Source organism: Lactobacillus johnsonii ATCC 33200, assembly GCF_000159355.1.
In the GTDB taxonomy this organism is placed as follows: Bacteria; Bacillota; Bacilli; order Lactobacillales; family Lactobacillaceae; genus Lactobacillus; species Lactobacillus johnsonii.
Genome location: NZ_GG670120.1, coordinates 623,367 through 681,037 on the forward strand (window position 1 = coordinate 623,367; position 57,671 = coordinate 681,037).

A 57,671-nucleotide genomic window follows, 5' to 3' on the forward strand; every position below is an offset into this window, starting at 1 on the left:
ATTAAAATAATATCACTATCATGAACTTGAGCCCTTGCTAAAACAATTTTCTGCCTCTGTCCTCCCGAGATGTTTAATTTATCAAGATTCAGTTTTTTATTAATGCCCTCATCAAATTTTTGCAGATCAGAAGATAAATCTACTTCTTCTACTGACCTTTCAACTTTATTATCTAGCTTATTGTTAAACATAGTAATGTTTTCTTTAATGGAGGCTGGGAATATAACCGGATCTTGCGGTAAGTATCCAATTGTTTTCAAATCTGGATTAATTTCATTTCCATCCTTATCTTCAAAAATAATCTTCCCAGCACTAGGTGCTAATTCACCCAATATCAATTTAAATAGAGTTGATTTGCCAGTACCAGAATCTCCTGTTAAGAGAATCTTTTCACCCTGATTAATCTGAATATCCGGATAACTTAGTTTTTCGCCATTTGGAAAATCGAGTCTTAATGATTCTGTTTTAATTACAGTAGGCATATTTGTTTTTTGCTTATCTGAAACTTGAACTTTTTCCGCTGCTTCATTTACTTCTTCAATTAGACTCTTTACTCCCTTCATTTCTCCTCTAGCCTGAGAGATTTCATTAATTGCTTGATTTAAATAAAATCTGAAATTTCCCACTATTAATAGAGTACTCATTTGTACTAAGCCATTTTTTACTAAAAATCCAGTCAAAACAAATATGATCAACCCAAACAATGCAGAAGCTATCCCGTTAATCGCATTAAGTAATTTAGTATAAGTAGTTTGCTTAACAGTTGCGTCTTCAAGTTTTTTACTAGCATTTTGAGTGACAGAAAATAGCTTTGCACCAGCTGCAAATTGTCTTAATTGATCTAAACCGCGTAGCCAGTCGTTTAAAGTATCTAAATATATTTCATTGCTAGTCGAAATAAGTTTATTAGCTTTTTGGAGTGGTTTTTCAATCAATTTTGGCAAAACTAGAGAAATGGCTACAATTATACAAATTGTAATTAATAGAACCCAATTTAACATAATTAAATATATGATAATTGTAATAAGTTGAACAACTCCAAAAATTAGATACGGGAAAATGACTAACAAAAATAACTATAATATTATAAACCTCTTAATCGGCCGGATCGGAACAAATGTTGCTGACTCTCTTTTCTATATGGCAATATTGTGGTACTTTAAAACCCATTTTAATTCACCAATGCTTCTTTCAATGATATTCATAGCTGAATCTAGCATTGATATGCTTTCGTTTACTTTAGGACCTATAATTGATCGCATAGATATCAAAAAAGCATTAAAATTAGTGACAATTATTCAAGCAATGCTGAGCGTAATCATTATTCCACTATTTAATAATCAAAAATTACACTTTTTAGCAATTATATTTTTGATAGTAGTCTATGTTTTGTCAACTATCGGCTCAACATTAATCTATCCTGCTGAAGACAAGATACTGCCCAATATAGTAGAAAAGGAACAGTTACCTAAAGTTAATGGGATTTTTCAAATGTCTTATCAAACTTTAGATTTATTTCTCAATGCTGGAGCAACAATTTTAATTACCTTTTTATCTATAAAAAATACAATTATTATTTCAGCATTAGTATTTGCATTTGCACTTTTGTTCTACACGCGTTTACACTTTAAACTTCCAGCTGCCTCATCACCTGAAGGTAATACTAGCTATTTCAAAGGTTTAGTGCGTGGTTGGCAAGCATTACGCACTAATAAAAATATTTTAATTTTAATCTTACCTTTTTCTCTAACCAACTTATTTTATGGAATATCATCTGTTGGTTTACCTTACTTTGCCACCAAATACTTAAACAATAGTGCAGTTAGCTATGGAAGTTTAGAACTTGCCTCTTCAATTGGAGGATTACTAGGCAGCCTTATCGTACAGCGACTTTACGTGAAAGACAGTCAACTAAGGCTATTAATTGTACTTGCTTAATGCTTTCTGGATTAGCAATTGTTTTAGAAGTGATAGCTGCTCCAATCTGGCCTATTTTAATTCTAATATTTGCCCTATGTAGTACTTTCTGGATTAGCATTATGAACATTAATTTTAAAGTTCTAGTTCAAGAAAGTTTTCCTTCTAGTTTATTAGGGCGAATTATCACGATTAACAGCAGCATTGTTAATTGCATGATTCCGATTGGATCATTTTTAGGAGGATTTATTGTTAAAAACTACGGTGCTCGTCCAGCCATTATTCTTGAAGGGCTGGCTCAGCTAGTGACAGCTGTCTTCTATCTAATAATGTTTTTAAAAAGAAAAAGAGCATAAATGCTCTAACTAAGGAGTTTTCTAATGAGTAATAAAAAAGTAAAAATTAATAATGCTGAAATAAAAACAAGAGTAGTTTTCTATCGTCCAAGTCAATGATTAATTTTAATTTAGAAAAGAGATTTTTATGGCGCAAGATTTGATTACTACAGTTACAACAAAAAATGATTTCAAACAGGCATTTAACAATGTTCATCTTAATGCTTCCGACACAGTTATTATCCATACATCATTAAGCAAGTTCTACTATGTTCCAGCTGGTCCTGAAACTGTCATCCTGGCACTTAAGGAGACAATAAGTAAAGGAACAATTATGATGCCTTCAGAAGTTTCGACAAATTGTGATCCAGCAACCTGGGAGTATCCTCCAGTTCGCTCTGATCTAATGGAAACGATTAGAGATAATATGCCACCCTATGATCCAATAACCTCAGCTACTGAGGGACTCGGAATAACACCTGAATATTTCAGAACTCTGCCTGATGTAGTTAGAAGTAACCATCCCTATCTACCGATCGCAATTTGGGGTAAAAATAAAATTCAAATAGCCAAAGAACAACCATTAAATCTTCCATACGGCATTAATAGTCCTTTAGATTATTTATACAAAAATAATGGTAAAATAGTTTTTCTAGGAACAGACTATGAAACTTGTACTGCACTTCACTATGCCGAATCGACAATTAATCGACCAACCGAAACATGGTCAGCTGCTACCGGATTCGATGAACAAGGTAAGACTACTTGGACTGATTATCAAAATGTTGATCTAGATTCTTATGATGATTTTAATGAGCTTGGATTAGCTTTCGAGAAACAATATCCCGAGTGCTTTAACCAGGTGAGCTTGAACAATAGTTTTATCAAGGTAATCGAAATGAGACCTTTAATTGATTTTGCTAGAGATTGGTTTAAAAAGAAAGATAATAATATATAACAAAAAAGTAGGAATAAATCCTACTTTTTTTGTTATATTCGTTATACGATCACGGTCATTGTAGCAGCTCCGATAATGATGGCTAAGCCAATTAAAGTAACTACCATTTCTTTCTTAGTCTTCTTTTCATGCAAGAACCAGATTCCAGTTAGAGTTGCTAATACTACAGATGTTTGTGACAAAATAAATCCAGTTGCTAAACCATTCATATTTGGTTGAGCCGAAATTAAATATGTCAATGCAGCAAATGCAAAGAAAAATCCAGAGATAATTTGTTTGTAAGAAACCCCTTGAGCTAAAGCGCTTCTTTGACTTGATTCTTTAACTTTTAAGTAAACTGCATAACAAATAGCAACTAAGCACATTCCAATAGCTTGTGGTAAAAATGCTTTGGATCCATCAATTTTAGCAGCTTGAGGGGCTGCAGAATATGCCCAATATCCAATTTCACCAACTAATAAAATGATTACGGCTTTTCTTAACTTAGCACTGTTTTCATCAGTTTTATGTTCACTCCAGGTTGTCATCCAAGCACCTAAAATGATCAGAGCTAATGCAAGAAAACCTACTAACTTATCACTCGTACTTGGCCAATCTCCTAAAGCAAATACTCCCCATAAAGAAGTACCTAACAACTGAAAGGCAGTTGTAATTGGCATTGCGCGTGATGATCCAACCAAAGTAAAAGAATGAAAAGTAAGAATCTGCGCACTAGCCCAGCCTATTCCGGAGATAATTGACCAAATCAAAGCAGCCCCGCTAGGCAACGCTATTCCTTGAACTAAGTTATAGACTAAAGCAAAGAGAAAAGTACCAAATGTAGTACCAATAATTTGATTTACTGGTTTACCGCCAATTTTTGAGGCAATTGTCGGAAACAAGCCCCATCCAAGTAATGGCCCTAAACCAATTAATAAAGCTATTCCATTCATACACTAAACTTTCCTTAAAATATAAAAGTAATTGTAGTTTACATACGCAATTACTTTTATAGCTAAATATTTACTTTAAAAAACTACTCCACTTTCCAAAATTACATTAGAATATGGAGTTTCTTCACCAGTTCTAATAAATGCTTTAGAAGACTTTAAGTCCTTCTTTAGTTCTGAATGAGGAATAAATTCAATCTCAACATTCGGAACTGCCTTCTTAATAGCTTCTAATTGCTTTGGATTTTCAGTTTTAATTTCCTCTGCAATATACATTTTTTGAACTTCTAATTCTTTCAAGACTTCTTCTAGAACATCAATAAATGATGGCAAGCCTGGACGCACAGATAAATCAATCTTTTCAGTCTCAGCTGGAACTGGAGTACCAGCATCTCCAACTCCTAGCCAATCCATGTGGCCCATGTCCGCAATTACTCTTGAAATATTAGAATTCATTACGCCAGTTTTTTTCATAGTCATTAATCCTTTTCTTAAAACACATTTACTAACATTCTAATATATATTTTTAAGATTAGCACTTTTAAAGCAGCTCATACATAAATTTATTCTCTTCACTTTTAATTTAAAAATAAAAAGAAACAGCAATACATTTTTATAATAATCACCATTATAGGAAAAAAACAAAAAAGAGAAGAAGACTGTAGTGACCCACAAAACAACAAAAAGCTGGTAATCCTTTTTTTGGAAATTATTACTTTTTTACTATATTCATATTATCTATCTTCCTTCTAAGTCTATCTAGAAAAATGTTATTATGGTAGTTGTTAATTTTAATTGATGAATTAAAACAATATGCTATTGATTTATTACAAAAGCTTTTTGATATGAATTTCTACTTTTATGGAGAATTTTTAGAAGAAAGGGGCGCTTTTATTAGTGACAAATATTATTAATGGACGTCAAATTGCCAAACAACTTAATCAAGAAACCAAAACTAGAGTTGATAAATTAAAAGAAGAAGGGATAATTCCAGGAATTGCGGTTATTCTTGTAGGAGATAATCCGGCTAGTGTAATTTATACGCGTAATAAACAGAAAACTGCTGAAAAGTTAGGCATGAAATCTATCTTGAGGAAATTTCCAAAAGATGTCAGTCAAGCTGAAGTTTTACAAGCAATTCATCACTACAATGACGATCCAACTATTCATGCAATTTTAATTCAGCTTCCTTTACCTAAGCATCTCAATCAAACCGAACTAATTGAAGCAATTTCTCCTGAAAAAGATGTTGACGGTTTTGATTCAAAAAATGTTGGTAAACTTTATAACAATGAGGATGGACACTATCCTGTTTCTTGTACCGCGCGCGGAATTATGACTTTGCTTCATTCTTATTTAGATAAAATTGAAGGAAAAAACGTAACAATCATTGGACGCAGCATTTTAGTAAGTCGCCCTCTGCAATCGCTTCTCATCAATGAAAATGCGACAGTAACAATGGTAAGCTTACATACAGATGATATCGATTATTACACTAAACATGCTGATATTTTAGTTGTGGCTGCTGGCAAAGCTAATTTGATTAAAAAAGATCAGGTTAAACCAGGTGCAACTGTGATTGATGTAGGAATTAATCGGATGGCAAATCATCACTTAGTCGGGGATGTCGATTTTAATAGTGTCAAAGAAGTAGCTGAAAATATTACCCCAGTTCCTGGTGGAGTAGGTCCAATGACTATCGCAACTTTAATGCAGCAAACCGTAGATTTAGCTGAATGGAATAAATAGAAAAAGGTGTTAAGTAGTATCAAAATATCTGCTTAACACCTTTTTTGTTTATTATTTTCTCTATCTCAATTGATTCAAGCTAGAGCCAAAGATTGATCAATTTTTTTATCTAATGAATTTTTTTACTCTATCTTTTCAAAAACTTTCCATATAAATGCTCTAAGAATATCCTAGCTGATTATTTTTTGAGATAGGGACAATAATTAGAACGATCTATTCGGTAATCTTTATTTTCAATTGTCCACTCATGCAAACATGCATCCCCAGTCCCAAATTTAATCTTTGCATCTATTGGTAACTTTAATAATGCATGATATAGTTGGGTAATTGTTCCACCATGAGTAACAATTACAATCGTATTATCTGATAAATTTTGACTTAATATCTCTGATAAAACACTCTCTACTCGCATTCTAAATTCGAGTTTACTTTCTTGCTTGTACAATGCTTTGTGGATAGGAACTTCAACCGCAGGATATTTTTGATAAGCTTTCTCATATGGTAAGCCAGCCCGGAGACCATTATTGAATTCTTTCAAATTATCCCTACCAATAGCTGAAAGGCCAGTTAATTCTTCAAGATAATGTGCAGTTTCACGAGCTCTTTTTAATGTACTAGTGTAAATTTTATCTACATTATAGTGATCAACAATCCATTTACTAGTTTTTAAAGCTTGCTTATTTCCACGTTCAGTTAAACTGAAATCAGCCCATCCTTCACATACTTTTAAAATATCTGCTTCACTTTCACCATGTCTAACAATTAGTAATTTCATTATTCTACCTTTTCAAAAACTTCACATACCATTGGTGCCTGAGGATAAAACGCTTTACCTGCTTCTCGATATTCCCAATCAAAAAAATCATCATGGGCTCGACGCCAATATTCATAACTTCGATCACCCTCACCTTCATGGTAGGCGTGTTCTTTAGAAATTAAATCATAAGGTATAATTTCCACTACCTTATCTTGAATAACACAAACAGGTTCTTCTTTACTATTCAAAACAATACTCCACTCACCTACTTGAGGTATTTTTTCATTTTTATCATAAAGTTCATAGGCAGATGTAGTAGCAGTTTTTATGCCTCGATTTACCAACTCAGCCAATTCGTCTGCATCTTCAGCAGTTACTCCAAAAGCCCATGCTTCTACCGGAGTATTACATTCTAAGTTATGACTTTGACAAAAATCTTGCCAAAATTGTTTCAGTTGCTTATTCATTTTTACCTAATTTCGTTAAAACTTTAGATCCAATCTCTAACCCCGCACTGTGAGATTCATACCCCCAGTCGCGTTCATCATAGTTTTCTATATCAGCCAATGTATCAGCAGTAAATAAAATTTGAGCGAAATCCACTTTTCTGAATTGCGCACAAGCTGCCAAAGATGCACATTCCATTTCAACAGTTGCAGCTCCTAATTGACGAAAATGTGCAACTTTCTTGGGCGTTTCTCTGAAGAAGCCATCAGTTGTCCAAGTTGTAATTTCATCATATTTAAGATTTAAAGTAGCTAATACATCTTCTATCCGCTTTAAGAAATTCTGATTCAAATCGATAAATTGACCTGGCTCCATATAATGAAAAGAGGTTCCTTCATCACGAATTGCACGTTTGACTAGTAACATCTCATTTTCTGGTAAATCAGTTAACGCCCCCGCATTACCAACAGTTAAAACTTGGTTCACGCCATAACTAATCAACCAATCAAGTAATTGAACAGAAGCAGGTCCTCCAAGCGGGGCTTGACATAAAGTAAAATATTCACCGTTTAATTCAACTTCATAAATCTTGGGACTAAAAGAAACTGAATCAAATTCACCTATCGTGCGGTGAAAATGCTGATCTAAAAATATATCAATTTCATTCTTAGGAACAAAGGCATAAAGCAAGCGTGAATAAAAATGAAATGGTTCCTGATCATGATCTGGTTCAATTACTGCATGCTGGTTTGGGTCAAAATCTAAAATAAATGGTTGTTTCGTTTCTTCTTTCATACCTATTCCTCCTACAATTTTTGTAATATCTCAAAGCAAATTTCTAATCCACGCCGATGTGAATCGGTTCCTCCATCACGTGGATCATAGTCCTCTTCATTAGCTAAAGTATCAGCTGTAAACAAAATTTTAGCAAATTCAACTTTTCTAAATTGTGCACATGCTACTAGTGCTGAACACTCCATCTCTACTACAGATGCCCCTAAGTCACGAAATTGCTTTACTTTTTTCGATGTTTCTCTGAAAAAGGCATCTGTTGTCCATGTCGTCACTTGCTCGTATTTGTAGTCTAGCTCAGTTATTGCTTTTTTTACCTGACTTAAAAATTCGGTGTTCAAGGCGACGGTTAGACTATCTTCTAAATAATGGAAAGAAGTTCCCTCATCTCTAATTGCCTTATTTGGAATAAACATTTCATTTTCTGGTAAATCTATAAGCGCACCAGCATTTCCAAAAGCTAGAACTTTTTTGACACCATACGCAATTAACCAATCAAGTAATTGTGTGGCTGCTGGCGCTCCTAAAGGAGCTTGGCATAAAGTAAAGTATTCTCCGTTACTTTCAATTTCATAAATGTCTGGTTGAAAGGAAATGGTATCATACGATACCTAACACTTTATGGGGAACTTGTTCTAAAAAATTATCAATATCTTCTTTAGGGACAAATGCAAATAATAATTTAGAATGAAATTTAAACGGTTGTTTTTCATAATCGGGTTCAATAACAGCTTTGGGATCTTTATCTATTTGTAAAATACATCGCTCTTCTTTCATACATACTCCTATTCAAAAAATGGATAATCACCTTGATAGTAATGCTCAATAAACTTTAAATGCTGCTTATTAAAAATATCCGGTAAATTATCTTTAGGAAAATATTTTAACTCCAATGTTTCTGAATCTGGTTTCTTATTCGTTTTGCCTACTAGCTCTACCAAGAATTCAATTACGACAGCTTGGGCTACATCCCCATTAGGATAATGCTGGATAAAATCTGTCGAAATTCCTAGCAAAGATTTAATTTTCACTTTCAATCCTGTTTCTTCTAAAAATTCACGCACACATGTCTCTTGAGCAGATTCTCCAAACTCCATTGCTCCACCTGGCAGACCCCATGATTTAAAATCTGCTCTTTTCTGTAATAAGATTTCATCTTGATCGTTAACTAAAACTCCACCAGCAAAATTTAAAATTAGTGGTTCATGCCCTACTTTTTGACGTAAATTTTTAATGTAATCTTGTTCCATCTATTTCTTCTCAATCGTGTCTAACATTGTCTCTCCAATATGTCTGAAAGCCAGATCCTCGATTTTCTCAGTATAATTAAAAATTCCAATTGCAGTAGTAAAAACCAAATATTGTTTTGTTAAGTCAGATAAGTGATAATTAGGATTCTTACTTGAATATCCCGCCAGAAATGATTGAATCAATTCTTCATTCAAATCAAAATCTTGGTAAAACAGTTTTATAAAATCTTGGTAAACTGGGCCTAAACGCGCTTTTTCAAAGTCAATAAGTGCTAGCTTGCTATCAACATATTTATAGTTTCTGATGCCCACATCACCATGCAAGACAAATTTTGAATGTTGAGATAATTCTATCTTAATTTCTTTTTTATAAGGTAGAAATTGACCAGTAAGTTTCTTCAATCTTCTTTTGTATGAACTTTCTTTAAAAAAATCTATTTTAGCCAGATAATCATCAAACTGTCCATTAACAAGCTTAATTCTTATAAATGGTTTCACCTTTAAATGATACTCTCCTAATACTTGTCCCATCTCAAAAGCTAGATTCGAATCAATCTTTTCTCCTATATCTTTTGGTGAGCAATCTTTTAATACTAAAATAAACGTATTATTAAGAGAAAAACCGCCTAAAACGCGATCATTTAACTGATTTGTAACCATCTTTTCAGTGTAATAACCTTGCTCTTTTGCAAATTGTTTTACAAAAATCGATTGCCGATATAAATTACTATAGCCAACAAAAGTGCTGTTAAGTGATTCATGATTAATTTCGTGCAAGTCAGATTCCAACCGCCTATTTAATTGATTAATGATTGTTGACATAGCTAATATCCTTCATAATCTTTTTAGTTTCTTGCCTTAAAGTTGTTCGACTAGAAAACTTAGTTTCAGAAATAAAATTTATATAGTCTTTTTCTTTCCACCACAAACGCATTTGTTTTTCTCCAAAAGAACTAATATGACGCTGCTTATGGCGCATTAGGAGTTTCTCAAAAGAAATATCAAAATAATATGCAAAAATTTCCTCACCAAATAGCTCCTCTGCTTGTCTAAACAAAGGAAGATACCATTCTGCATTCAAAATACCTTCAAAGATCACATAGTCACAATTTCGATAACCGTAATAAAGTAAATCCTCAAATAATGGCAACCCTAACGTGTTTTCTCCGTCCTTAACTCGTAGCATATCTCGTCTAACTGTATCTTGTGAAATCAGTAAAGTATTACGTGGCAGACGTTGATGAATTTCTTTTGCCAGAGTGGTCTTACCACTGCCAGAATTACCTCTGATGATAATTAATTTAGACAAAATAATTACCTCTTTTTAAAATATGAAATTTTACATCTCTTCCTTCCGCTTTATCAACGGAATTATTAATAAAACAATGCTGAAGTAAGCTGCTGATACAAAAAACATTACTTTTAAATTCCCAGCCCACTTCATAATTGCGTTACTTACAAATAAAGAAAGACTGACTAAAATTTCAGCAATAAATGAAATTGTCGAAAGCATGGTAGACTTGTTGCTTTCTCCATAAATTGCTTCATTACTAGTAGCAGAAAATCTGTCTTGACATCATCCCACATTAATAATTCAATCAATAGAAAAAGACTCAATAATAAATATTTATTTTCTAAAATTCCACTCAAAACAAGCACAGAAATCATGCACAGTGTATTTAATATCGTGATGCTTCTTGAACTAGCAAATGTCGATATTCTATTAAATAGAAGCGATCCTAAAATAAGTGCACACATAAATAAGGTATAGACAAGAGATAAGTTAAAGCCTAATTTTTCAACGTAGATAATCGACCAATATATTAAAATAAATTGCGTCCCACAATCATATCCAACGTTTAGCAACAACAATATCCAGAAATTTATTTTTTTAAAGAAACTAGCGATATTTTTAATACTATTATTTTTCCGCTTATGCGCTGCCTGATTATCCGAAAAAGATAAAAACTTTATCATGACAAAAATAAACGCAGGATATAATCCTAATCCTATCAAAGCAAACCAAACTGGTGCAGTATCTGTAATTGCAAAGAGCTCGGTGTCAATATTTCCACCTATTAAGGTGGTTAAATTTAGGATAATCACTTGCGTCCCCATTAACTTGCTATTCGGAAAAATATGATTTTGCTCCTGCAAGTCAGTTATATAAGCAATGAGTGTTCCAGAATTAAGTGCAAGTCCAATTCCATATAAAAGTTCTGCTAGAGAAAAAAATAAAAAGTTTCTAAATAGAATTAGGATTAAAAAACTACTCGCAATAATTATTGAAGATAAAGCTAGAACCTTTAACCTTCCAATTCTATCTCCTAAATATCCAGCTGGTAGCAACCCTAGCATGATACCAATATTTTGAAATGATTTTATTGAACTGATATTAGCAGTCGGGATGCCATTTTTAGCATAGAATAATGAAAATATTCCTGACATTGATGATCGGAATAGTGTAAACACTGCCGTAAAAGTTAAAAATAAAACTGCAATTTTAAAGCTTACACTTTTTGATTTCATAACCATCAATCCCTTTATTTTTTATACTGCTATATAAACTTATTTCTACTCAAACTCCGCCTGCCAATATGGATCATGATATGCCTTAAAGCACATTTCTACCTGCTCACGTGATCCCTTATCTTCACTCAACTCGGGTAAATCCTCTAACGCAAAATAATCACTTGCAATAGTTTCATTGTTTTCTTTAAAGCTTCCACCAACCGGCTTACATAAGAAAAATACTGGCTAATTCCATAAGGATACATCCCTTTATAGTGCTTATTACTATCATGAATTGCAACTAGCTTTTCAACAGTAATATCAATGCCGGCTTCTTCCTTGAACCAGCAACATTTTATTATCCTTGAATATTGCTGCTCGCGTTGCAATCTTAGAAGTTTGATAACCAACTTCGTTGCAGAAGAGATTTTTAACTTTCTCAATTGGCAAAACTGCCTTCTCAGCTATCATTTTAGCCGAAATATCGCGGATTTCTTGATACATCAAAACTATCTTTTCCATATGTTAATCCAGCTTGCGCTAAGCTTTGAAGGCGCATAGCCCAATCAACAACTTTATCTGTCATTATTTTCACCACTTAAATCGAGCAATAACACAATTTCTTCCCCATCTTTTTCTCCATTCGAAACAAACTCAGCTTCTTTGTATAATTTTTCCGCCCAGTCGTTTCCAGGTACATAGGACAAATATATTTTTTTACTCTCACCTAGAGGCTTCGTTCTTATATACTCAATAAGCTTATTTAGTGCTTTTTTGCCTAACCCTTTTCCCTGGTATCTTTGGTCAATCATAAAGCGCCAGATACAATAATTATTACGAGCTACTCTTGGGGCTCCGTCCCAATTGAATACATTAAAGTTAATCATAATAAAACCAACTAATATATCTTTTTCATACACAGCAAAAGTTTCAACTCGTTCATTTTCATTCTTGGTAGCATAAGCTTCTAATAAACTAACTGTATTAGTCGCAATATATTTCTTTTGATTTTCCTTAACTTGAAGATTGACAACATCCCACAGATTTTTGTTCGTTATCTTCTTAAATTCCATCTCTGTTCCTCCGGACTTTACTCGTTCTTCAATACAAAGACTTTATGATCATTTTCATCATCTTTCACATACTGAAATCTTGCACGCTGGGCTACATGTTGACTAGCTAAGTTATCTTGAGCTGTTCGTAAAATCAAAAATTCTAAATTTAGCTGTTTAAAGGCATACTCTACTAAAAACTCAACTGATTTAGTCATAATTCCTAAATGCTGAGCATCCGCAGAAAGCCAATACCCTACTTCACCTGATCGTTGATTCAACTCGTGTAAATCAATCATTCCACTAGGGACACCATCAACTAAAATAACTAAATTAAATGCCTCCCCAGCAACCATCTTTTCTTGAAACATTTTAATTGATGCAGCTTCATCTTTAACAGACTTAATTTTTTCAACCCACTCTAAATATTTAGAAAATTCAACAAAATTCTTTTGAAGTTGATCAAACAGAGAAGCAGCTTGCCAGACTTCTGGTAAAACTAATTCAATTTTCTTATTTCCAGTTGAAAAATTATGTAAAACAAATGCAATATATTTCATAAATGATGCTCCTCTTTTCTCAATGATTGAATTATATTAAATTTTACTTAAGAATATTTAATATTTCAAGCGCAAATTCATAAAAAATATTCACAAAAAAATAAGCAGCAATTAGTTAAATAATTACTGCTTATTTTGATACTATACTTTTACTTTATTATAAACTCACTAACTAATTTTAATACTTCAGGTCTATTTTTTCCCTTAAACATGTGACACTCATCTGGAATTAAATGGAGCTCACTTTTAGGCAAAAGTGTATGGAATTTTCTTGAAGCATTAGGTGATACGACTTTATATGCTAAACCATGAATCAATAGAACTTCTCTATTATAATGTTCCGCTGTTTGATAAATCGGTAATAATTGTGCCGTTCTAAAGTAAGCTCCTCCCACTTCAAAGCCACTACAAGTTATGCTTGATTCAACCCAAAAGTCTTTAATCGATTTTTTAACTAAAAATGGCTTTCAATTAAAAAGACAGTGTTTTTCATTAACTGTTAAAAAACATAATATGAAATTGCTTCCTGAAGAAAAAATAACTATTCAAAAATTCGATATGCACAATAATAAATATTTAGACTGTTGTGATTTTCTATACCAATATTATAAAAACAGTCATAAAGTTGTGTCACCACTAACTATCTCAAAAGATCAGTTTATTAAAGAAGTTCCTACTAAAACAGGATATTATCATCTTAATAAAAATTTTCAAATTGAAAATATTATTTTTACTGAAAATAATGAAATTGCTTATATCTGTTCTACGAATCCAAAAACATGTCCTAAGTTCACTCAAAGCGTGCTATTAGATATGTTCAGCTCTTTCGAAAGTATATTTTTTGAAGCAGACGATACTGATTGGGCAGCAATGGACTTACTTAACCAGTTTGATGTAGACGTAACTCAAAGTTTCAATACATATATTCTAGATACATCCGTTACTAAAAACAAGTTAGACAATGATCTTTAATTAAAAATACATCCCTTTAGGCAGAAAATACTGGCAATCAATATTTATTTTAACGTTGATTACCAGTATTTCTTTATCGTCAATCTTTAACTAAATGAATTTCACGATCAAATAATGCACGCATTTCTTGATTAAAATTATGCGCTATAAAAATAATCGTCTCTTTACCCTTAACTAAATTCTTCAAAATATTCATAGTTGCCTTTTGATCTATCGCACTAGTTCCTTCATCGATCAAAATTATGTCACTTCCATGAACTTTAGCCCGGGCTAGAACAATCTTTTGTCTTTGACCGCCCGATATATTTAGTTTATCTAGATCTACTTGATGCTCTAATCCTTCTTTGAATTTAGCAATATCATGAGTAAAATTAACTTCTTTGATTATGGGCTCTACTTGAGAATTTAATTTTGAATTAAACATAGTAATGTTTTCTTCAATCGTTCCAGGAAATAGATTTGGATCTTGTGGAATATAACCAATCTTCGACATATCAGGATTAATTTCTTTTCCATCTTTATCTTTAAAAATAATTGATCCTTGTGTCGGGTTTATTGAACCTAAGATCAATTTAAACAAAGTAGATTTTCCAGCTCCGGAATCCCCAGTTAACAAAATTTTTTCTCCAGATTTTATTTGAATATCAGGAAAACTTAGCTTCTCACCGTTTGGAAAAGCTAAAGCTAAATTCTCAGTAGAAATTAATGCTGGCTTTTTCCTCTCAACTTTTGAATTGTTTTTTATTGGTGCAGAATCATTACTAATTTGGCCCATTAGTTCTTCAGAAGATTTCATAAAACTCAATGCTTGGATCATTTGTTGCAAGCCGATTGAAATATTAGCTGCAAAATTCTGTACTGACATGATTGCACCAAAAAGTACTTGTCCTTGAGTGATCATATATCCAGTAAGAGCAAGAAGGATTAATTGTCCTACTGAATTACATAGTCCATTTATTACAATTAGTTCTTGCTGCGTACCAGTTTGATGAACATGGGCTTTTTCAATCTTATTAGCTGCCTGACTCTGAACCTGAAATAGCTTTGCACCAGCAAAATATCTGCGTAATTCTTCAACTCCAGAAAACCATTTTTCTAACGTATCTAAATAATGTTTATTTTGAACAGAAACATTGGTTGTCGCCTTTTCCATCTTTTTCTGAATAAGTTTAGGAATATAGTAAGATGCAATATCAATCAAAATACTTACAATAAAAATTTGCCAGTGAATTGTAAGTAAAGCAACCAATGCAGCAATAAACATTGTTCCATAAAAAGGAACAATAGGATACCAATCAAAATAATTTTCTCTTACCATCTCAAGGTCGTTAGTCATTCGATTTTGAACCGCAGCTATTTTGTGATACTTATTATCCTTAAAGTAATGACTAGCAAGATTATTACGAATTTTTTTATTATATTCCTCTTCTTGAATACGAGTAACAAACTGAATGTAATAAATTAATCCTTGCGCTGCTAAATATAAGAGTCCGATAACAAGACTTGTCCATAATACTCCCATCCAGTTTTTATTCTTGATAAAAGTTAACCAGTACATTTGGACATACCCAGCACCAATTGCGCCCAATCCAGAAATAATGGATAAAAAATTGATATAAATAAATCTAAGGTAGTTTGTCTTGATAAATCCCTTAAAGCTCATTCCTAATCCCCTCCATTTTTCAAGCTGATTTTCCGATCGAACATGTTCTCTAGCTCATCATTAAAATTATGAGCAATCATGACAATAGTAGTTTCCTGATCAAGTAAATTTTTCAAAATTTTCTTTGTTGCTTTACTGTCAATTGCACTTGTTCCCTCATCAATAAAGAGCCATTTTGATCCGGCTAAAATTGCTCTTGCCAAAACGATTTTTTGCTTTTGTCCTCCTGATAAATTTCCTTCATCCAAATTAATTTCATGCTTTAAACCATCTGGGATTTTTTTAAGATCATTTTCAAATTCAACTTGTTTAACTATTCTTTTTACTTTCTCATCAAGCTTTGAATTGAACATTGTCATATTATTTTCAATAGTATCAGGAAAAAGAGTATTATCTTGTGCTACATATCCAACTTCATCCCGATTGAGTTTAATTTCTTTTCCGTTCTTATCTTCAAAAATCACTTTGCCACTAGTTGGTGATAATTTACCTAAGATCAACTTAAATAAAGTCGATTTTCCACTACCACTATCGCCTGTTACTAAAACTTTTTCACCACTTTTTATAGTTAAATCGGGGTAAGAAATAAGTTCACCATTCTTAAATTGATGCTGTAGCCCCTTTATTTGTAATTTAGTTACGTTTTCATCTTGATGCTCATTTTGTAAAGGTGCGCTCGCGCCTTCTAATGAGGTTATCTTTTCATTTAACTTTTTTGATGATTTAATTAAGTTCCATTGCGTAGCTAATAATGCAGTACCATTCATAACTGTCGAACAAAATCGAATTGTTGTAATAACGGCACCAAAGACTATTTGCCCATTAAAGTATAAATATGCAGCCAGAATCATCAAGATTATCTGTCCAACTATATTAACAATAGAGGTAGCTAAGTCGGCCATAGCAATAGTTGCACCTTGGTGAATAGCCGCCTTTTTATAAGCAGCAGCTGCTTGATTCATGGACTCAGAATAAATTCTAAAACTACTATATCTTCTTAATTCATCTAAGCCATTAATCCAGTTTGAAATTGCTTTTAAAAGTTTTTCATTGCTTTTAGTGACTTCAATCGTCGCATTTGAACTCATATTTTCAAATACCTTTGGCAACAAAAGTGAAACTAAAGTTAGGATAAGCGTTAATAAAACTAAGCTCCAATTATAAGAAAATAACACTGCTATTGAAAAAATAACCATCAACCCATCTAAGAAGGCAGCTTTAATTGGCTTTAAATAGTTTCTAGTTAATTGATCCAAGTTAGCAGCTAAATTATTTTGAACTGACGCCGTATCATCAATTTGCTTCTTAAATAAATATAAGCTGATCTTTTTTCTTATTTTATGTAAATAACTTTGACTTTGTTTACTGTATAAGTAGTCTGAACCCGAACTCAATAATAACCGGCAAATATCACAGAACCTTGATAAAGCAATAAAGATTACAAAGCCTAAAAAATTCAAATTTTTTAAATTATTAAATGCCGGTGTCATCAAATACTGAGAAAGGGTATCTATTACAGCAGCAAGTATTATCATTAAAAAAATTAGAATAAAGCGACCTTTATTTATTCTAAATATTCCGCTTAGCTTCATCCTTAACCTCTCCTTTTAATTTTTTATTTATATTTTAATATTACTGTGCAGATTTTAATTTACAAGCCATTTTTATTAAGTGGTCAAAAAGATAAACTAAGATGCAAAATTATATCGGTAAACTAACCTGCACCGCCGTATATGTACATTTTTCTCAAAGAAACTATAGTAGTATTTTCTATGCTTACATAACTTTATTAATTAAAAGTCATAATTAATACAAGAAAAGTCTTTAAATAATCTTTTATCTTTACTTAAAATATTAGATAATATCATCAAACTCAATTAATTGGAGGGTATACCATGATTTATGTTTTTATTGGTGTGATTATTTTACTAATCATTATTTATTTCTTATGTGGCTTACGGATCGTACCGCAAAACTATGTAGGTCTAGTCGAAACCTTAGGTAAATACTCAAGAACTGTAAAAGCTGGTTTAGTCTTTATTTGGCCAATTTTCCAAAGTTTGAGAAAGGTAAGCTTAGCGTTGCAGCCCTTAGAAATTTCTAAATATCGTATTATCACTAAGGATAATGCCGAAATCACTACCAGCTTAACCTTAAACTATCTTGTTACTGACGCCTACAAGTACTTCTATAACAATACGGACTCTGTTGAATCAATGGTGCAATTAATTCGTGGTCACTTACGTGATATTATCGGACGAATGGAATTGAATGAAGCTCTAGGATCAACTAGTGAAATCAATGCCCAACTATCAAAAGCAATTGGTGATTTAACTGATATTTATGGAATTCAAGTAGTTCGTGTTAACGTTGATGAATTGCTCCCTAGCCCAGAAATTCAAAAGGCCATGGATAAGCAGTTAACTGCTGACCGTGAAAAAACTGCCGCTATCGCTCGTGCCGAAGGTGAAGCTAGAAATATTGAATTAACTACTAAAGCCAAGAACGACGCGCTCGTTGCTACTGCAAAAGCAAATGCTGAAGCAGTAAAAACTCAAGCTGACGCCGACGCTTATCGAATTGATAAATTACAAACAGCTCTTGATAAAGCTGGGGATGGCTATTTCAGAAATCAAAGCTTAGATAGTTTTAACCAGCTCGCGCAAGGACCTAATAATTTAGTTGTGTTAGATAAAGATGAAATCACTGATTTAGGCAAAATCCCAGCTGCTAAAAAGATTTGGGATCAAAGTGAAGATTAATAAGAACACTAAAAAAACTTCTACCATTAAAAGTAGAAGTTTTTTGCTCTATTCTAGATTGCTGTCCATTTTTTGTGAAAATGTGTATTTTTCCCAATTACTTAAATTGATTCCAGTAATTATCAGTTGATTCTACAATTGGATCTTCCGGTAACTCATGTCTTTGAATTAGTTGATCACGAGCGATCGCGTACTCTAAAGAATCTTCTTTTGATTGAAGAGCTTTCTCCATCCAATATAATTTTTCTTGTGAAAGAACTGCTACTGAACGGCTATTAGATCTAACAATATAAACTATTTCATCATCATTAACTTGGTCTAAGTATTTCGTTAGATTTGCTCTAAAATCACTTTGAGTTAATACCAACGTCATGAATTTTCCTCCTTAGCATGCATATTATAGCTAATTCATCAGCAATATCGGGTCTACACCCTTTAAAAATTAAGTAAACGAACTATATTTTCTGTAGCTCTAGCCACATTACTTGGTCCATTTTTCAAAGCGGTTGAAAGATCACACGCTCCGGGAATAATTCCAAAAATTGCAGTGAAGCCTTCACTATATAAACTATCAATTCCTTCTCCCAAATACCCTGCTAATGAGATAACTGGCTTATGATACTTTTTACCTAATTTAGCAACTCCATATGGTGTTTTTCCAAACTTGGTTTGAGAGTCGGTACCACCTTCTCCGGTAAATACATAGTCAGCAGTTCTAATTTTATCTTCTAGTTTTGTTACTTCAATTGCAATGTCTACTCCTTGCCGCATTTCACAAGTAGTAAATGCCATTAACCCAGCTCCTAAACCACCAGCTGCTCCACTTCCTGCTGCCATTGCAATATCTTTATTCAAATCACGTTTAATAATTTTAGCGTAATGCTGTAAATTATTTTCAAGTTTTTCAACCATTTCTGGTGTGGCACCTTTTTGTGGTCCAAAAACTCTTGATGCACCATCTTCGCCAATTAATGGATTTGTCACATCACTTGCTAAAATAATTCTTACGTCTTGAAGTCTTGAATCTAAGTTAGAAATATCAATTTTGTCTAATTTATCTAAACTTCCTCCACCAAACGAAATTTGACGGTTATTTTTATCTAGCAGTTTTGCTCCTAAGGCTTGTGCCATCCCGCTACCACCATCATTAGTGCTACTGCCGCCTAATCCAATAATAATTTCTTTAACATTGTGATCTAACGCATCCCCAATCAATTCACCAGTACCAAAAGTGGTGGTTAGTAGCGGATTACGCTTCTGCTTTTCTACTATTTCTAAACCGCTCGCCTTAGCCATTTCAATCACAGCAGTTGTCCCGTTACCTAAAATTCCATAATATGCTCTTATCTTATTGCCAAGTGGTCCTGTAACCTCAACCGTAATTCTTTGACCATGGGTTGCATCGACTAAAGAATCAACTGTCCCTTCTCCACCATCTGCCATAGGTACCTTGATTACTTGGGCATCCTTATCAACAATTTTTATTCCCCTTTCCATCGCATCACAGACTTCTTTTGCTGTCATGCTTTCCTTAAATGAATCAGGAGCTACTACATATTTTGTCATTATTACGTCCTCTATTTTTGTGTTTGCCTAATTAATACTTTTTATATTAATTTTAATATGAAAATTGGTAAAGATACTGACTTTAGAAAAATCAAAGTTGAACGTAATAAATAGTACTTCTGCCCTAATAGTCTCAGATAGAAGTCCTATTTTCATACGGATAAACATGCCTAGAAGCTGATTGAAATCCTTTCACAGAAATCATCTTATTTGCTTCATCAAATTTAATAATTGATACACCATCAAACTCACCAATTCTATTTTTATAATTACATTTAAAATGCCATTCAACAAAAGCTATCTCATTATTAATCCAAATATTCTTAATTGGCCATTCCAATACTTGTCCAATTCTTATTCCAATCTTTATACCAGGCTATAATTTCAGCTTTATTCCTATAAATTGGACTATAACATTCACTATAGCTAGCATTTTTACTGAAAGTATCCTCAAAATCTTTAAAGTTTGGAACAATCCACGAGTTAAAATATCTTTTTATTACTTGCTCTTTACCCTTCACTGTCGTGCCCATCTATTTTCAAAGGATTATAGAAAAAGGCAGAAATAAATTTCTACCTTTAAAATCTAAGTATTATCTTTATTCGAATTTTAAAACTTCATCAACTGGATACCTAACTGACTTAAGTTCTTCTACATTTTTATTTGGTTTTCCAAGAGCAATCCCCATTACTGGAACATACTGCTCTGGATCAAGTCCCATTACACTTGCCGCTTTTTTTGCATCATAACCAGTCATTGCATTTGTTTCATATCCATGTGCTCTAGCAATTAACATTAACTGCATTGCAGCAAGTGAAGAATCAACCATTGCGTCAGCCGTAAGCATTGTTTTATCTGCATGCTCATATAATGGTAAAAACGTATTATAAACTTTATCTAGTTCTTCTTTTGAAATTCTCTTTTCTGCGTACATTTGATCCCATAATGCACGATACTTCTTAAAGGCTAAGGTGTTACCAAAAACCTGAATAACTGCACTTGATGTATCAATTTGCGGATTATTTATTGAAGGGCATGTAAAATTCATGTAATTTCTTCTTACCTTCATCCGTATCCACTACTACAAATTGCCAAGCCTGCAAGTTACATGTAGAAGGTGCAGTAGTTACTTCTTTAACTCTCTCTTAATTCAGACCGTGGAATTTTCACATTTTTATCAAAATGCCGAACCGAATGACGATTGAGTAAGACATCCCCAAAATTATTGTTTTTAAATTGTGCCATATATTTTATCCTCCTATGTTTATCAGCGCTTACATTGAGTATTATAGTATAAAATTTATGGTATAGAAAAACAGAGAGATTATAATTTATAACCTCTCTGTTTTGTATTACCAAATAGTAATTCTATCTTCAGGATCTAGCCACATTCCATCTTCTGGAGTTACATTGTAAGCTTCGTAAAACTCATCTTGATTTTGAACAGGAATATTAACTCTTGTTGGTTGGGGTGCATGTACGTCTGATTGAACTTCTGCTGTAATTGATTCTGGACGTTGTTTTTGCATCCAGCTCTTCGCATAAGTTTCAAAGAGATCTCTCATTTCTCCGCCTTCTGCTTTATTAGCAGCAATTGCACAAGAAAGACCACTTAAATCGGCAATGTTTTCAGAAACAACTTGCTTACCATTTAACTTAGCTGGTCCATACTGTAAGCCATCAAAAATATCGGCAACGGCCTTAGTACGTTTATTGAACTCAGCAAAGTCTTCTTTAGTCCACCAGTTCTTCATATTACCCTTTTCATCAAACTGAGCTCCATTATTATCAAAAGCATGAGAAACTTCATGACCAATGGTTGCGCCGATTCCGCCATAGTTAGCTGCACGAGATTGTTTTGCATCATAGAATGGTGCCTGCAAAATTCCAGCTGGGAAAGTTAAATCATTCTTTTGTGGGTCATAGCAAGCATTGTTTAAGTTACCTGGCATTGCCCAAACGCTTCGATCAGGTTTCTTGTTTAATTTTTGTAAATTATCTTTGATCTTTTCTTGATTAATAAGAGCTCGGTTTTCATATAGACTCTTATTTAAATCAACTACTAGTCGGTCAAAAACAGCTTGATTCTTTTCTGGATAACCAATTTTGAGTTTTAAGGCTTGCAATTTAACAATAGCTTGTTTCTTAGTTGTTTCGGAAAGCCATTCATTGTCTTGAATTCTTTGTTCGTATACTTTTAGCATATTATTGATCATGCTAATTACATCATTTTTAGCATCATCGCCAAAATAAGTTTTGCCGTAGTAAATTCCAACAACTTCATCAAAAGCCGCATTTGCTAAACGGTATGCATGCTTATCTTGTGCCGGCATTTCAGGCACACCATAAACAGCTTGTCTAAATGGAAAAGCAGCTGCTCTAAAGTCTTGAGATAAGTAGTTAGCTACTCCATTAATAAACTTAACAATCATCCAGCTCTTAATTTCGGCAAATTCACTATTATTTAAAAATTCATTGATATGATCAAAATAACGTGGCTCTGCTTCAATTACTTGATCAGGTAGTTCAGGTAAAAGTTGCTTTAAGAAAGCATTGATGTCGAAATTCTCAAACTTAGCTTCAAAATCTGCTAATTTAACTGGATTATAAGTAGCTGCATAATCAGCCCATTCTTCAGTTGACTTCAAAACTTTAGCAAGTTTCTTATCGAATTCAATACCCTTTCTTGCCCAAGTCTCTGCTTGTTCTTCCTCTACTCCAGCCATCACAAGTAGCTTAACTGTTTGCTTTTCCAAGGTAGAAAGTAATTTTTCAGCATCCTCACTTTGATATGCAGTAGTATCTGGCAAGAAAGTTCCTGGTCCTTCTGCATATAAGGCATTATGATCAGTATCCTTCATATCTTCCATTACAAAAATATTGAATAGTAAGTCATATCCTTTTGCAAACAAGTCAGCAGCTTGTCTATTAAATTCTTTAAAACTACTCAACGAAATTAATTTTTCTAAATCAGCTTTGATTGGTTCTGCCTGTTCTTTATTTCTTTTATCAAAATCAATTGCTAATTTATAAAGATTAATTGCTTTTGCAAAATTAGGTATAGTAGGAATCTCCTTTTCCTCTTCAGCAAATTCAGCAAAATCCTTCATCAATTGATCTTCAATCCGCATATCTAAAATCAAGTTAATACCGGTTGAAGTTCTGTCAGCTGGAATTTTTGCTTTTGAAAGCCATTCTGAGTTAACGGCTAAGTAAAGATTATCTTGGGGTCTAGTATTAATATCAGGCTTAGTTAGGTCGCCTGCACCCCCGCGAATATTAAAGTATTTTCTCATCTAATTACCTTCCATAAAAATCAAATTAAGTAAATGATATCATTATTAAACTTACTAAGCTATTTATTATTTTAGCTTTTTTTAATATTTAAGAATTCAGAAGATAAAAATACTAACATTGGGCCATTTATAGATCCGAGATGTCAGTATACTCACACTGTCTTTCTTATCTATTAGTTTGAATTGGTTGAAAAAGTTCCTGTTACAGTAATTGTATATGGACTATTTCCTTTCTGAACGGTTTTACATTTTTATTAATAGTTACTTTGCGCCCTTTTGTATCAATTACTTTTCCCCCTTAGCTACATTTAAATTGGTAACTCTTGAATTACCAGTTACGATCCATTTAGAATTAGAAGTAATATTCATCGTCAGTGGAGTTTTTGATTTTGAGGAAGCGTATTTATTACTAATGATGGAAGTTGTACCAGTATAAGTTGAATTTTTTAACAATTTAATATTTGTACTCGACATTGTGTCTACTACAATATTTCCCTTTAACTTTTGCTTAGTAGCAGTTAAAACAATATGTCCATCATTTTTATCTTTTGTTCCCAATTATTAGAGCTATTATCAGTAACATTTAATAGATCTACTTTTTTATTACTAAAATCAAGCTTAGTATTTTCTAAGTTAATTTTATCTGTAGTATTTGTTACATAAAACATAGTACCACTAGAAATTTTTGTTTTTAACGTTGAATTTTTCGCATTAAAGGATGCACCTTTTCCTGCAGCAGTCTCCTCATCTCCTGAAGTGGATTGATAAATAATTACCCCATTTTTAATTGGATCGGAGCCAGAGATTTTATTGCTGGTCGAAGTTAAAGTGGAATTATTGAGGAGTATCTTATTATAGCCCTCCATTCCAGCAATCTGGCTACCATGAGCTATACCTGTTACATTTTTTAAAGAAATGCTTCCTATAGAATAGACTAACGGAGAACCAGAACCCTTTGTGGTAATTTTAGAATTATTTACTTTGACAACGCCACCACCTCTGTCGATAGCTACAGCCGCAGAATGATCACCATTAGTAGAAATTTTAATTTTATCAGCATTAATTTTTCCACCATAAGTTGCATCTAACCCTCTTGAATTAGCTTCACCAGTCGTTTTAATTGTAGTATTTTTAACATTAACCGTACCATTATTAGTTAGTTGCAAAAATACCATTTGCTCCAGTCGCGTTCGAATTTATTTTTGTATTCTTTACAGTAGCAACAGCTTTTTTCCATTTGTTAAAACAACTGAATCCAACCCATAAAAGTTAGCATTATCATCACTAGTTGCATCCTCGTGTATTTGGACCACCTTTTCCCATTTGTCTGGCAGGTGGTTGTTGTCCCGTATCAGATGGAGGTGTTCCCATTTTTTCACTTTTTTGATCACTAGACTGACCTTTTTTGAAGTTTTAGTTGTACTTGCTTATACTGTTTTAACTTGTGTAGAAGTTGTTTCAACTGTTATTCCTGCTAAAGGGGCGGTAAGTAAAGGAATAGTAGTATATTTTGTATATTTCATGCTAGGAAGTCCTCCTTAATTAAATTTTATTATTTAAAAGCATACGATGCTCTTTCGATAAAAGTATGCATAATCCTTAATAAAAGTATTAAGAGAAGCTAAAGTTAGCTTTAAAGCTATTAAGAGATCTAAAACTTAATATAGAGGAATCAATCTACTGATTTCAGTGCTTCTAGCATATTAACTTCTTTAATCTTGCGATTTACGAAAACGGCCATAATACCTGTAATGACTAACGAAATTAAAGCTGATAATAAATAATTACTAAATAAAATTCCAGGTTTAAACATTGCATTTAGGGGAGCTAAATTATCAATAATAAAACCATGTAGCCAATTACCAATTAAAAATCCAATTAAAATACCAAAAATTGATAAAATAATCGTTTCTCGATAAATATATAAACTAGCCTCATTATTGTAAAAACCTAATACTTTCAAGATTGCAATTTCTCTCATTCGCTCTTCTAAATTGGTTGTCGTTAAAGTAAAAATCACTACCACTGCTAATAAGTCAGCCAGCCCAATCAATAGAAACATTACTTTATCCATACTTTGAATCAAACTATCGATAATTTGTTGATTATTAGTATTTAAATTAATTGCACTAACTGCTCCAGTTTTCATCAAAGAACTCGCAAAAGAATTAATTTGAGTTTTATTATTCAACTCAATTAATTGAGCATTTTAATGGCTTTTCGACCAAAGTATTTGCGATAAACACCCGAACTCATTAAGACATAGTGTCCCATATACATTTCACAGATATTACCAATAGGTAATTTTACTTTTTTGCCATTAGTAGTTACTAAACTTAACTCATTCCCAATACTTAAATTTAGTAATTTAGCCAATTTTTCTGAAATAACTATTCCCCGACCATTTAAGTTTATTTTTTGACCAGAGGATCTATTTCTCAAACTAATATATTTGCTAATCTCGCTACCCTTTTCTGGAACAATTATCGAAATATACTGATTAGTACCGGCAATTTTTTTCGAAACATTTTCAAAATATACTGGCAAATGTTTATTTACCTGACTAGAGGAAAGCTTCTGATTCAATTTAGTGCTTTGTTCGCTAGACAGAGAATCTTTATCAACCGCAATCAGATCATACTTAATAATCTCACTGTATTGTTTTTGTCCAATACCCGCTAGTGAATCACGAATTCCAAATCCCATCATTAATAAGCCAGTGCATCCCGCAATACCTAGAATAGTCATAATCATTTTTACTTTATAGCGAAAAATATTTCTCAAAGTAACTTTATAATTAAAACTTAAATGTTGCCAAAAAGGTTTAATTTTTTCTAGTAAAATCCGAGAACCATTTTTCGGTGCCTTAGGTAACAGTAATTCACTCGTCTTGGCTTGCAAAGCAATAATTAATTGAATTATTGCTGCACCAGTAGTACAGAGAATAGCAATTAATATGGGGCAAGATGTTCGTATCCTTTCTTCAATTGCAGGTGGAAAACCAGATTATCCTCTTCCAATAATGACAATCCCAATTTTAAAAAATATTATTGCCAAAGAAGGATTTCATTTTGCTAAACCTAAAAAAGAAATAATTAAAGAGGCTATTAGATGGGCAGATTTAGTCCACTTGGAAGACCCTTTTCCTGTTTGTTGGAGCGCCGCTAAAATTGCCAAACAGATGAGAAAGCCAATTACAGGTACTTTTCATCTTTATCCTGAAAATCTGACTGCTTCAGTATCAATTTTAGACCATGGCAGCATCAATTCTGCTTTTATGAGATTATTTCGTGATACTACTTTTTATTACTGTAGCTATTTACAGTGTCCCACTACTAAGGTCGAACAACGTTTAAAAAAATATAACTTCAAATCCAAGTTAATAGTTATTTCTAATGGCATTAGTGACTATTATTTACAGAATAACCAGAGAACGATATCGACTGATTCCTTTACAATACTTTCAATTTGTCAAAGACTAAAGATTAATGCTCAGCTTGGCTTTTATTCTAGAAATGACCTAAAACAGATCATGGATCAATCCAATATTGTTATTCATTGTACTAACGTGGAAGTTGAAGGGATGGCTTGCATGGAAGCTTTTGCGACTGGGTGTGTACCCATAATTGCCCAAAGTCCTATCTCTTCTACCAGTTCATATGCCTTAAGTCCTAACAATCTTTTTCTCGCTGGAAGAAGCGAAATTTTATCTCAAAGAATTGATTACTGGATTAATCATCCCCAAGATTTAAAAATGATGAGTGCAAATTACCAAAATTATGCTAAATCTCTTACAGTTCAATTTTCTGCTAAAAAGGTCGTAACAATGATGAAAAACACTCAAAAAAATTATCTTTCAAACTAATATTCAAACATAAAAATATGTGTTATTCTTATGTTAAATCTTTCACAAAAAGGAGGAAATTTTTTTAATGTCCATCAAGAAGTTAGAAAATAGCAGCGATCATGCAATGGTAGCTGAAGAAGTTAAAATTTTGACCAATTTACTTAACGAAAGTACACGTCAATTAAGTGGGGATGTGATTTTTAATAAAATTCAAGATTTAATTAAGATCTCCGCTCAAAAAGACTACGATGCTCTTGAAAAGCAAATTGCTAGTCTTACTAACCAAGAAATGATTGTCGTTGCACGTTATTTTGCAACTTTACCTTTATTAATTAATATTTCTGAAGATGTAGAGTTAGCTAGTGAAGTTAACTTACTCAATAATACGGATCAAGACTATCTTGGTAAACTTGAAGATACGATTGACTTAGTTTCTCAAAAAGAAAATGCCAGTGAAATTCTTAAGCATGTTAATGTAGTTCCCGTTTTAACTGCTCACCCTACTCAAGTTCAAAGAAAAACTGTCCTTGAACTAACTGACCAAATTCACGGTCTATTACGCAGTTACCGTGAAGTTAAAAACGGAACCATTAATCAGGCTGAATGGACTGAAAAACTCCGCGCTTACATCGAGATTTTAATGCAAACCGATATTATTCGTAGCCACAAACTACAGGTTTCTAATGAAATTACAAACGTTTTAGCATACTATCCTAAGGCTTTGATTCCGGCTATCACTAAATTTACAGCTCGCTACCAAGAATTAGCTAAAAAACATAATTTAAATCTAGTTGGCGCCACCCCAATTACTATGGGAATGTGGATCGGAGGCGATCGTGATGGGAATCCATACGTTACTGCTGAAACATTAAAGTTGAGTGCCACTTTACAAAGCCAAGTAATTTTTGAATACTATATTAAACAGCTAAACAATCTTTACCGCACGATTTCAATGTCTACTTCTTATATGAAGCCTTCATCCGCTGTTGAAAAATTATCAGAGCTCTCAAATGATGATTCACCATTTAGAACTAATGAACCATATCGTCGTGCTTTCTACTATATTGAGAGCCGTTTACTTCATACTGAATACACTCTTTTAGGAACAGCTGATAAAAATAGCTTTGTTAAAAAACGCGATTTGGAAAATTTAGACAAAATCCCTGTTTATAAGAATCCACAAGATTTTAAAGCTGATTTAATTACAATTAAAGAATCGCTCGAAGAAGATTATGACCAAGCTGTAGTTAGAAGTTTCTTTATTGAGCTATTAGAAGCAATTGATATCTTTGGTTTCCATTTGGCAACAATTGATATGCGTCAAGATTCTAGTGTAAACGAAACTTGTGTTGCTGAATTGCTAAAGGGTGCCGGAATTTGTGATGATTATAGTGCCTTACCAGAAAAAGATAAGGTTAAAGTTTTACTTAATGAGTTAAACAATGATCCACGTAATCTTCATGCTAACAATAAGCCAAAATCTGAATTGCTTCAAAAGGAATTAAAGATCTACAAGACTGCTCGTCAACTCAAGGATTGTATTGGTGAAGATGTAATTAAACAACACATTATTTCTCATACTGAAAGTGTCTCTGATCTTCTTGAACAAGCAATCATGCTTAAAGAATATGATCTTTTAAATAATCAAGGAGCTCGCATTCAAGTTGTGCCATTATTTGAAACAGTTGAAGACTTAGAAAACTCTCGTGAAATTATGAAAGAATTTCTAAATCTTGACATTGTTAAAAGATGGCTTGCTTCTCAAAATAATTACCAAGAAATTATGCTGGGCTACTCTGACTCAAATAAAGATGGTGGCTACTTAGCTTCTTGCTGGAATCTTTATAAGGCTCAGAAAGACTTAACTGCAATGGGCAAGAAATTGGGTGTTAATATTACCTTCATGCACGGCCGTGGTGGAACTGTGGGTCGTGGTGGTGGTCCTTCTTATGAAGCTATTACTGCTCAACCTTTTGGCTCAATTAATGACCGGATTCGAATGACTGAACAAGGTGAAATCATTCAAAACAAGTATGGTAATCAAGATACTGCTTACTACAATTTGGAAATGCTAGCCTCAGCTACTATCGACCGTATTGTTTCTAAACAAATTGTAAGTGAAGATGATATTGGTGGATTCCGTTCCTCAATGGATGAAATTGTTTTAGACAGTAATAAAATTTACCGTAAGCTTGTTTTTGAAACACCAGCTTTTCTTGACTACTTCTTGCAAGCTACACCAATTAAACAAATTTCCAACTTAAATATTGGTTCTCGTCCAGCAGCAAGAAAGAAGATTACTGATTTTTCAGGCTTAAGAGCTATTCCTTGGGTATTCTCATGGTCACAAAGTCGAATTATGTTTCCTGGTTGGTATGGTGTTGGTTCTGCCTTCAAGCACTTCATTGATGCCAATCCTAATAACCTCCATACCTTACAAAAGATGTATCAAGGTTGGCCTTTCTTCCACTCCCTCCTCTCCAATGTTGATATGGTTCTTTCCAAATCTAACATGGATATTGCAAAACAATATGCGGACCTATGTGAAGATGAAGATACTAAAAAAGTCTTTGATACTATCTGTCAAGAATGGAAACTTACTAAAGAAGTAATCCTTCAAATTGAAGGTAACAAAGAATTACTTGCAGATAACCCAAGTTTAAAGATGAGCTTAAATTACCGGATGCCATACTTCAACATTCTTAACTACATTCAAATTGAAATGATTAAACGAGATCGCGTCGATGAGATTGCCGGTGTTTATGAAAGTATTTTACCGATTACCATTAATGGGGTAACCTCTGGCTTACGTAATTCAGGATAGTTTTAATTTTTAAGGAAAAAATATGAAAAAAGCACTATTAATTATTGACTACACTAATGACTTTATTGCAGACAATGGTTCTCTTACCTGTGGAAAGCCAGCTCAAGCTTTAGAAGATTATTTAATCGAATTAGCAAATAAATTTTATGATAATGGAGATTATGTAATTTTTCCAACTGATGGACATACCGGTGATACATTTAGTCCAGAATATAAGCTCTTTCCACCACATAATATTGTTGGTACACCAGGGCAAGAGTTATACGGTAAGTTAAAAGAATGGTATGAAGCTCATAAGTCTAGTGACCGAGTATATAAATTTAACAAAAATCGCTATTCTTCTTTCCAAAATACTAATCTTGATAACTACTTACGCGAACGTAAAATTAACGACCTATGGTTAACGGGAGTATGTACAGACATTTGTGTTCTTCATACGGCTATGACTGCCTATAATTTAAACTATGATTTAACTATTCCAAGTAAGGGTGTTACTACCTTTACCGAACATGGTCAAGAATGGGCCTTGGATCATTTTAAAAATGCCTTAGGCGCAAAAGTAATAGAATAAATAGAGCAAAAAAACTGCATCATCTGATTTTTCAGAATGATGCAGTTTTTTCTACTTTAATTTAATTAACTCAATGCTATCAATACCATCGATTTCCTTAACATTAACTGCTACTTGTTCGCTCAAAGCTGTTGGAATATTCTTTCCAACAAAATCTGCCTTAATTGGTAACTCTCGATGTCCTCGGTCTACCAAAACCGCAACTGCAATTGACTTTGGACGTCCAGTTGCAATCAAAGCATCCATCGCAGCCCGAATAGTTCTTCCGGTATAAAGGACATCGTCTACTAATACAACATGTTTATTAGTAATATTTAAATTTTTGGGTTCTAAATTTGAAATCTTTTCTTGATTAATATCAACTCTACGATCATCTCGATAAGAGGTTATATCTAGTTGGCCTACTGGAACAATCTTCTTTTCAATTTCTTCAAGTCGATCCCCAATTCTACGTGCTAAATAGACGCCACGAGTTTTGATTCCAACTAAAACCAGCTCATCTACTCCCTTATACCTTTCAATAATTTCATATGTAATCCTAACAATAGCTCGCTGCATTGCAGGTTTATCCCAAATTTCTTTTACCATTTGTATCTTTTCCTCAATCAGGGAGCATTACTATTTTAAAGCGTCTGTTGCAAATGATCTATTTTCAAGAGATGTTAAGAGTGCGTCAGCTGTATCAAGAGCTGTTAGTAATGGGACATTCTGTTGAATAGCCATTTGTCTAATAATAAAGCCATCAGAATTCTTTTCAATATCGTGTCCCATGGTATTAATCACTAAGTCAATTCTTCTCTCTCTTAATTCATTTAAGATATTGTCATCTGCATTTTCATTTTCATGAACTTTAGTTACAAGATCAACATGTAACCCATTATTCTTTAAAAAGTCCGCTGTACCCTTAGTAGCAAAAATTCGATAACCAATTCTTGCAAATCTCTTTGCAATTGGAAGAATCTTTTCTTTATCCTTGTCTTCAATTGTTAACAAAACATTTCCATTTTCAGGTAGTTGCATCTTAGCTCCGGCAAAAGCCTTATAAAGAGCTTTCGCAAAAGTATGGTCGCTTCCCATTACTTCACCTGTTGATTTCATTTCTGGGCCAAGATATGAGTCTACGTCAGCTAACTTACTAAAACTAAAGACTGGAGCCTTAACACTAATCATCTCTGGTTCAGGTGCTAGACCATCACTGTAGCCCTGCTGCGCCAGCCTTTCGCCCATAATTACCCGAGTCGCAACTTGTGCCATTTCAATTCCAGTTATCTTACTTAAAAATGGGACTGTTCTACTTGCACGAGGATTTACTTCAATTACATAAACTTCACCGTTTCTCACAATAAATTGAATGTTCATAATTCCCACACAATTCAAAGTAAGAGCAAGCTTACGCGTAACATCCATAATCTTATCTTTAACTTCATCCGTAAAGTTCTGTGGTGGGTAAACCGCCATTGAATCGCCAGAGTGAACACCAGCATGTTCAATGTGTTCCATAATTCCGGGTAGTAAAACATCCTGCCCATCACAAATTGCATCGACATCACACTCACGACCGTCTAAATAGTCATCTACTAAAATTGGATGATCAGCTGCAATGTCTACGTGGTCATGCAAGTATTCTTCAAGCTCACTCTTGTTGTAAACAATTTCCATTGCCTTTCCACCCAGCACATAACTTGGACGAACTAAGACCGGATACCCTAACTCTTCAGCCGCTTTAATAACTCCTTCATGTGTTGTTGCAGTTAAGCCCTTTGGTTGATTTAATTTAAGTTTCTTAATTATTTGATCAAATAGTTCACGATCCTCTGCACGGTTAAGATCTTTAACACTGGTTCCCAAAATTTTAATCCCGTGATCTTTCAACCCAGCAGCCAAATTAATTGAAGTCTGTCCTCCAAACTGAACAATTACACCTTCGGGCTTTTCCAAATCACAAACATTCAATACATCTTCTAAGGTTAGGGGTTCAAAATACAATTTATCAGAAATTGAAAAGTCAGTTGAAACAGTTTCTGGATTTGAATTAATAACAATGGCTTCATAACCCATCTTTTGAAGTGCTTTTACGCAGTGAACAGTTGCATAATCAAACTCGACACCCTGTCCGATTCTAATTGGACCAGAACCAATAACAATTACTGATTTTTTACCAGACTTATGTGATTCATTCTCACCATCATAAGTTGAGTAAAAGTATGGCGTCTTTGATTCAAACTCTGCGGCGCAAGTATCAACCATTTTATAGACTGGAATGATCCCATTCTTTTTACGCAAGTCTCTAACTTGATCAACACTTTCATTCCATAAAGTAGCAATAGTTGCATCACTAAAACCATATTTCTTAGCTAAACGTAAAGTTTCAAGATTATCCTTATTTTCTTGGATATTTTTTTCCATCTCTACCATGTGACTAACAATATCTAAGAAATAAAAGTTAATTTTGGTTAATTCATGAACATCTTCAAGACTATACCCTCTGCGAAAGGCTTCTGCTAAATAAAAGAGCCGATCATCTTGCGCTTTAACTAGTTTTTGCTCTATCTCTTCATCACTTGCATGATGAGCCGCTTCAGAATAGAGATCTTTTTCGTCAATTTCAAGGGATCTTACCGCCTTTTGCATTGCCTCTTCAGCTGTTCGACCAATTGCCATTACTTCACCAGTAGCCTTCATTTGGGTACTTAAAGTGCGGTCGGCCTTAGAAAACTTATCAAATGGCCAGCGAGGAATTTTGCAGACGACATAATCTAAAGCTGGTTCAAATTCAGCATACGTTGTTCCAGTTACCGGATTTTTAATCTCATCTAGTGTCATCCCAATTGCAATCTTTGCGGCCATTTTTGCAATAGGATAACCTGTTGCCTTTGAAGCCAATGCACTTGATCGTGAAACTCGAGGATTCACCTCAATAACATCATAGTCAAAGCTATTAGGATCTAAGGCTAGCTGAACATTACAACCTCCCTCAATTTTAAGAGCCCTAATTAAACGTAAAGAACAATCACGAAGCATTTGGTATTCTTTATCACTCAAAGTCTGACTAGGTGAAAAAACAATAGAATCCCCAGTATGAATTCCAACTGGATCAAAATTCTCCATGCAACACACAATCATTGCATTATCATCATGATCACGCATTACTTCAAATTCAACTTCTTTATAACCCGCAATTGATTTCTCAATTAAACATTCAGTAACAGGTGACAGTTCTAATCCATTCTTGGCAATTTTTGCTAACTCTTCATGATTATTACAAATACCACCACCAGTTCCACCCATAGTAAAGGCTGGACGAACGATAATTGGATAGCCAATTCTATCGCCAAACTCTAAAGCTTCTTCAACAGTATTAACAGTTGTTGATGGTGGAACGGGTTCACCCAATTCTTTACATAACTCTTTAAATTTCTCTCTATCTTCTGCTTGTTCAATCGAAGAAAGTCTTGTTCCTAATAATTCAATATTTAACTCATCCAAAATTCCTGTTTTAGCTAATGAAAGAGCCATATTTAATCCAACTTGCCCACCAAGCGTTGGTAAAATTGCATCAGGATACTCTTGTCTAATGATTCTTGAGATTGATTCCACAGTTAGGGGTTCAATATAAACCTTGTCTGCAATAGTAGTGTCAGTCATGATCGTAGCAGGATTTGAATTAACTAATACTACTTCATAGCCCTCCTCACGAAGAGCTAAGCAAGCCTGTGTTCCTGAATAATCAAATTCTGCAGCTTGACCAATAATAATTGGACCAGAACCAATTACCATAATCTTATGAATATCTGTTCTCTTAGGCATGACGCTCTTCTTCCTTTCTTTGGTCAATCATTGACATAAAATCATCAAACAATGAGTCTTCATCATGAGGGCCTGGAGTTGCATCAGGGTGAAATTGGACTGAAAAGGCAGGATATTTTTTATGACGTAATCCTTCAACTGTGCCATCATTTACTTCAACATGAGTAATCATCAAATTTTCTTTATCAATAGATTTCGGATCTACCGCATAACCGTGATTTTGCGAAGTAAAACCAATATTACCAGTGGCAATTTCTCTTACAGGATGATTAAATCCGCGATGTCCAAATTTCATTTTGTAGGTACTAGACCCATTTGCTAGAGCAAAGACTTGATGGCCCATACAAATTCCAAATAGCGGAACATGTTTTTCAACTTCTTGGACCATTTTTGCAGCCGTAAGCATTTCTTCTGGATTTCCAGGCCCATTTGATAAAAGCACTCCGTCTGGATTAAGATTTAAAATTTCTTCGGCTGTTGCAGTGTAAGGTAAGACAATACAGTTACAGTCTCTCTCCGCTAATTCTCGTAAAATACTGTGCTTAATACCAAAGTCAATAACAACTATATTTCTTTTCGAGCCAGGAACTGGATAAGAATTTTTCGTTGAAACACGGCTGATTACACCTTGGGTAATGTTTCTTTGCTTTAATTCTTGAGCAATACTTGCTGCATTTTCCTTTGAATCAGTAATTCTTCCTTTTAGAGTACCGTGAATTCTTAATTTCTTAACTAATTCACGAGTATCAATTCCCTGCAAGCCAGGTATATTTAATTGTTTTAAAAACTTTGGCAAGGTTGTTTGCATACGCCAATTGTCTGGGTGACGCGCTACTTGGTGGCAAATTACACCCTTAATTTGAGGCTCAAGTGATTCATAATCTGCCAAAGTAATTCCATAGTTTCCAATTAACGGATTAGTAAAAACCAAAATCTGATCAGCATAGCTTTGGTCAGTAATTGCTTCTTGATAGCCCGTCATCCCTGTTGTAAAAACAACCTCACCGCTACTTTCACAATTAGCTCCAAAGCCTTTGCCTTCATAAATGCTACCATCTTCTAAAATTAAATAGCGTTTCATTTTGTTCCCCTTTGATATACAACTTTACCATCAACAAATGTCATCACTGTCTCCCCATATACTTTCTGCCCAGTAAATGGTGTATTTACTCCTTTAGACTTAAAATCCTCTTCTTTAATTTCTTTTTGATGCTCAATATCAAAAATCGCAATATCTGCATTCTCACCAGGTGCAAGAAGACCTGCGCTTTTTATACCAAATACTGTAGCCGGCTTATCAGTAAGAAGAGATAGTAATTGTTCAAGCGTGAAAACTTTGTCTTCCTTTACAAATCTAGTGTAAAGAGTGCTAAATGCTGTTTCACTTCCTGTAATTCCAAAAGCGGCTCCTCGCATACTACCTTCTTTTTCCGCTTTAGCATGGGGAGCATGGTCAGTAGCAATTAAATCAATTGTTCCATCTAGCATCCCAACTAAAAGAGCTGCTTGATCCTCTTTACTTCTTAGTGGTGGATTCATCTTAAAATAAGGATCGTCTTCTGGAATATCGCTATCTGTCAATAAAATATGGTGTGGTGCAACCTCACACGTTACCTTAATCCCTCGTGCTTTTGCTAAACGAACTAATTCTACACTGGTTTTTGTCGAAACATGACAAATATGGTAATGGACTCCTGTTTTTTGTGCTAAAAGGAGATCACGAGCAATTTGCGTAGTCTCAGCAAGTTCTGTAACTGGTGGTAAGTCTAATTTTTCAGCTGCTATTCCTTCATTAACAATTCCTTTATTAAAAAGTGAATCATCTTGGGCATGGGCTGCAATAATTAAGTTGTTTTCTTTAGCCTTTTGCATGGCCAGATACATTGTCTGCGCACTTTGAACTCCATGTCCGTCATTACTTAATGCAAATGCGCCTGCTTTCTTAAGTTCTGCGTAGTCAGGAATAATATCAGTTATTTCATCCTTAGTGACAGGACCATACTGGAGAATATGAACTAACCCCTTTTTTTGATTTTCTCTAACCATTTTCTCCATTAATTCAGCTGTATTAGGAACAGGAGTGACATTGGGCATAGCACCAACGGTTGTAAAACCCCCACGTGCTGCCGCTTGACTACCAGTTTTTATATCCTCCTTATAGGTTTGACCGGGATCACGATAATGCACATGAACATCCACTAAGCCTGGGCTAACTATCATCCCGCTAGCATCAATTATTTCTTCCCCTTCTAGATCAGTTCCAATAGCCTTAATTTTTTGACCATCGATTAAAACATCGGCTTTGATTAGGTGGCCGTTTTGGTACACAGTTCCGTTTTTAATTACAGTAGTCATTACTTGAGCCCTCCTAATTTTCTTCCTCGTAAGACTGCCTCAATCATTGCCATTCTCATAAACACACCATTTTGCATTTGACGAGTAAACATACACTTGTCGCTTTCCACCAAATCTGCACTTAATTCAACATCGTGGTTAATTGGGCCGGGGTGCATAATAATTGCATTTGGCTTTAATTCTTGATAGCGTTGGTTATTAATTCCGTATTTTTCATGATATGCTTTTGCATCAAAATTCTTTTCATTAGGATCATCACTGTGTCTTTCATGTTGAACTCTTAAGAGCATCATCACATCCATCTCGGAAATCAACTTATCTAGTTCTTCATATTTTCCATATTTATCAAATTCCTTCGAGTACCAATATTCAGGTCCTGAAAAGTAAACTTCAGCTCCTAACCGATGGAGTAATTCCATATTACTTTTAGCAACTCGTGAATTAGTAATATCGCCAACAATAGCTACTTTTAGACCTTTAAATTGCTTAAAATGTTCATGAATTGTCATCATGTCTAACAAACATTGACTTGGATGTTGCCCACTGCCATCTCCGGCATTAATTATTCCAATATCTAAATGTTGATGATTTTGAGGGCGGATTAAATTTTGATAGTATTCATTTTGTGAATGACGAATTACTTCAATATTCACTCCCACAGCTTCCATAATCAGGGATGTATCATATAATGTTTCTCCCTTATTAACTGAAGAATGAGCAGGATCAAATGGAATTACAGTTAAACCTAATTTTCTTTCAGCCATTTCAAAACTAGTATGCGTTCTACTTGAATCTTCAAAAAACATATTAGTAATATAGATGAGATCTGTTAGATTAGGCGTAGCTCCACCATTTTTAAAATATTCTGCTCGATTAATTAAAGCTTCAACTTCTTCAACACTCAGATTTTCTACACTAACAAAATGTGGTAAACTAACAAGATTTAAATTTTCCATTTTTTATTCTTTCTAAAGCAAAAGGCCTGAAGCATTTAATTGCTCCAGGCCTATTTTTCATATTCTTGTATACGAAAAATATAGCAACCTTTCTGGCCCTCTCTGGAGTCAATTAAATGGTTGACTATTAAATTAATATTTCTTAATTATTTTGATAGAGATTTCAGTTCAACTGAATCCTTACCATCTTTTTCTACCATGTTAACAGCAACTTGTTCGTTAGCTGCAGTTGGGATATTCTTACCGACAAAGTCAGCTCTAATTGGTAATTCACGGTGACCGCGATCTACCAAAACTGCCACTTTAATTGAACTAGGACGTCCATCATCCATCAAAGCATCCATCGCTGCTCTAATTGTTCGACCAGTATAAATTACATCGTCAATTAAAATTACTTTCTTATCGGTAATATCAACATCAATTTGGTTAGAATTGACTACTGGATCTTGTTTTAGTAAAGCATCATGACGATCATCACGATAAAGCGTAATATCTAGCTCATCGATTGGCACATCAACATTTTCTAATTTTTGAATTCGGTCATGAATTCTCTTGGCTAAATAAACTCCTCTTGTCTTGATTCCAATTAAAACAAGATTATCAGTACCCTTATTTTGCTCAATAATTTCATAAGTAATTCGAGTTAATGCACGTTTCATTGCTAGTGCATCCCAAATTTCCTTTGCCATATTTTTCCTCCTGATTTTGCCCATAAAAAAAGCTCCTAGTTCTTGAGACTAGGAGCTTATAGTAAAGTCATACTTATTTAAGCCTGCCTTGCTAGCCTCACGGGACTAATTTTAAAGGACATTTATTGTTTTAAAATTACTGTACTTTCTGATTTTTGTCAAGCCATTTAATTAAAATTGACTTTATTCACTAATTGATTAATATCTGTAATTCCTAACTTTTCTAATTCCTTTGGTAAGTCATCAGCAATATGCTTTGAAGCAAGACTATCCTTAAAATGAGCCGTTCCAACAGCAACTGCATTAGCACCAGCTAAGATAAATTCAATTACATCTTTAGCAGAACTGATTCCACCCATCCCAATAATTGGTAAAGTTGTACTTTCTCGAACTTGGTGAACCATTCTAATAGCAATTGGTTTTACGGCTTCTCCCGAAAGACCACCAATATTGTGACCTAAAACAGGCTTTCTAGTTTCAACATCAATCTCCATTCCCAAAAGAGTATTGATTAAGGATAATCCATCTGCACCACCATTTTCAGCTGCTTTCGCAATCTGCGTAATATCAGTGACATTAGGGGTTAATTTTACATAAATTGGAATTTTTACGACTGACTTAATTTTTTTAGTCAATTCTTCCACTACATCAGGATGAACGCCAAAGCTCATTCCGCCCTGATTCACATTCGGACAAGAAACATTAATCTCTAAGGCATTTACTAGTCCAGAATCAGATAGCTTCTTAGCTACTTCAAGATATCCTGCTTCATCTTCTCCACCAACGCTAGCCATAATTGGCAAGGCAGGATATTCATTACGCAACGGAGTTAATTTATCTTTGATCACCGCATCCACACCGGGATTAGTTAATCCAACTGAATTCAAAACCCCAGTATTTAAAACAGCTATTTGGGGCTGCAGATTACCTGTTGTACTATGAGGAGTAGTCGTCTTTATTACCATTGCTCCCAAATCATTTAAATCAAATTTCTTGGCTGCCGGTACATCCCCAAAACCAAAGGTACCACTTGCTGGCATAATTGGATTTTTTAAATCTAATCCTGGTAATTTTACGTGTGTATTAATCATATTTTCCTCCAAAATGAATGCTCTCTGTCATTCAATTATTTTTCAAGAATTGATTGTACACGCTTTTTTATTTTTTTCAAAGTCAAAAATTTTATTTGTAATTCTTTCTCGAAGATGCTAAACTTCATTTTGATTAAACTTTAAACGGTACAGAGAGACCGCAAGTTAGAATTATTGACTTAAATTATCTGAGGAAGTCTATACCTAGTGTCTCTCTGCGCTCGGTATAGACTTTTTTTATGGAGGAAAAATGAGTAGACCTGTTATCGTTGCCTTAGATTTAGACAATGAAAAGAAATTAAATGAACTATTACCGAAATTAGGTAAACCTGAAAATGTTTTTATTAAGATCGGGATGGAACTCTTCTTTAACGAAGACCCTAAAATCGTAAAACAATTATCAGAACAGGGGTATCAAATCTTTTTAGACCTAAAGATGAACGATATTCCTAATACAGTCTATAATGGCGCAAAAGCATTAGCTCGTTTGGGTATTACCTACACCACGGTTCACGCACTTGGTGGTAGTCAAATGATTAAGGCGGCAAAAGATGGGTTAATTGCGGGAACTCCGATTGATAAAAATGTTCCTAAATTACTAGCTGTAACTGAATTAACTTCTATTTCAGACGAAATTCTACATTATGAGCAAAATTGCAATTTATCGATGAATGATCAAGTATTAAGCTTAGCTACAACAGCTAAAAAAGCAGGTGCAGACGGTGTAATTTGTTCTCCACTTGAAGTTAAAAATTTACGTCAAAAAGTTGGAAAAGACTTTTTGTACGTAACTCCTGGAATTAGACCAGCTGGTAATGCTAAAGATGATCAATCACGCGTAGCTACTCCACTTCAAGCAAAAGAATGGGGTTCAACAGCGATTGTTGTTGGTCGGCCAATTACTTTAGCTACTGATCCAGAAGCCGCATACGAAGCAATTAAAAAGGAGTTCAACTAACATGCATAAAAATCAAATTATTAGTCAATTAATCAAAGAAAAAATTATTACTATTTCTCCTGATAAACCTTTCACTTATGCAAGTGGAATGCTTTCACCAATCTATACCGATCTTCGGTTAACTGTTTCTTACCCAGAGCTGCGTGATATGATTGCTAGTGACCTAGCCAACCTAATTGCGGCAGAATTTCCTCAAGCAACAATTATTGGCGGAGTTGCAACTGCTGGTATTCCTCATGCTGCTTTAGTTGCCGGAAAATTACATTTACCAATGATTTATGTTCGTCCAAAACCTAAAGATCACGGTAAAGGTCGTCAAATCGAAGGTCGTTTTTCAGAAAATGATCAAATTGTCTTAATTGATGATCTAATTACCACTGGTGGATCAGTTTTAAACGCAGTTAAAGCTACTGAAAAAGATGGCGGAAAAGTAGCTGGGATTGCTTCAATTTTCACTTATTATTTGCCAGATGCAAAAGAAAACTTTAAAGAAGCAAATGTAAAATATACTCCCCTTCTTTCTTATCCTGAATTACTTAAAAAAGAAAATGAATCCGGACATATTACCAGTGACCAATATGATATTTTAAAAACCTGGCATGAAGATCCATGGGCTTGGGGTAAAAAATTTAACAGTTAAATCTCAATAAGATTATCATCATATAGTTAATTTAAAAAGAGACTGATTTTTATATTTAATCAGTCCCTTTCTTTTATTTCCAGATATTTTTATTAATAAAATTTTCTTTAATTTCAAACTGGCTACAAATATTTATCAATACCGCAGGTTAATTAATCGCCTCATTTAGCATGTGGTAGACTTAAGGAGAGTAAGTGACTTTCTTTTTTATTAGCAATTCGTTAATAAAAACTACAACATTTATCTATATAATAATTGTAATTAGCAGAAAGGATGGATGAAATATGGATACAAATAATATTTTGTCTTACATAAAATGGCGTGGCGATATTTCCCTTTCTGCACGATCCTTTGACGAAGTTGATGCATTAGTAATTGCCACGTTTTCTTATATTCATCTTGATGGAATTGTCCCCGATTCTAATAAAGAAATTTCAATAAAAGAAGCCGCTGAAAAATATTTTAATTCTTCAAATCAACATCTCGACCATTATAAGTATCAAGATTTACTAAAATTAATGGCAAATTCTGTTCGTTTTGGGGATGCAAAATTATCTTACTTTGTGGATGTTCTTACTGATCGGATACAATTTTCTGCAATCAAAATTAGTCTTGATAATGATACTAATTTTATTTCATTTCGAGGAACAGATGATAGCTTAGTTGGCTGGAAAGAAGATTTTGAAATTAGTTTTAGAACAACCGGTGCACAAAAATATGCTCTGAAGTATCTGACAAATATTTTAAAGACTACTAAACAAGTCTACAGTTTAGCTGGTCACTCCAAAGGTGGTAATCTTGCTGAATATGCAGCAGTTAACTTACCTGATGACTTAAAAAAGCAGATCAAAACTATTTGCACTTTTGATAGTCCGGGGCTTAGTACTCAAGTTGATGGGGTAACTGATAAACTAAAACGTTATGTGCCTGAATTTAGTATCATTGGCCGGCTTTTTGAGCCAGAAAACATTACCCCAACAATTTTAGTTAGTGATCGGCCAAAACTAGCTCAACACGATCCAATGAGCTGGGAAGTATCGGGTTCTCACTTTATTACTAGAGCTCATCGCAATCCAACTTCTAAAATATATAATCAAATCATAAATCAATGGATTGGTGAAGCAAATCTTCAAGAACGTGAAGCCCTAACCAATGATCTATTTAATGCTTTTGCAGCTAGTGGAGCAACCAAAATTACAGAACTTAATAAAAATGGTTTTGGTGGTTTTGGTGCTATTCTTTTCTCTCTTACCAATTCATCTAGAAGAACGAGATTTGTTCTCGGAAGTTTATGGGAAACCATCTGGAGCAGTATTAAAGCAACTCATCTAGAAAAATTATTTATAAATCCCAATTCAATTATTGGATGGGTATTAATTATTCTTGGTATTGTAGACCTGATGATTCCAGATTATGCCTATCGGGCATTTGGGGGAATAGTTGGAGTCTTTTGTATTGGGTGGAGTGGCTATCATATTGTCACAGCTGCTAACTCCCATTTAGTGCCTAAGTCAAAGCGATTCTTTATTATTACTTATCTCATTGTTTTTGGTTTAGCTGTCGCAATTATTTCTAATAACCGTTTATTGGCTTTCTTAGCTCACTATGTTCTAGGCATATTCTTAATCGGGTTTGCATATGTAAGATTACGAAATGTAATTGTTAAAAATAAGAAAAATGGAATTTTCAAAAATATCATTGATGTGGTTGAAAGTTTAATTGCTTTCGCAGCTGGCATTATTGTAATTGTAAATCCTAATTACTTCAGTCGCCAAGCAGTCATTATTTTAGGAATTTTACTGATTATTTATGGCCTCTTCCAACTAATAATGGAACTATTTAGACAGAGAAGATTAAAGATGCCGCCTAAACATCATTAACAAATTAAATAAGGCTTTTGGAACTTAATCCAAAAGCCTTATTATTTTACTTATAAAATTTTTTCAATTGCCTCTGCTACACCATCATGATCACAATCACTTGTTACTCTTTGTGCTGCTTCCTTCACGGCTGGGACTGCATTACCCATTGCTACTCCAATACCTGCAAGTTTAATCATGCTTAGATCATTTTCTTCGTCTCCAATAGCTATCAAATTCTCACTACTTAAATTCAATTTGTGACAAAGAAATTTTAAAGCATTTCCTTTAGAAACACCTTTAGGATTTGCTTCATAATAAAAGGGTGCTGTTTTAGTAAAAGTAATTTCATCATCCAGATGAGCAAAAGGTCTATGATCAGCAATTTTTTGATCTAGCAAATCTTGCCGATCTACATACATACACTTAATGATTGGAATATCTTTCATCTCAGCTGGTGTACGGTACGAAATACCTAAATTAACTAGGTTCGCTTCATATAAAGTATAGTCGCCAATATCTCGATCTGCAGTATAGATTCTATCTGGTGCTGATGCATGAAAATGTAAACCTAATTTTAAGGAAATTGTCTCTAAATCTAGATAATTGTCATAAGTTAATTTTTTCTCAAATAAGATATTTCCCGCAGTTGTTTCTACTACTCCGCCTCCAAAACAAACTACGTATTGATCCTCTTGGTTATTTAAACCTAACTCAGTCAGAATCTTTTCTACTCCGCTCAATGGTCGACCTGTAGCAATAACAATTTTTATCCCTGCACTTTTTGCTTTTAAAATTGCATTTTTTACTTTTGGAGTTAATTCTTTTTTAGAATTTAATAATGTACCATCAACATCAATTGCGATTATTTTTATATTTTTCATCTTATAATTTGCCTCAATATTGCCAATACTACAACTCCTAATCCAATGCATCCCACAACGCTTAATTGCAAGCGCCAAGTGATTGTTAAGTAGGCAATAAATTCACGTACAAAGGCATTTAAGGTAAAGTACCACTTTGTTTTTGCACCATAACCAATACACTGTAGGCCTAATCTCTTTGCTAAAACTAGGGCACGATATACATGGTAAGAATTAGTTACGATAGCAAAACGAGAATCTGGTTTCATCAATCTATGTGAAAAAATCAAATTTTCTCTAGTTGTCTTTGACTTATCTTCCACAATAATATCTTGTTTTGGAATACCTTCTTCTTCAGCATATTTTGCCATTGCCACTGCTTCAGGAATTTCTTCACCGGGTCCTTGGCCCCCTGACATAATGATTTTTGAGCCAGGATTACGACGATATACCTCTATTCCACGATTGATTCTTGCAGCAAGAAGCGGTGTCACCTTTTTTCCCATTAAACCTGCTCCAAGTACAACCACGTAGTCTAACTTCTTAGTCTTAATATTTACTAGATTAATCCAAGAAGTTAAAGTATACATCATCATAATAAAAATCAGATAAATGATTACGAGGTTAATAAACAAATAGACGTAAGTGGCAAAATTGTTATGGGTTAATTTTCCGACTAATGGAAAGAGAAATAGGTAAGCAATAATTCCGATGCCCATTGCTAACGATAAGAAATTAGTCCAGCGATTACCTTCGCGAATTAAAATCTTAATCCCATCATAAATAAACATAATGATCAAAATTGCAATAAAAGCCACAACGGAAAACATTATTGCCATTAATATTAGCAAAAAAATAAGCAAAACAACTTGATGGGTAACAGGAAAAACTTCAGCAGCAATTAATAAACTAACCGCCGTAAATAGACCAAAAGTAATTATCGTCCATACTAAAGTCATCCCTGACCATAAGCTTCGCCTCTCATGGGTTAAAACCCAGAGAAATGTTCCTAATGCAAGTAAAAATAAAACTAATACAATTGAAAATGATAAGACCACTTATCATTTCACCACCTTAATCTATTACACATATTCCTTGTGTTTCGTCTTTTCTTAATTATACAAAAATAATTGTCTTCATGTTTTTGATTCAGTATAATTAAGAAAATATTTTTAGGAGGACAAAAAATGGCAGAACAAATTTTAGTAACAACCACTGAAAATATTCCCGGTCGAAAATATGAAATTATTGGTGAAGTTTTTGGGGATTACAACTCAATCAAAAAATGCAATTAGAGATTTTGGTGCTGGCTTAAAAAGTATTGTCGGTGGTGAAATTAAAGCTTATAACTCAATGTTAACTGAATCAAGAGATCAATCAATTGCTCGCCTTCGTCAAAATGCCGCCGAAATGGGTGCTGACGCTGTAGTTATGATGCGTTTTGATTTAGGCTCTATTGCGGGCGATATGCAATCTGTCGTTGCTTACGGAACTGCGGTTAAATTTATTGATTAATCTAAAAAACTGGCTTTTCAGCCAGTTTTTTATTTTCTTAAACCTTTTGGATAGAAGTTCTTTAAAATTTGATCATTTCCAATTTTTCCGAAACTGAAGATATGGTCTTGATACGCAACCAAAACAAAGCCACGCAAATTACTATCTATCTTAATCGTCTCTCCATGTATATATCGCTCATACTCTGCCTTATCTTCAAAATTAATAAGTTGTTTTTGTTCTTTTTGTCCCAATACCTCAGCTAGTTGATGGCTTGGCTCAAAACGCTTTTTCTTAAGTAACCCTAATTCAACACCATTATTTAGAACATGTAGTTCAGTTAGCCGGTCTGGGTCAAGAGCTGGGACAAAGACGTGACCATTACTTTGCAAAACCTCATTTTGCCAATTTTCTAAACTAGATGGTAGAGCAAAATTATCTAATACTTTTGCCACCACACTAATCTCACCTTTATTTAAACGCGTAATTGTGCTCTTTTTCTGGCGTTTGTTCTTTTTAGCCTTAGTTGAAATCTCTTGATTCTCTTCAATATTTTTCAGATGAGCAACAAATTGGCCTTCTCCCACTCCATTTTGAAACCAAAGTCTAACCGTTTCCTTTAATTCTGGCAAGTTAGATTTTGACCACTCTGGTCTACCGGCCGACATTCCGGAATAGAGCTTAAGAGGTTCAATTTCTAATGGATAGTTCTCAACTAGCCACGCTACTATTTCTTCATCTTCTTCTGGAGAATATGTACAAGTAGAATAGACGATCTCTCCGTCCGGCTTTAACATCTTCATTGCTTCACTCAGAATCTCTTTTTGTCTAGTTTGGCATGTTAATACATAGTCAGGAGACCAATATTGTGTCGCAGCAGGATCCTTTCTAAACATCCCTTCTCCAGAACACGGTGCATCAACTAAAATTTTATCAAAAAAGTGAGGCAATTTTTTTGATAAGCGATCGGGGCTTTCGTTAGTGACTACAACATTTGTAGCTCCCCATCTTTCTAGATTTTCTCTTAAATCTTTTGCTCTACTTTTTGAAATTTCATTAGCTACTAAAAGCCCCATATCATCTAGCAAACTAGCTAATGCAGTTGATTTGCCGCCTGGAGCAGCACATAAATCCAGTACCTTATCGCCAGGTTTTACATTAAGAGAAACGGCTGGATACATTGCGGATGGATCTTGGGAATAAACATAGCCACCTGTCCACTCACTATCACGTCCTGAAATTTCTCCATAATATCCATCTTTAGTAAATTCAATTGGTTCTTTAAGACTATATTGAACATCCTGATAATTATTCTTTAGTGGGTTTAAGCGAAATCCCTTTTTACTTGGACTATTAATTGCAGTAAAAAATTTACTACTTTCTTCTTCTCCCAATAATTTCTTATATTTCTCAACAAATTCAATTGGCAATGACATTATTTTTCCTTCTTAATTTTTATTAAAAGCAGCATTAATACATAAGTAATAATCTGCATTGCAAAAACGATTAAAAATAGGACATATAACTGACTGTGATTAGAGTAAAAACTCCACGTTTGTAAACCTAAACTAGTAAAAATAACAATTATTCCATTGGCTAAAAAGAAACGTAAACCAGAATCAGCTAATAAATGAGCCCAGATTTTACCAGGAACATATTTTAAGTTTACCGGATTTTCAGCTAGAACGGCTGCAATTGCTGCAACTATCAGTGCAATTACAACACAGAAAATTGCACCGATTAATTTTTTAGTTGGACTGATCCCATGTTGCCTATTGTAGGTTTTACTAAAGTCCTTAATCTGCATACTTCCCCGGAGATAATGTTGTAAAGCATTCGCCTCGTTTTTATTCAACCCATCTACTACTACCTTATAGTTAGTAATTGATTCTTTTGCTGTTGGTTGGTTAATTCCAGTTGAAAGATAATAAACAGCCTGACCATTTTGACTCTCATTGTTTTTCTTTAATTCACCAATAATTGTGACATAATCATTATTCTCTTTTAGATAATGATTATTTTGTAAGGTTACAACTCGATCTTTAGTATCGGATGAGATAACTGCAAAAGGAATTGTTCCATCAAAGTCATTTTTACTAAAGTACCTAGAACTTCCTTTAGCAAGCGGTTGACTTTTCAAATTATAGTTAGCCCAAATTAAAACGCGGTCTGGAATATAGTCCGATTCAAAGTGAATCTGGACCTTATCGTGAGAGGAATTTTTATTAATATAAGTTAGGAACTGTTTAATATTGTGTTTTTTCTTAGGATTAAAAACATAATATGTGCTTGATAAACCGTTATTACTTAAAACTTGATCAGCTCTCTGAGACTGTTGTCGTGACAAAATTAAGCCAAGTCCTAAGAAAGCTAAAAAAGAAATTATTAAAAGAATAAGTCGTTTTATTTTCATTATTTTATCTCAAACACCTTTTCATCAATGAAATCAAAGCTTCGAAAACTCCGATTAACCTTTTTATTAGTCGTAGTTTTTACCTCTTGCCAAAAAGTAGTAGAATTTGTTGCTCCAAATTTTTCACCAATAAATAATAAAACTGGCTGATAATCAAGCTGACGATAAAGATTGAGAATATTTACGTCATCTTCCCCAAAATTGGGCGCCCAAGAGCAAATAATTAAATCAACTTCGGGATGCTTCTTAATCGCACTTAGGGCATCTAAATTTTCTGTTTCAAAAATCGGAGATTCACCTGTTGTTGAGCTTTTCGCCCAAGCAAAAGAATCGCTAGCTATCGCTTTTATGCCGACCTCACTTAAGGCTTTTGACCAGTATGCATTTCCCGCCATAATTTCTAAGCTTGATTTAACATTATATTCTTGTTTGATTAACTGAGCAGTTTCCAAATTTGGCAAAGACCAGATTCCGTATTCTCTTGAAAGAAAGCTACGAAAATTATTCAGTAAGTTATTTGCTTCTTGAGCCTTCTCTCTACTTCCCGTATTCTCTATCATTATATCTAAGCTATCGGGTAAAAAGCCAAGTGAATTAGGTGATTTTTGTAAAATTTTTCCCTTCTCTAGGTTAATAATTATATTATTAATGGCAATCACTTGCTCATGAAGTGGTAAATAATTGAGTTCTTTGTCTAATTTGTTGAGTTTATTTTGATATTTCTTCATTTTATATCTTCCTTATGCAATGATTTTACCATTCAAAAGAAATAAAAACAGGTATAATAAAAGTGATGCAAAAATTAAGGAGCAAAAATATGGCAAAACATAAAACTAAATCGGCTGAATCTTTTGGTCACTGGCTCCTACAAGTATTTATTTTAGCAATTATAATTATTGGATTATATTTAGTTGTATTTCGATTTTTACTTGCTAATGAAACTATCAGTGGACCATCGATGCAGCCAACTTTTGAAAATAATGACCGAGTTATTGCAGTACGACATTCTAAACTTTCTCGAGGCGACATTGTAATATTAAAAGCCCCAGATGAACCAGGTGCCCTATATATTAAAAGAATTATTGGAGTGCCTGGAGACAGCATTAAATCAAAAAATGATGTAATGTATATTAATGGTAAGTCAATTAAAGAACCATATTTGACTGAGTACAAGAAAAAGCTTTCCAAAGGTCAGCTTTACACTAACAATTTTAGTTTAGAACAACTTTATCATGTAAAACGCGTTCCTAAAAATTGTTACTTTGTAATGGGTGATCACCGTAATGTCTCTAAAGATTCCCGAATGATTGGATTTATCAAGAGACAAGATATTATTGGTGAGGTAAAATTACGGTATTTCCCATTTAATCAAATAAATTGGTACTAATATATTTTAGAAAGTGTGAACAAGAGAATGAGTCCTGAAGAATTATCCGATGCAATTATTGAATTTGAAGTTAAGAATAATGTCAATGACACTGCTCTTGCTTTTTCAAGTCATCTTTCCGTTGAAAAACTCCATGCAATGAAAACTGGAGAAGCTAAATATACCGTAGAAGAAGCTGAACAAGTTTTAGATTATATTCAAGCTAACTCTTAATTTAATTATTCAATAATAAACAAAAGGAATAAGGTTTTGGTAAAAATCAAAATCTTATTCCTTTTTCTTATATCCGTGCTTCATGATACTTATTTAGTAGAATAATATTCACTAAAATTAAAATTATATCTACACCCAGAACTATCAATAAAGTTAAGTAATTACTCGTTAGGTCTGATCTTACCTCACTGGCATCCTTACTTAAAGTAGTTAAAAACATTCCATTTTGTAAAAAGCCAGTTAGTGAGGTCAAAATAAAATCGTAAGTATTAATCAAAAATATTAATCCAATACAACCTAATAAAACCACTACTAAGAAATAAACTAATTTACTTATTCTTTCAGGAAGAAAATCACTAACTATTTTTCCCGTAAAATTAACGAGACTCACAGCAAGATAAATGAATATACCAATTAGGACTATCAAAACAATGCTAGACAATAAATCCATTATGTGCATCTCTTGCCATAACTTTCCTTCACCGATTGACCCGAATTTTTTAAAAGTAGTCTTCCAAAATTCATTTGTTCCCATTACAGGTATTCCTGAAACGAGGATCATACCTATTTGCAAAATAACTAAATAGACACCATTAACAACAGCTGATAAAAGGTTGGCAAATAGTAAAGAACTTTCTTTAATTGGAGCTAATCGCCAAGTTTGAGACGAATAGACTTCCTCATTTTTTCGACTCGAAAGAGCTAAGTAGGCTATATCAAATAGTGGCGTGATCATCAGAAAAGCTACTAAGAAATAAGCCTTATTCTCACCCTCAAAAGCCGAATTAAAGAGGGCCCAAAAACCTAAAAGAATTCCAACAATCACTTGTAAAATTGCTAATCGGCGAACAAGGCGTACTTTGCTTTTAGTCAATTCTTTAAATATTGATGAAAAAGTTGCCATATATTCTTACTTCCCTTCGTGGAAGTTCTTTAAAAGCCAAACGTTGATTGAACCTAAAATAATATCAATAAATGCCAAGACTAAATTGTTTTCTATAAATGACATTAGACCATTAGTAGTGTCACCCCAACGGACTTGATTTAATAAACTTCCTAGATTATTTGTCAAAACAATAAAGATAAAGATCAAAATAATCATAATGACAAAACGAATTAATTTACTATGCTTATCAGGAAGAAAGTCAGTAATAGTTCTACTTGATAGATTGAGCAAAGTCACAATGCTATAAACCAAAATTGCAAATAATATAAAGGCTAAAAATGCACTTAGTATTTCTCCAATTGGAAAAGCATCAGAAAATTTTTGCCAAAAGTCGCCCGCATGAGTTTCTTTAGCAAGGGCCCGGTTAATTTCCCAAATATCAGTTCTAACATCTTTACTTAAGAATGCTGGTAAAAACGTAACAATCCCCATTCCAATTTGAATTAATACCAAGTAAAGCCCATTAACAATAGCAGAAGAAATATTTGCTAAGTAAAATTTACTTGAGGAAATTGGAACTAAACGCCAAGTCTGAGAGCTATACTCTTTTTCGTTTTGCCAAGCAGAGAGAACTACATAGGCCATATCAGCTAATGGAGCAAAAGTACATACCATGACAAACCATACAATCGGGTTATCTGAATTTGAAAATCCACCATTAGAAAAAAGTCCCCAAAGTGCAAAAATAGATGCAGCTACTAATTGCAACAGAGCTAACAGATAAACACTCCGACGCTTCTTTTTACCCATTTGATTAAATAGTGCTTTAAAAGTAGTCATCCTTATTCAGCTCCTTCATCTGCGTATAAGCTTTCATAATACTCTTCAATACTTTTTCCGTGTGCTCTTATATCATCTGCTGAAAGATGACTGGCAATTTTTTTATCCTTTACAATTACTACTTCATCTAAAATTGTTGTAATTTCATTTACAAAGTGATCAGAAATAATAATTGTACTGTCTTGATTCTTCCAAAGTAAGATTGAATTGATAATTCTCTTTCGAGCCATTGGATCAATACCAGAAAATGGTTCATCCAGTAAATACAACTTAGCTTCTCTACTTAAAGTAACAGCAATTTCAAGTTTTTCACGCATTCCTCGTGATAATTGCCCTAACTTCATATCATTGCTAAGCTTCATGAATGAACGTAATTGCTCGAATTTACTACTGTCAAAATCTGAAAATAATTTTTGATAGAATTCTTCTACTTCCTCAATTTTAGTGGAATCACTCAATCCCTTTAAATTGTCAGTCATGGCAATATTAGCTTTACGGTAAACTTCACTACCATCCCCATTGAGCAGTACTTCACCTTGATAATGCTTAGCAATCCCAACAATTACTCTCATTAAAGTTGTCTTACCTGCACCATTTTCACCTAGTAAGGCAATAATCTTTCCTGAATCAAAATCTAAGTTCACATTATCAAGAATAGTTTTTAAGTTTTTTCGATATGTTAATTCTTTTACTTCAAGTAGTTTATTCATTTTAATCTCCCTTCTTCTCCTCAATAAACTTTTTAAGCTCTTCCAGCGTCTTTTCTGGAGTTAAGCCTAATTGTGCAGTACTTTCTAAAAATTCACTCATTGTATCCTTAATCAGCTCTCTACGCTTTTGTAAAATCAACTCTGTATCTGTTGTTACAAACGAACCAAGTCCGCGCCTAACCTCTAAAATTCCCTCGGTATTCATTTGATTCAAAGCACGCTGAACCGTATTGACATTTACTGTTAGATCAACAGCTAATTGGCGAACTGATGGAACTTTTTCTCCCGGATTAATTTTTCCTAAAGCGATTTGTCGATAAAGATACTTTTCTATTTGAACATAAATTGGAATATTATCTTGAAATTGCAATCTTTACACCTCTCTACTAGTGTACGGATTATCTATTACACTGATATAATACCAATATACTTTTTCAAATACAAGCTATAATTTTGTTTCACGATTTAGAAAATATACTTTTTAATAAAAAATAGTAGATAAAAATGCTATTATTTCAAGCATTTTATCTACTATTTAGCAGATTAATAGTATCAGTGTAAAACTATTTTTAATTTTTAATTAATTTAATATCATTGATAAATAAGTGTTTTTAGCCATTCAAGCAATCATAGAAAATATAAAATTTAATCAAAATTACTTAAAAATTGTTTCACTTATTTACTTCTTATTTCTCTCAACGTTTAATTGATTAATCTTACGCAAGACGTCTACTGCTTTCCACATACTTTCTAATACAGTGTATTCGTAGCGTCCATGCATATTTTCTTCACCGGCAAAAAGATTTGGACAAGGTAGACCCATATAAGTTAATTGAGAACCGTCTGTTCCCCCACGAACTGGATCTTCATTAACAGTAAGCCCTTCAGCCTTGTAAGCATCCCTAGCTAAATCAACAATCTCCATGTGCTTTTCTAATTCATCAGCCATGTTGTAATATTGATCCCACATTTTCAGCTTAATTCTTTCAGTACCAAACTCGTCATTCATCTTCTTAACGATGTCTTTAACTAGATTCTTTCTCTTTTCAAGACCATCACGTTCAAAGTCACGAATGATGTAGTCCATATGTGCTGAATCAACTGTTCCATCAAAATTCATCAAGTGGAAGAACCCTTCACGACCTTCAGTATGTTCTGGACGATCATGTTCAGGCAATTGATTATGAAAATCAATCCCAATTTGAATAGCATTAATCATTTGGCCCTTAGCAACAGCTGGGTGTACATTAACGCCTTGAATATTTAAGCCAAATTGCGCTGCTGAAAAAGTACCCCAGTCGAGTTTGCCTGGTGCTTCACCATCAACAGTATAAGCAAAATCTGCACCAAATTCTTCAACATCAAAGTGCTCTGCACCAGTACCAATTTCTTCATCGGGAGTAAATGCTAACTTAATTTCACCATGTTTTTCTTCGGGATGCTCCATCAAGTATTCTGCAAAAGTCATTAATTCAGAAATACCACACTTATCGTCTCCACCAAGTAAAGTATCACCAGACGCAGAAATAATGGTTTGACCCTTATAGTTCTTTAAATTAGGGAAAACTTCTGGGTCTAAATAAAATTCAGTATCTCCCAATTGAATCTTAGATTCACCATCATAGTTTTCAGTAATTTGAGGTTTAACATCAACCGAATTAAAGTCTGCTGTATCACAGTGAGCTAACAAACCAAAAGTAGGTACTTTATAATCAATATTTGAAGGAATAGTCGCAATTACACATCCACTTTTTTGATTATAGTGAACATCTTTAAGACCTAGTTCTTCTAAGTCTTTCATGATTACATTTTTTTGAAAATTTTCTTCTCTTTCAGTTGATGGGAAACGATCTGAATGTTCATCAGAGCGTGAATTCACCTTAACGTATTTTAAAAATCTAGGTAGTAAATTTGGATATTCTGCCATTTTTGTCCTCCTAAAATAAATCTTGAAATGGATTAGTTGATACCTCTGAAATTATTACAGGTACATTCCAATTATAATCCTGATTCCACTTTTCAAGTCGATCCCCAACCTTATATTTAAAAAGTTTCTCCGTGTAATGTCCTGGATCAACTACTGTTAAGCCTGAAGAGATCATATCATGACCAACGTGATAGTATACATCTCCGGTTATAAATGCATCAACTCCATCAACTAGAGCTTGACGCCAGAACTTACCGCCATCTCCGCAAATAAAAGCTACAGTTGAGATTAACCTATCATTATCAGCAGTAATCAGTCTTGCCATTGGAATTTGCATCTTGTCTTTAACATAATAAGCAAATTCCTTAGCTGTCATTTTCTTAGGTAGTTTACCCTTTCTACCAATCGCAATTCCATCAGTATCGAAGGCAAAAGGCTCAACCTCTTCTAAGCCTAATTCTTCAGCTTGCCAATCTGCTGAGCCGTTCTGAGCCTTGTCAGAATTGGTATGAATTGAATATACAGCAATCCCATTAGCGATTAACTTACCGTACATTGCATTTTGAGGATCAGCAAAATCAAGATTTTTAGCCGGTCTAAACATCACTGGATGGTGGCTAATGATGAGGTCAACACCCTTTTCAATTGCTTCATCTACTACTTGCGGCCGAACGTCTAAGGTAGTCATTACCTTGGTAACATCTACATCCATTGATCCGATTTGCATCCCAACTGGATCACCTTCAGAAGCAATTTCTTCAGGAAAGTCTTTTTTTAAGCGAGCTACAATATCTGCTACTTTTGTCATTTTAGTACTTCCTCAATCATTTCAATCAAATCATCTATCTGACTAATTTTAGCTTCATCTTTATTTTTAGCCTTATTTAGATTAGCTTTGAGATTTTCATAGTAATTAAGTTGCTTAGTCCATTTTTTAATAAAAACTAGATTTTTTTCTTTTAATAAAAATGGACCAAATTCTAATTCTTGATCAGATAAATTATACTTAGCCTCTGTTAACTTAGCCTTGATTATTTCATAAATGTGGCCAGCTACTTCGATAATCTTTTCTTCTACTATCTCATACTGATGATCAACGAGCCATTTTCTAACCAAAGGCTCACCTATATTCGCCTCTAAAATTAAAGTAGGATAGACTTTTTCATCGTGATGAGCCGTTTCTAACAAATTAGTCATGAGCTTTCCACCCATTCCAGCGATTACAACTGTATCAATTTGATCACTACTCTTTAAAGTTTCTAATCCAGACCCTAATCTTATCTCAATCTTATCTTCTAGGCCTGCTTGTTCAATATCTTGTTTCGCATTATCTAATGGGCCAGCTGCAACATCACTTGCAATTGCAAAATCTATTTTTCCTTCTTCTACTAATGCAATTGGTAAATATGCATGGTCAGTTCCAATATCTGCTACTCGACTTTGTGGATCAACCATTTTACCAATTTGAGCTAGTCTTTCTTCTAACACACTCTCACCTCTTATTAAAAATTTTAGCATAGATAATCCAAAACTTACTTGAAAAAATTTTTAATCATAAAAAAAGCAATAAAGGCTAAAACAATCCTTTATTGCTAAAAATTCAATTATATTTACTTGGTAATAATGATATCTGATGGCTTAACATCATTACCAAAGTAAGGCTTTAATTCTTGGTTGTAGTCATTAACAAAGAAGCCATCCTTGTTAAGCTTATTAATGTGCTTATTGGTCCAGTCAAGAAGTGACTTATTGCCCTTCTTAACAGCAGGCGCAATGTATGAATTTGGTCCTAAGTGCTTGATACCAACAGTATACTTAGGATTGTTCTTTACCCAAGCATATAAGTAAGAGTTATCATCAGCTAAGGCTGCGGCACGACCATTTTTCATTGCGTTGAATTGTTGAGTCTTAGAATCAAATTTCAAAAGATCAACATCTGGTTGCTTACTAGTGAAGTAATTTTCAGCAGTAGTACCCTTAGTTACAATCACCTTTTTACCCTTCAATTGGTTCACATTAGTAATTGGCTTAGACTTAGGTGAAACAACACCAACTGATACTTTCATGTATGGCTTAGCAAAATCTACAACTTGCTTTCTTTCTGAAGTAACAGTGAAGTTGGCTAAAACAATATCAGCCTTGTTTGCATTCAAAGTATCAACACGGTTATTAGCGTTTACTTGAACAAACTTAACTTTAACACCCATTTCTTTAGCTAATTCACGAGCCAAGCGAACATCATATCCAACGCGCTTACCATCCTTATTAACCCAACCATATGGTGGTAAATCGCCAAATACGGCAACCTTCAAAGTGCCACGTTTCTTAATTGCAGCAACCGAGCTAGGGTTATTGCTTGAGGAATTACTGCTTGAATTATTTGAGCAAGCAGTTAAAATCACAGCTCCAACAGCTAAAATTCCAACAGCAGCAATTAACTTTTTAATAAATTTATGTTTCTTCATTTTTTCTCTTCCTAAAATTCCATACTCTCTAAAAATTCTTCTGCTCTCTTTGTTTTGGGATGCTCAAAGAATTCTTTTCCTGGTGTGTCTTCTACAATGGTTCCATTTTCTAAGAATAAGACTTGATCAGCAATCTGCTTGGCAAAGTTCATCTCGTGAGTAACGATGATCATGGTCATATGATCTTCATCAGATAACTGCTTGATTAATTCTAGTACCCCTCTAACCATTTCTGGATCAAGAGAAGCAGTAACTTCATCAAATAGCATTAAATCAGGATGAAGAGCTAATGCACGAACAATTGCAATTCTCTGTTTTTGACCACCAGATAATTGTCGTGGATATGAATTTGCATACTGCTCTAAATGCACTCTTTTTAATAGAGCTTTTGCTTCTTTTTCAACCTCAGCCTTAGGTCTCTTCTGTACTTTCACTGGACCAAGCAAGATATTTTCTAAGACTGTCATATTTGGAAAAAGATCATAACTCTGAAAAACCATCCCTATTTTTTGACGAAGTTTTTGCCAATTTTTAGCATTGGGAATTATTTTATTTCCTTCAAAAACAATTGTGCCACTCTTAAATTTTTCTAAACCATTTAAACAGCGAAGTAAGGTACTTTTACCAGATCCAGACGGTCCAAGTAATGTTAACACCTCTCCCTTATTTAGAGAAAAAGAAATATCATGTAATACTTGCTTATTTCCATAAAACTTGTTTAAATCTTCAACTTCTAATATTTTTTCAGTCATCCCTTACGCCTCGTTTCTCTTACTCAATCGTTTTGCCCAAAGTGATAAAGGATAATCAACGATGAAGTATAAGAAGAAAATCAATCCATATACCCAAAAAACACCGTTAGGATTAGTTTGATTATTTGCTTCAACAATTTGTTGTCCAACATTGATAACATCCATAACACTGATCATCATCAATAAAGAGGTTGTTTTAATTACTCTTGTAGCTAAATTAATTGTTGCAGGTAATTCTAATTGAAAAGCTTGCGGCAATAAGACATAGATAAATAATTGCCACTTGTTTAAGCCAAGAGCCAAGCCTGATTCCCGTTGAATTTTTGGTACCGAAATCAACGTCCCACGAACAATATCACTAAATTCAGCTGAAACCCATAAAGCAAATGCAATCACTGCCATAACGGATGCCGGCCAATTCAAATTAAATTGTCTAGGCAAAATATAATAGAACAAGAATAATAACACCACAGTAGGCACCATTCTGAAGAATTCTAGATATATTCTAAAAATCACTTTTACTAAGCGACTTTTCGATGTTCTTAAAACACCAAATAATGCCCCTAGTGCCAAGCCAATTATTAAAGAAAGAACTGCAATCCAAACA

55 protein-coding genes and 7 pseudogenes (2 of these 62 cut by a window edge) are annotated in these 57,671 nt (G+C 33.8%); 14 read left to right on the forward strand and 48 right to left on the reverse strand.

Annotated features, from left to right (window positions below; genetic code table 11):
* Nucleotides 1-1,049, reverse strand: a pseudogene (locus HMPREF0528_RS02940) (ATP-binding cassette domain-containing protein) (its annotated part extends 163 nt beyond the left edge of the window); the annotation flags it as partial.
* A 10-nt stretch (nt 1,050-1,059) separates the two neighbouring features.
* On the opposite strand from HMPREF0528_RS02940, the pseudogene HMPREF0528_RS02945 reads away from it, so the two are divergent.
* A pseudogene (locus HMPREF0528_RS02945) lies at nt 1,060-2,273 on the forward strand (MFS transporter).
* A gap of 127 nt (nt 2,274-2,400) precedes the next feature.
* Nucleotides 2,401-3,210: an AAC(3) family N-acetyltransferase gene (locus HMPREF0528_RS02950; protein WP_004894923.1), complete on the forward strand. Its 810-nt coding sequence runs from the start codon at nt 2,401-2,403 to the stop codon at nt 3,208-3,210.
* A gap of 41 nt (nt 3,211-3,251) precedes the next feature.
* Here the strand turns inward: HMPREF0528_RS02950 and rbsU are convergent, their stop codons facing one another.
* Nucleotides 3,252-4,142 carry a ribose/proton symporter RbsU gene (rbsU, locus tag HMPREF0528_RS02955; protein ID WP_004894925.1) on the reverse strand — a complete coding sequence of 297 codons (891 nt, stop codon included), beginning with the start codon at nt 4,140-4,142 and terminating at the stop codon, nt 3,252-3,254.
* A gap of 75 nt (nt 4,143-4,217) precedes the next feature.
* A complete protein-coding gene (rbsD, locus tag HMPREF0528_RS02960) occupies nt 4,218-4,613 on the reverse strand; it encodes a D-ribose pyranase (protein ID WP_034525105.1) in 396 nt (131 codons plus the stop codon).
* A gap of 423 nt (nt 4,614-5,036) precedes the next feature.
* On the opposite strand from rbsD, the gene HMPREF0528_RS02965 reads away from it, so the two are divergent.
* Nucleotides 5,037-5,888 (forward strand): bifunctional methylenetetrahydrofolate dehydrogenase/methenyltetrahydrofolate cyclohydrolase, encoded by an 852-nt coding sequence (locus tag HMPREF0528_RS02965; RefSeq protein WP_004894932.1) that lies wholly within the window; start codon nt 5,037-5,039, stop codon nt 5,886-5,888.
* Nucleotides 5,889-6,066: 178 nt separating this feature from the next.
* On the opposite strand, the gene HMPREF0528_RS02970 is transcribed toward HMPREF0528_RS02965, so the two are convergent.
* The 12 genes and pseudogenes from HMPREF0528_RS02970 to HMPREF0528_RS03025 form a co-directional block, all read right to left on the reverse strand.
* The gene (locus HMPREF0528_RS02970; RefSeq protein WP_004894934.1) at nt 6,067-6,663 is read right to left on the reverse strand and encodes a histidine phosphatase family protein; all 597 of its coding nucleotides are present in this window, start codon (nt 6,661-6,663) and stop codon (nt 6,067-6,069) included.
* Nucleotides 6,663-7,112, reverse strand: a complete 450-nt coding sequence (locus HMPREF0528_RS02975) for an ASCH domain-containing protein (RefSeq protein ID WP_004894937.1) — start codon at nt 7,110-7,112, stop codon at nt 6,663-6,665. The genes HMPREF0528_RS02970 and HMPREF0528_RS02975 overlap by 1 nt, the downstream gene beginning before the upstream one ends.
* Nucleotides 7,105-7,887 carry a nucleoside phosphorylase gene (locus HMPREF0528_RS02980; RefSeq protein WP_004894939.1) on the reverse strand — a complete coding sequence of 261 codons (783 nt, stop codon included), beginning with the start codon at nt 7,885-7,887 and terminating at the stop codon, nt 7,105-7,107. The genes HMPREF0528_RS02975 and HMPREF0528_RS02980 overlap by 8 nt, the downstream gene beginning before the upstream one ends.
* Nucleotides 7,888-7,898: 11 nt before the next feature.
* Nucleotides 7,899-8,661, reverse strand: a pseudogene (locus HMPREF0528_RS02985) (nucleoside phosphorylase).
* An 8-nt stretch (nt 8,662-8,669) separates the two neighbouring features.
* Nucleotides 8,670-9,134: an NUDIX hydrolase gene (locus tag HMPREF0528_RS02990; RefSeq protein WP_004894947.1), complete on the reverse strand. Its 465-nt coding sequence runs from the start codon at nt 9,132-9,134 to the stop codon at nt 8,670-8,672.
* On the reverse strand, nt 9,135-9,956 hold the full coding sequence (locus HMPREF0528_RS02995) for a phosphotransferase (RefSeq protein WP_004894950.1): 822 nt from the start codon (nt 9,954-9,956) through the stop codon (nt 9,135-9,137).
* Nucleotides 9,940-10,446, reverse strand: coding sequence for a kinase (locus HMPREF0528_RS03000; RefSeq protein ID WP_151376148.1), 507 nt, complete (start codon nt 10,444-10,446; stop codon nt 9,940-9,942). The genes HMPREF0528_RS02995 and HMPREF0528_RS03000 overlap by 17 nt, the downstream gene beginning before the upstream one ends.
* Nucleotides 10,447-10,610: 164 nt before the next feature.
* Nucleotides 10,611-11,663, reverse strand: coding sequence for an MFS transporter (locus HMPREF0528_RS03005; RefSeq protein ID WP_234600835.1), 1,053 nt, complete (start codon nt 11,661-11,663; stop codon nt 10,611-10,613).
* A gap of 45 nt (nt 11,664-11,708) precedes the next feature.
* Nucleotides 11,709-12,231 (reverse strand): annotated as a pseudogene (locus HMPREF0528_RS03010) (NUDIX hydrolase).
* A complete protein-coding gene (locus tag HMPREF0528_RS03015) occupies nt 12,221-12,718 on the reverse strand; it encodes a GNAT family N-acetyltransferase (protein WP_004894965.1) in 498 nt (165 codons plus the stop codon). The pseudogene HMPREF0528_RS03010 and the gene HMPREF0528_RS03015 overlap by 11 nt, the downstream one beginning before the upstream one ends.
* A gap of 17 nt (nt 12,719-12,735) precedes the next feature.
* Nucleotides 12,736-13,257 (reverse strand): GNAT family N-acetyltransferase, encoded by a 522-nt coding sequence (locus tag HMPREF0528_RS03020; RefSeq protein ID WP_004894967.1) that lies wholly within the window; start codon nt 13,255-13,257, stop codon nt 12,736-12,738.
* Between the two features lie 149 nt (nt 13,258-13,406).
* A pseudogene (locus HMPREF0528_RS03025) lies at nt 13,407-13,667 on the reverse strand (alpha/beta hydrolase family protein); the annotation flags it as partial.
* Nucleotides 13,668-13,671: 4 nt separating this feature from the next.
* Here HMPREF0528_RS03025 and HMPREF0528_RS03030 point away from each other — a divergent pair.
* Nucleotides 13,672-14,229, forward strand: a complete 558-nt coding sequence (locus tag HMPREF0528_RS03030) for a hypothetical protein (RefSeq protein WP_004894974.1) — start codon at nt 13,672-13,674, stop codon at nt 14,227-14,229.
* Nucleotides 14,230-14,308: 79 nt separating this feature from the next.
* Here HMPREF0528_RS03030 and HMPREF0528_RS03035 read toward each other — a convergent pair whose 3' ends face one another.
* Nucleotides 14,309-15,892: an ATP-binding cassette domain-containing protein gene (locus HMPREF0528_RS03035; RefSeq protein ID WP_004894976.1), complete on the reverse strand. Its 1,584-nt coding sequence runs from the start codon at nt 15,890-15,892 to the stop codon at nt 14,309-14,311.
* Between the two features lie 2 nt (nt 15,893-15,894).
* The gene (locus HMPREF0528_RS03040; RefSeq protein ID WP_004894979.1) at nt 15,895-17,484 is read right to left on the reverse strand and encodes an ATP-binding cassette domain-containing protein; all 1,590 of its coding nucleotides are present in this window, start codon (nt 17,482-17,484) and stop codon (nt 15,895-15,897) included.
* Between the two features lie 303 nt (nt 17,485-17,787).
* Here HMPREF0528_RS03040 and HMPREF0528_RS03045 point away from each other — a divergent pair, with 303 nt between their 5' ends.
* On the forward strand, nt 17,788-18,654 hold the full coding sequence (locus HMPREF0528_RS03045) for an SPFH domain-containing protein (RefSeq protein WP_004894981.1): 867 nt from the start codon (nt 17,788-17,790) through the stop codon (nt 18,652-18,654).
* Nucleotides 18,655-18,751: 97 nt separating this feature from the next.
* On the opposite strand, the gene HMPREF0528_RS03050 is transcribed toward HMPREF0528_RS03045, so the two are convergent.
* The 9 genes and pseudogenes from HMPREF0528_RS03050 to HMPREF0528_RS09450 form a co-directional block, all read right to left on the reverse strand.
* On the reverse strand, nt 18,752-19,027 hold the full coding sequence (locus tag HMPREF0528_RS03050; RefSeq protein WP_004894983.1) for a type II toxin-antitoxin system Phd/YefM family antitoxin: 276 nt from the start codon (nt 19,025-19,027) through the stop codon (nt 18,752-18,754).
* Between the two features lie 62 nt (nt 19,028-19,089).
* Nucleotides 19,090-20,220, reverse strand: a complete 1,131-nt coding sequence (locus HMPREF0528_RS03055) for a glycerate kinase family protein (RefSeq protein ID WP_004894985.1) — start codon at nt 20,218-20,220, stop codon at nt 19,090-19,092.
* A 133-nt stretch (nt 20,221-20,353) separates the two neighbouring features.
* Nucleotides 20,354-20,560 (reverse strand): hypothetical protein, encoded by a 207-nt coding sequence (locus HMPREF0528_RS03060; RefSeq protein WP_004894989.1) that lies wholly within the window; start codon nt 20,558-20,560, stop codon nt 20,354-20,356.
* 259 nt (nt 20,561-20,819) lie between these two features.
* Nucleotides 20,820-21,466, reverse strand: a pseudogene (locus HMPREF0528_RS03070) (nitroreductase family protein).
* 107 nt (nt 21,467-21,573) lie between these two features.
* Nucleotides 21,574-23,517, reverse strand: a complete 1,944-nt coding sequence (locus tag HMPREF0528_RS03075) for a M13 family metallopeptidase (RefSeq protein ID WP_004894996.1) — start codon at nt 23,515-23,517, stop codon at nt 21,574-21,576.
* Nucleotides 23,518-23,802: 285 nt separating this feature from the next.
* Complete coding sequence (locus HMPREF0528_RS09435; protein WP_004894998.1) at nt 23,803-24,075, reverse strand: hypothetical protein; 273 nt, start codon at nt 24,073-24,075, stop codon at nt 23,803-23,805.
* Entirely contained in the window at nt 24,036-24,683 is a 648-nt protein-coding gene (locus tag HMPREF0528_RS09440; protein ID WP_234600836.1) for a hypothetical protein, read from the reverse strand. The genes HMPREF0528_RS09435 and HMPREF0528_RS09440 overlap by 40 nt, the downstream gene beginning before the upstream one ends.
* Nucleotides 24,684-25,189: 506 nt before the next feature.
* Nucleotides 25,190-25,708 (reverse strand): ABC transporter permease, encoded by a 519-nt coding sequence (locus HMPREF0528_RS09445; RefSeq protein ID WP_225844879.1) that lies wholly within the window; start codon nt 25,706-25,708, stop codon nt 25,190-25,192.
* Nucleotides 25,709-25,713: 5 nt separating this feature from the next.
* Complete coding sequence (locus HMPREF0528_RS09450) at nt 25,714-26,418, reverse strand: ABC transporter permease family protein (protein WP_004895008.1); 705 nt, start codon at nt 26,416-26,418, stop codon at nt 25,714-25,716.
* Between the two features lie 55 nt (nt 26,419-26,473).
* Here HMPREF0528_RS09450 and HMPREF0528_RS03090 point away from each other — a divergent pair, with 55 nt between their 5' ends.
* From HMPREF0528_RS03090 to HMPREF0528_RS03100, 3 genes are all read left to right on the forward strand, one after another.
* Nucleotides 26,474-27,382: a glycosyltransferase gene (locus HMPREF0528_RS03090; protein WP_004895010.1), complete on the forward strand. Its 909-nt coding sequence runs from the start codon at nt 26,474-26,476 to the stop codon at nt 27,380-27,382.
* Nucleotides 27,383-27,449: 67 nt separating this feature from the next.
* Nucleotides 27,450-30,188 carry a phosphoenolpyruvate carboxylase gene (gene ppc, locus HMPREF0528_RS03095; protein WP_004895013.1) on the forward strand — a complete coding sequence of 913 codons (2,739 nt, stop codon included), beginning with the start codon at nt 27,450-27,452 and terminating at the stop codon, nt 30,186-30,188.
* Nucleotides 30,189-30,210: 22 nt separating this feature from the next.
* Nucleotides 30,211-30,759, forward strand: coding sequence for a cysteine hydrolase family protein (locus tag HMPREF0528_RS03100; RefSeq protein ID WP_004895018.1), 549 nt, complete (start codon nt 30,211-30,213; stop codon nt 30,757-30,759).
* Nucleotides 30,760-30,810: 51 nt separating this feature from the next.
* On the opposite strand, the gene pyrR (HMPREF0528_RS03105) is transcribed toward HMPREF0528_RS03100, so the two are convergent.
* The 7 genes from pyrR (HMPREF0528_RS03105) to HMPREF0528_RS03135 all read right to left on the reverse strand — a co-directional run bounded on the left by pyrR (HMPREF0528_RS03105) (nt 30,811) and on the right by HMPREF0528_RS03135 (nt 39,657).
* Nucleotides 30,811-31,347 carry a bifunctional pyr operon transcriptional regulator/uracil phosphoribosyltransferase PyrR gene (gene pyrR / locus HMPREF0528_RS03105; protein ID WP_004895022.1) on the reverse strand — a complete coding sequence of 179 codons (537 nt, stop codon included), beginning with the start codon at nt 31,345-31,347 and terminating at the stop codon, nt 30,811-30,813.
* A 30-nt stretch (nt 31,348-31,377) separates the two neighbouring features.
* Entirely contained in the window at nt 31,378-34,566 is a 3,189-nt protein-coding gene (gene carB / locus HMPREF0528_RS03110; RefSeq protein ID WP_004895023.1) for a carbamoyl-phosphate synthase large subunit, read from the reverse strand.
* On the reverse strand, nt 34,559-35,647 hold the full coding sequence (locus HMPREF0528_RS03115; RefSeq protein WP_004895025.1) for a carbamoyl phosphate synthase small subunit: 1,089 nt from the start codon (nt 35,645-35,647) through the stop codon (nt 34,559-34,561). Before HMPREF0528_RS03115 ends, carB begins: the two co-directional genes overlap by 8 nt.
* On the reverse strand, nt 35,644-36,921 hold the full coding sequence (pyrC, locus tag HMPREF0528_RS03120; RefSeq protein WP_004895027.1) for a dihydroorotase: 1,278 nt from the start codon (nt 36,919-36,921) through the stop codon (nt 35,644-35,646). Before pyrC ends, HMPREF0528_RS03115 begins: the two co-directional genes overlap by 4 nt.
* The gene (locus HMPREF0528_RS03125) at nt 36,921-37,877 is read right to left on the reverse strand and encodes an aspartate carbamoyltransferase catalytic subunit (RefSeq protein ID WP_004895031.1); all 957 of its coding nucleotides are present in this window, start codon (nt 37,875-37,877) and stop codon (nt 36,921-36,923) included. The genes pyrC and HMPREF0528_RS03125 overlap by 1 nt, the downstream gene beginning before the upstream one ends.
* A gap of 146 nt (nt 37,878-38,023) precedes the next feature.
* The gene (pyrR, locus tag HMPREF0528_RS03130; protein WP_034525115.1) at nt 38,024-38,566 is read right to left on the reverse strand and encodes a bifunctional pyr operon transcriptional regulator/uracil phosphoribosyltransferase PyrR; all 543 of its coding nucleotides are present in this window, start codon (nt 38,564-38,566) and stop codon (nt 38,024-38,026) included.
* A gap of 167 nt (nt 38,567-38,733) precedes the next feature.
* Nucleotides 38,734-39,657 carry a dihydroorotate dehydrogenase gene (locus HMPREF0528_RS03135; protein WP_004895035.1) on the reverse strand — a complete coding sequence of 308 codons (924 nt, stop codon included), beginning with the start codon at nt 39,655-39,657 and terminating at the stop codon, nt 38,734-38,736.
* A 250-nt stretch (nt 39,658-39,907) separates the two neighbouring features.
* On the opposite strand from HMPREF0528_RS03135, the gene pyrF reads away from it, so the two are divergent.
* The 3 genes from pyrF (at nt 39,908) to HMPREF0528_RS03150 (ending at nt 43,135) form a co-directional block, all read left to right on the forward strand.
* Nucleotides 39,908-40,615 carry an orotidine-5'-phosphate decarboxylase gene (gene pyrF, locus HMPREF0528_RS03140; RefSeq protein WP_004895039.1) on the forward strand — a complete coding sequence of 236 codons (708 nt, stop codon included), beginning with the start codon at nt 39,908-39,910 and terminating at the stop codon, nt 40,613-40,615.
* Nucleotide 40,616: 1 nt separating this feature from the next.
* Nucleotides 40,617-41,255 (forward strand): orotate phosphoribosyltransferase, encoded by a 639-nt coding sequence (gene pyrE / locus HMPREF0528_RS03145; protein WP_004895042.1) that lies wholly within the window; start codon nt 40,617-40,619, stop codon nt 41,253-41,255.
* Nucleotides 41,256-41,539: 284 nt separating this feature from the next.
* Nucleotides 41,540-43,135: an Mbeg1-like protein gene (locus tag HMPREF0528_RS03150; RefSeq protein WP_004895045.1), complete on the forward strand. Its 1,596-nt coding sequence runs from the start codon at nt 41,540-41,542 to the stop codon at nt 43,133-43,135.
* A gap of 50 nt (nt 43,136-43,185) precedes the next feature.
* Here HMPREF0528_RS03150 and HMPREF0528_RS03155 read toward each other — a convergent pair whose 3' ends face one another.
* On the reverse strand, nt 43,186-43,998 hold the full coding sequence (locus HMPREF0528_RS03155) for a Cof-type HAD-IIB family hydrolase (RefSeq protein WP_004895048.1): 813 nt from the start codon (nt 43,996-43,998) through the stop codon (nt 43,186-43,188).
* Entirely contained in the window at nt 43,995-45,035 is a 1,041-nt protein-coding gene (locus HMPREF0528_RS03160; protein ID WP_004895050.1) for a YdcF family protein, read from the reverse strand. Before HMPREF0528_RS03160 ends, HMPREF0528_RS03155 begins: the two co-directional genes overlap by 4 nt.
* A 129-nt stretch (nt 45,036-45,164) precedes the next feature.
* Between HMPREF0528_RS03160 and HMPREF0528_RS03165 the strand changes: the two are divergent.
* Nucleotides 45,165-45,492, forward strand: a pseudogene (locus HMPREF0528_RS03165) (heavy metal-binding domain-containing protein).
* Between the two features lie 29 nt (nt 45,493-45,521).
* Here HMPREF0528_RS03165 and HMPREF0528_RS03170 read toward each other — a convergent pair.
* From HMPREF0528_RS03170 to HMPREF0528_RS03180, 3 genes are read right to left on the reverse strand one after another with little or no spacing between them, the layout of a single operon-like run.
* Nucleotides 45,522-46,907, reverse strand: a complete 1,386-nt coding sequence (locus HMPREF0528_RS03170; RefSeq protein ID WP_004895054.1) for an RsmB/NOP family class I SAM-dependent RNA methyltransferase — start codon at nt 46,905-46,907, stop codon at nt 45,522-45,524.
* Nucleotides 46,907-47,884 carry a hypothetical protein gene (locus HMPREF0528_RS03175; RefSeq protein ID WP_004895057.1) on the reverse strand — a complete coding sequence of 326 codons (978 nt, stop codon included), beginning with the start codon at nt 47,882-47,884 and terminating at the stop codon, nt 46,907-46,909. Before HMPREF0528_RS03175 ends, HMPREF0528_RS03170 begins: the two co-directional genes overlap by 1 nt.
* Nucleotides 47,884-48,612: a hypothetical protein gene (locus HMPREF0528_RS03180; RefSeq protein ID WP_004895059.1), complete on the reverse strand. Its 729-nt coding sequence runs from the start codon at nt 48,610-48,612 to the stop codon at nt 47,884-47,886. The genes HMPREF0528_RS03175 and HMPREF0528_RS03180 overlap by 1 nt, the downstream gene beginning before the upstream one ends.
* A gap of 89 nt (nt 48,613-48,701) precedes the next feature.
* Here HMPREF0528_RS03180 and lepB point away from each other — a divergent pair, with 89 nt between their 5' ends.
* Together lepB and HMPREF0528_RS03190 are read left to right on the forward strand one after the other, a co-directional pair.
* Nucleotides 48,702-49,271: a signal peptidase I gene (gene lepB / locus HMPREF0528_RS03185; protein WP_034525116.1), complete on the forward strand. Its 570-nt coding sequence runs from the start codon at nt 48,702-48,704 to the stop codon at nt 49,269-49,271.
* 27 nt (nt 49,272-49,298) lie between these two features.
* The gene (locus tag HMPREF0528_RS03190; protein ID WP_004895065.1) at nt 49,299-49,484 is read left to right on the forward strand and encodes an LBP_cg2779 family protein; all 186 of its coding nucleotides are present in this window, start codon (nt 49,299-49,301) and stop codon (nt 49,482-49,484) included.
* Between the two features lie 67 nt (nt 49,485-49,551).
* Here the strand turns inward: HMPREF0528_RS03190 and HMPREF0528_RS03195 are convergent, their stop codons facing one another.
* From HMPREF0528_RS03195 to HMPREF0528_RS03240, 10 genes are all read right to left on the reverse strand, one after another.
* A complete protein-coding gene (locus HMPREF0528_RS03195; RefSeq protein ID WP_004895067.1) occupies nt 49,552-50,388 on the reverse strand; it encodes a hypothetical protein in 837 nt (278 codons plus the stop codon).
* A 6-nt stretch (nt 50,389-50,394) separates the two neighbouring features.
* Nucleotides 50,395-51,210, reverse strand: coding sequence for a hypothetical protein (locus HMPREF0528_RS03200; RefSeq protein WP_004895069.1), 816 nt, complete (start codon nt 51,208-51,210; stop codon nt 50,395-50,397).
* 2 nt (nt 51,211-51,212) lie between these two features.
* Complete coding sequence (locus HMPREF0528_RS03205; RefSeq protein WP_004895071.1) at nt 51,213-51,920, reverse strand: ABC transporter ATP-binding protein; 708 nt, start codon at nt 51,918-51,920, stop codon at nt 51,213-51,215.
* 1 nt (nt 51,921) lies between these two features.
* Nucleotides 51,922-52,290, reverse strand: coding sequence for a GntR family transcriptional regulator (locus HMPREF0528_RS03210; protein ID WP_004895073.1), 369 nt, complete (start codon nt 52,288-52,290; stop codon nt 51,922-51,924).
* Nucleotides 52,291-52,599: 309 nt separating this feature from the next.
* Nucleotides 52,600-53,847 (reverse strand): peptidase T, encoded by a 1,248-nt coding sequence (gene pepT / locus HMPREF0528_RS03215; protein ID WP_004895076.1) that lies wholly within the window; start codon nt 53,845-53,847, stop codon nt 52,600-52,602.
* A 10-nt stretch (nt 53,848-53,857) separates the two neighbouring features.
* A complete protein-coding gene (locus HMPREF0528_RS03220; protein WP_004895078.1) occupies nt 53,858-54,655 on the reverse strand; it encodes a Nif3-like dinuclear metal center hexameric protein in 798 nt (265 codons plus the stop codon).
* A complete protein-coding gene (locus HMPREF0528_RS03225; protein ID WP_004895080.1) occupies nt 54,652-55,365 on the reverse strand; it encodes a tRNA (adenine(22)-N(1))-methyltransferase in 714 nt (237 codons plus the stop codon). The genes HMPREF0528_RS03220 and HMPREF0528_RS03225 overlap by 4 nt, the downstream gene beginning before the upstream one ends.
* A gap of 92 nt (nt 55,366-55,457) precedes the next feature.
* Complete coding sequence (locus tag HMPREF0528_RS03230) at nt 55,458-56,312, reverse strand: transporter substrate-binding domain-containing protein (protein WP_004895083.1); 855 nt, start codon at nt 56,310-56,312, stop codon at nt 55,458-55,460.
* Between the two features lie 11 nt (nt 56,313-56,323).
* A complete protein-coding gene (locus HMPREF0528_RS03235; protein ID WP_004895084.1) occupies nt 56,324-57,064 on the reverse strand; it encodes an amino acid ABC transporter ATP-binding protein in 741 nt (246 codons plus the stop codon).
* A gap of 3 nt (nt 57,065-57,067) precedes the next feature.
* A protein-coding gene (locus tag HMPREF0528_RS03240; protein WP_004895086.1) for an amino acid ABC transporter permease crosses the window boundary here: on the reverse strand, nt 57,068-57,671 show its 3' portion. The gene runs 74 nt beyond the window's last position; only the last 604 of its 678 coding nucleotides appear in the window; the start codon falls outside the window, past its right edge; the stop codon is at nt 57,068-57,070.

Bases quoted from the DNA above. Each gene is read 5' to 3' on its own strand.
- HMPREF0528_RS02950 (WP_004894923.1), top strand. From the start codon at position 2,401: ATGGCGCAAGATTTGATTACTACAGTTACAACAAAAAATGATTTCAAA.
- rbsU (WP_004894925.1), bottom strand. From the start codon at position 4,142: ATGAATGGAATAGCTTTATTAATTGGTTTAGGGCCATTACTTGGATGG.
- rbsD (WP_034525105.1), bottom strand. From the start codon at position 4,613: ATGAAAAAAACTGGCGTAATGAATTCTAATATTTCAAGAGTAATTGCG.
- HMPREF0528_RS02970 (WP_004894934.1), bottom strand. From the start codon at position 6,663: ATGAAATTACTAATTGTTAGACATGGTGAAAGTGAAGCAGATATTTTA.
- HMPREF0528_RS02975 (WP_004894937.1), bottom strand. From the start codon at position 7,112: ATGAATAAGCAACTGAAACAATTTTGGCAAGATTTTTGTCAAAGTCAT.
- HMPREF0528_RS02980 (WP_004894939.1), bottom strand. From the start codon at position 7,887: ATGAAAGAAGAAACGAAACAACCATTTATTTTAGATTTTGACCCAAAC.
- HMPREF0528_RS02990 (WP_004894947.1), bottom strand. From the start codon at position 9,134: ATGGAACAAGATTACATTAAAAATTTACGTCAAAAAGTAGGGCATGAA.
- HMPREF0528_RS02995 (WP_004894950.1), bottom strand. From the start codon at position 9,956: ATGTCAACAATCATTAATCAATTAAATAGGCGGTTGGAATCTGACTTG.
- HMPREF0528_RS03005 (WP_234600835.1), bottom strand. From the start codon at position 11,663: ATGAAATCAAAAAGTGTAAGCTTTAAAATTGCAGTTTTATTTTTAACT.
- HMPREF0528_RS03015 (WP_004894965.1), bottom strand. From the start codon at position 12,718: ATGGAATTTAAGAAGATAACGAACAAAAATCTGTGGGATGTTGTCAAT.
- HMPREF0528_RS03020 (WP_004894967.1), bottom strand. From the start codon at position 13,257: ATGAAATATATTGCATTTGTTTTACATAATTTTTCAACTGGAAATAAG.
- HMPREF0528_RS03030 (WP_004894974.1), top strand. From the start codon at position 13,672: ATGCTTGATTCAACCCAAAAGTCTTTAATCGATTTTTTAACTAAAAAT.
- HMPREF0528_RS03035 (WP_004894976.1), bottom strand. From the start codon at position 15,892: ATGAGCTTTAAGGGATTTATCAAGACAAACTACCTTAGATTTATTTAT.
- HMPREF0528_RS03040 (WP_004894979.1), bottom strand. From the start codon at position 17,484: ATGAAGCTAAGCGGAATATTTAGAATAAATAAAGGTCGCTTTATTCTA.
- HMPREF0528_RS03045 (WP_004894981.1), top strand. From the start codon at position 17,788: ATGATTTATGTTTTTATTGGTGTGATTATTTTACTAATCATTATTTAT.
- HMPREF0528_RS03050 (WP_004894983.1), bottom strand. From the start codon at position 19,027: ATGACGTTGGTATTAACTCAAAGTGATTTTAGAGCAAATCTAACGAAA.
- HMPREF0528_RS03055 (WP_004894985.1), bottom strand. From the start codon at position 20,220: ATGACAAAATATGTAGTAGCTCCTGATTCATTTAAGGAAAGCATGACA.
- HMPREF0528_RS03075 (WP_004894996.1), bottom strand. From the start codon at position 23,517: ATGAGAAAATACTTTAATATTCGCGGGGGTGCAGGCGACCTAACTAAG.
- HMPREF0528_RS03090 (WP_004895010.1), top strand. From the start codon at position 26,474: ATGGGGCAAGATGTTCGTATCCTTTCTTCAATTGCAGGTGGAAAACCA.
- ppc (WP_004895013.1), top strand. From the start codon at position 27,450: ATGTCCATCAAGAAGTTAGAAAATAGCAGCGATCATGCAATGGTAGCT.
- HMPREF0528_RS03100 (WP_004895018.1), top strand. From the start codon at position 30,211: ATGAAAAAAGCACTATTAATTATTGACTACACTAATGACTTTATTGCA.
- pyrR (WP_004895022.1), bottom strand. From the start codon at position 31,347: ATGGTAAAAGAAATTTGGGATAAACCTGCAATGCAGCGAGCTATTGTT.
- carB (WP_004895023.1), bottom strand. From the start codon at position 34,566: ATGCCTAAGAGAACAGATATTCATAAGATTATGGTAATTGGTTCTGGT.
- HMPREF0528_RS03115 (WP_004895025.1), bottom strand. From the start codon at position 35,647: ATGAAACGCTATTTAATTTTAGAAGATGGTAGCATTTATGAAGGCAAA.
- pyrC (WP_004895027.1), bottom strand. From the start codon at position 36,921: ATGACTACTGTAATTAAAAACGGAACTGTGTACCAAAACGGCCACCTA.
- HMPREF0528_RS03125 (WP_004895031.1), bottom strand. From the start codon at position 37,877: ATGGAAAATTTAAATCTTGTTAGTTTACCACATTTTGTTAGTGTAGAA.
- pyrR (WP_034525115.1), bottom strand. From the start codon at position 38,566: ATGGCAAAGGAAATTTGGGATGCACTAGCAATGAAACGTGCATTAACT.
- HMPREF0528_RS03135 (WP_004895035.1), bottom strand. From the start codon at position 39,657: ATGATTAATACACACGTAAAATTACCAGGATTAGATTTAAAAAATCCA.
- pyrF (WP_004895039.1), top strand. From the start codon at position 39,908: ATGAGTAGACCTGTTATCGTTGCCTTAGATTTAGACAATGAAAAGAAA.
- pyrE (WP_004895042.1), top strand. From the start codon at position 40,617: ATGCATAAAAATCAAATTATTAGTCAATTAATCAAAGAAAAAATTATT.
- HMPREF0528_RS03150 (WP_004895045.1), top strand. From the start codon at position 41,540: ATGGATACAAATAATATTTTGTCTTACATAAAATGGCGTGGCGATATT.
- HMPREF0528_RS03155 (WP_004895048.1), bottom strand. From the start codon at position 43,998: ATGAAAAATATAAAAATAATCGCAATTGATGTTGATGGTACATTATTA.
- HMPREF0528_RS03170 (WP_004895054.1), bottom strand. From the start codon at position 46,907: ATGTCATTGCCAATTGAATTTGTTGAGAAATATAAGAAATTATTGGGA.
- HMPREF0528_RS03175 (WP_004895057.1), bottom strand. From the start codon at position 47,884: ATGAAAATAAAACGACTTATTCTTTTAATAATTTCTTTTTTAGCTTTC.
- HMPREF0528_RS03180 (WP_004895059.1), bottom strand. From the start codon at position 48,612: ATGAAGAAATATCAAAATAAACTCAACAAATTAGACAAAGAACTCAAT.
- lepB (WP_034525116.1), top strand. From the start codon at position 48,702: ATGGCAAAACATAAAACTAAATCGGCTGAATCTTTTGGTCACTGGCTC.
- HMPREF0528_RS03190 (WP_004895065.1), top strand. From the start codon at position 49,299: ATGAGTCCTGAAGAATTATCCGATGCAATTATTGAATTTGAAGTTAAG.
- HMPREF0528_RS03195 (WP_004895067.1), bottom strand. From the start codon at position 50,388: ATGGCAACTTTTTCATCAATATTTAAAGAATTGACTAAAAGCAAAGTA.
- HMPREF0528_RS03200 (WP_004895069.1), bottom strand. From the start codon at position 51,210: ATGACTACTTTTAAAGCACTATTTAATCAAATGGGTAAAAAGAAGCGT.
- HMPREF0528_RS03205 (WP_004895071.1), bottom strand. From the start codon at position 51,920: ATGAATAAACTACTTGAAGTAAAAGAATTAACATATCGAAAAAACTTA.
- pepT (WP_004895076.1), bottom strand. From the start codon at position 53,847: ATGGCAGAATATCCAAATTTACTACCTAGATTTTTAAAATACGTTAAG.
- HMPREF0528_RS03220 (WP_004895078.1), bottom strand. From the start codon at position 54,655: ATGACAAAAGTAGCAGATATTGTAGCTCGCTTAAAAAAAGACTTTCCT.
- HMPREF0528_RS03225 (WP_004895080.1), bottom strand. From the start codon at position 55,365: ATGCTAAAATTTTTAATAAGAGGTGAGAGTGTGTTAGAAGAAAGACTA.
- HMPREF0528_RS03230 (WP_004895083.1), bottom strand. From the start codon at position 56,312: ATGAAGAAACATAAATTTATTAAAAAGTTAATTGCTGCTGTTGGAATT.
- HMPREF0528_RS03235 (WP_004895084.1), bottom strand. From the start codon at position 57,064: ATGACTGAAAAAATATTAGAAGTTGAAGATTTAAACAAGTTTTATGGA.